40 protein-coding genes are annotated in these 40,436 nt (G+C 56.8%); 22 read left to right on the top strand and 18 right to left on the bottom strand.

What is annotated here, in order from left to right:
- Positions 1-111 precede the first annotated feature (111 nt).
- Entirely contained in the window at positions 112-330 is a 219-nt protein-coding gene (locus tag FQK12_RS02180) for an ogr/Delta-like zinc finger family protein (protein ID WP_004223962.1), read from the top strand.
- Positions 331-552: 222 nt separating this feature from the next.
- Here the strand turns inward: FQK12_RS02180 and FQK12_RS02185 are convergent, their stop codons facing one another.
- Positions 553-2,238 carry an aspartate:alanine antiporter gene (locus tag FQK12_RS02185; protein WP_004849356.1) on the bottom strand — a complete coding sequence of 562 codons (1,686 nt, stop codon included), beginning with the start codon at positions 2,236-2,238 and terminating at the stop codon, positions 553-555.
- 267 nt (positions 2,239-2,505) lie between these two features.
- Between FQK12_RS02185 and ybjM the strand changes: the two genes are divergently transcribed.
- Complete coding sequence (ybjM, locus tag FQK12_RS02190; RefSeq protein ID WP_004849358.1) at positions 2,506-2,889, top strand: inner membrane protein YbjM; 384 nt, start codon at positions 2,506-2,508, stop codon at positions 2,887-2,889.
- Between the two features lie 6 nt (positions 2,890-2,895).
- On the opposite strand, the gene FQK12_RS02195 is transcribed toward ybjM, so the two are convergent.
- A complete protein-coding gene (locus FQK12_RS02195) occupies positions 2,896-3,159 on the bottom strand; it encodes a GrxA family glutaredoxin (protein ID WP_004100567.1) in 264 nt (87 codons plus the stop codon).
- 204 nt (positions 3,160-3,363) lie between these two features.
- Here FQK12_RS02195 and FQK12_RS02200 point away from each other — a divergent pair, with 204 nt between their 5' ends.
- From FQK12_RS02200 to FQK12_RS02255, 12 genes are all read left to right on the top strand, one after another.
- Positions 3,364-3,654 (top strand): YbjC family protein, encoded by a 291-nt coding sequence (locus FQK12_RS02200; RefSeq protein ID WP_009653259.1) that lies wholly within the window; start codon positions 3,364-3,366, stop codon positions 3,652-3,654.
- Positions 3,638-4,360, top strand: a complete 723-nt coding sequence (gene nfsA / locus FQK12_RS02205) for a nitroreductase NfsA (protein ID WP_014228599.1) — start codon at positions 3,638-3,640, stop codon at positions 4,358-4,360. The genes FQK12_RS02200 and nfsA overlap by 17 nt, the downstream gene beginning before the upstream one ends.
- Positions 4,361-4,463: 103 nt before the next feature.
- On the top strand, positions 4,464-5,366 hold the full coding sequence (rimK, locus tag FQK12_RS02210; protein WP_009653278.1) for a 30S ribosomal protein S6--L-glutamate ligase: 903 nt from the start codon (positions 4,464-4,466) through the stop codon (positions 5,364-5,366).
- An 89-nt stretch (positions 5,367-5,455) separates the two neighbouring features.
- Positions 5,456-5,935, top strand: coding sequence for a YbjN domain-containing protein (locus FQK12_RS02215; protein ID WP_004849367.1), 480 nt, complete (start codon positions 5,456-5,458; stop codon positions 5,933-5,935).
- 348 nt (positions 5,936-6,283) lie between these two features.
- The gene (potF, locus tag FQK12_RS02220) at positions 6,284-7,396 is read left to right on the top strand and encodes a spermidine/putrescine ABC transporter substrate-binding protein PotF (protein ID WP_014228600.1); all 1,113 of its coding nucleotides are present in this window, start codon (positions 6,284-6,286) and stop codon (positions 7,394-7,396) included.
- A 102-nt stretch (positions 7,397-7,498) separates the two neighbouring features.
- Positions 7,499-8,632: a putrescine ABC transporter ATP-binding subunit PotG gene (gene potG / locus FQK12_RS02225; RefSeq protein WP_004134592.1), complete on the top strand. Its 1,134-nt coding sequence runs from the start codon at positions 7,499-7,501 to the stop codon at positions 8,630-8,632.
- Between the two features lie 10 nt (positions 8,633-8,642).
- Positions 8,643-9,596, top strand: coding sequence for a putrescine ABC transporter permease PotH (potH, locus tag FQK12_RS02230; protein WP_014228601.1), 954 nt, complete (start codon positions 8,643-8,645; stop codon positions 9,594-9,596).
- The gene (gene potI, locus FQK12_RS02235) at positions 9,593-10,438 is read left to right on the top strand and encodes a putrescine ABC transporter permease PotI (protein WP_004130847.1); all 846 of its coding nucleotides are present in this window, start codon (positions 9,593-9,595) and stop codon (positions 10,436-10,438) included. Before potH ends, potI begins: the two co-directional genes overlap by 4 nt.
- A 57-nt stretch (positions 10,439-10,495) precedes the next feature.
- Positions 10,496-10,984, top strand: a complete 489-nt coding sequence (locus FQK12_RS02240; protein WP_004100588.1) for a YbjO family protein — start codon at positions 10,496-10,498, stop codon at positions 10,982-10,984.
- A 42-nt stretch (positions 10,985-11,026) separates the two neighbouring features.
- Positions 11,027-12,157, top strand: coding sequence for a 23S rRNA (uracil(747)-C(5))-methyltransferase RlmC (rlmC, locus tag FQK12_RS02245; RefSeq protein WP_014228603.1), 1,131 nt, complete (start codon positions 11,027-11,029; stop codon positions 12,155-12,157).
- Between the two features lie 78 nt (positions 12,158-12,235).
- Positions 12,236-12,952, top strand: a complete 717-nt coding sequence (locus FQK12_RS02250; protein WP_004849381.1) for a response regulator transcription factor — start codon at positions 12,236-12,238, stop codon at positions 12,950-12,952.
- Entirely contained in the window at positions 12,949-14,421 is a 1,473-nt protein-coding gene (locus FQK12_RS02255) for an ATP-binding protein (RefSeq protein WP_014228604.1), read from the top strand. Before FQK12_RS02250 ends, FQK12_RS02255 begins: the two co-directional genes overlap by 4 nt.
- An 827-nt stretch (positions 14,422-15,248) precedes the next feature.
- On the opposite strand, the gene artJ is transcribed toward FQK12_RS02255, so the two are convergent.
- The 6 genes from artJ to FQK12_RS02285 all read right to left on the bottom strand — a co-directional run bounded on the left by artJ (position 15,249) and on the right by FQK12_RS02285 (position 19,767).
- On the bottom strand, positions 15,249-15,980 hold the full coding sequence (gene artJ / locus FQK12_RS02260; RefSeq protein WP_014228605.1) for an arginine ABC transporter substrate-binding protein ArtJ: 732 nt from the start codon (positions 15,978-15,980) through the stop codon (positions 15,249-15,251).
- Positions 15,981-16,153: 173 nt separating this feature from the next.
- Positions 16,154-16,822: an arginine ABC transporter permease ArtM gene (artM, locus tag FQK12_RS02265; protein ID WP_014228606.1), complete on the bottom strand. Its 669-nt coding sequence runs from the start codon at positions 16,820-16,822 to the stop codon at positions 16,154-16,156.
- Entirely contained in the window at positions 16,822-17,538 is a 717-nt protein-coding gene (artQ, locus tag FQK12_RS02270) for an arginine ABC transporter permease ArtQ (RefSeq protein ID WP_004100599.1), read from the bottom strand. The genes artM and artQ overlap by 1 nt, the downstream gene beginning before the upstream one ends.
- Positions 17,539-17,544: 6 nt before the next feature.
- Positions 17,545-18,276 (bottom strand): arginine ABC transporter substrate-binding protein ArtI, encoded by a 732-nt coding sequence (gene artI / locus FQK12_RS02275; protein ID WP_004130868.1) that lies wholly within the window; start codon positions 18,274-18,276, stop codon positions 17,545-17,547.
- 19 nt (positions 18,277-18,295) lie between these two features.
- Positions 18,296-19,024 (bottom strand): arginine ABC transporter ATP-binding protein ArtP, encoded by a 729-nt coding sequence (gene artP, locus FQK12_RS02280; protein WP_004111834.1) that lies wholly within the window; start codon positions 19,022-19,024, stop codon positions 18,296-18,298.
- 227 nt (positions 19,025-19,251) lie between these two features.
- Positions 19,252-19,767 carry a lipoprotein gene (locus FQK12_RS02285; RefSeq protein ID WP_014228607.1) on the bottom strand — a complete coding sequence of 172 codons (516 nt, stop codon included), beginning with the start codon at positions 19,765-19,767 and terminating at the stop codon, positions 19,252-19,254.
- A gap of 117 nt (positions 19,768-19,884) precedes the next feature.
- Between FQK12_RS02285 and FQK12_RS02290 the strand changes: the two genes are divergently transcribed.
- Together FQK12_RS02290 and FQK12_RS02295 are read left to right on the top strand one after the other, a co-directional pair.
- On the top strand, positions 19,885-20,208 hold the full coding sequence (locus FQK12_RS02290) for a heavy metal-binding domain-containing protein (protein WP_004100606.1): 324 nt from the start codon (positions 19,885-19,887) through the stop codon (positions 20,206-20,208).
- Positions 20,205-21,035 (top strand): N-acetylmuramoyl-L-alanine amidase, encoded by an 831-nt coding sequence (locus FQK12_RS02295; protein WP_014228608.1) that lies wholly within the window; start codon positions 20,205-20,207, stop codon positions 21,033-21,035. Before FQK12_RS02290 ends, FQK12_RS02295 begins: the two co-directional genes overlap by 4 nt.
- On the opposite strand, the gene FQK12_RS02300 is transcribed toward FQK12_RS02295, so the two are convergent.
- The 4 genes from FQK12_RS02300 to poxB all read right to left on the bottom strand — a co-directional run bounded on the left by FQK12_RS02300 (position 21,032) and on the right by poxB (position 26,460).
- Positions 21,032-22,045, bottom strand: a complete 1,014-nt coding sequence (locus tag FQK12_RS02300) for an NAD-dependent epimerase/dehydratase family protein (protein WP_014228609.1) — start codon at positions 22,043-22,045, stop codon at positions 21,032-21,034. The two genes, FQK12_RS02295 and FQK12_RS02300, sit on opposite strands and share 4 nt — an antisense overlap.
- 96 nt (positions 22,046-22,141) lie before the next feature.
- Complete coding sequence (locus FQK12_RS02305; RefSeq protein WP_014228610.1) at positions 22,142-23,575, bottom strand: DUF2867 domain-containing protein; 1,434 nt, start codon at positions 23,573-23,575, stop codon at positions 22,142-22,144.
- A 10-nt stretch (positions 23,576-23,585) separates the two neighbouring features.
- Complete coding sequence (gene ltaE / locus FQK12_RS02310) at positions 23,586-24,587, bottom strand: low-specificity L-threonine aldolase (protein ID WP_014228611.1); 1,002 nt, start codon at positions 24,585-24,587, stop codon at positions 23,586-23,588.
- Positions 24,588-24,741: 154 nt separating this feature from the next.
- The gene (gene poxB, locus FQK12_RS02315; protein ID WP_014228612.1) at positions 24,742-26,460 is read right to left on the bottom strand and encodes a ubiquinone-dependent pyruvate dehydrogenase; all 1,719 of its coding nucleotides are present in this window, start codon (positions 26,458-26,460) and stop codon (positions 24,742-24,744) included.
- A gap of 152 nt (positions 26,461-26,612) precedes the next feature.
- Between poxB and FQK12_RS02320 the strand changes: the two genes are divergently transcribed.
- Positions 26,613-27,047: a DoxX family protein gene (locus FQK12_RS02320; protein WP_014228613.1), complete on the top strand. Its 435-nt coding sequence runs from the start codon at positions 26,613-26,615 to the stop codon at positions 27,045-27,047.
- 39 nt (positions 27,048-27,086) lie between these two features.
- Here the strand turns inward: FQK12_RS02320 and hcr are convergent, their stop codons facing one another.
- The 4 genes from hcr to aqpZ all read right to left on the bottom strand — a co-directional run bounded on the left by hcr (position 27,087) and on the right by aqpZ (position 31,583).
- Entirely contained in the window at positions 27,087-28,055 is a 969-nt protein-coding gene (gene hcr, locus FQK12_RS02325) for an NADH oxidoreductase (RefSeq protein ID WP_014228614.1), read from the bottom strand.
- A gap of 10 nt (positions 28,056-28,065) precedes the next feature.
- Positions 28,066-29,718 (bottom strand): hydroxylamine reductase, encoded by a 1,653-nt coding sequence (gene hcp / locus FQK12_RS02330; RefSeq protein WP_014228615.1) that lies wholly within the window; start codon positions 29,716-29,718, stop codon positions 28,066-28,068.
- 144 nt (positions 29,719-29,862) lie between these two features.
- Positions 29,863-30,762, bottom strand: a complete 900-nt coding sequence (locus FQK12_RS02335) for a lysine exporter LysO family protein (RefSeq protein WP_014228616.1) — start codon at positions 30,760-30,762, stop codon at positions 29,863-29,865.
- Positions 30,763-30,887: 125 nt separating this feature from the next.
- The gene (gene aqpZ / locus FQK12_RS02340) at positions 30,888-31,583 is read right to left on the bottom strand and encodes an aquaporin Z (RefSeq protein ID WP_014228617.1); all 696 of its coding nucleotides are present in this window, start codon (positions 31,581-31,583) and stop codon (positions 30,888-30,890) included.
- Between the two features lie 382 nt (positions 31,584-31,965).
- On the opposite strand from aqpZ, the gene FQK12_RS02345 reads away from it, so the two are divergent.
- The 3 genes from FQK12_RS02345 to macB all read left to right on the top strand — a co-directional run bounded on the left by FQK12_RS02345 (position 31,966) and on the right by macB (position 36,858).
- Positions 31,966-33,624, top strand: a complete 1,659-nt coding sequence (locus FQK12_RS02345) for an ATP-dependent endonuclease (protein ID WP_014228618.1) — start codon at positions 31,966-31,968, stop codon at positions 33,622-33,624.
- A 175-nt stretch (positions 33,625-33,799) separates the two neighbouring features.
- Positions 33,800-34,915, top strand: a complete 1,116-nt coding sequence (gene macA, locus FQK12_RS02350; protein ID WP_014228619.1) for a macrolide transporter subunit MacA — start codon at positions 33,800-33,802, stop codon at positions 34,913-34,915.
- Positions 34,912-36,858: a macrolide ABC transporter ATP-binding protein/permease MacB gene (macB, locus tag FQK12_RS02355; RefSeq protein ID WP_014228620.1), complete on the top strand. Its 1,947-nt coding sequence runs from the start codon at positions 34,912-34,914 to the stop codon at positions 36,856-36,858. The genes macA and macB overlap by 4 nt, the downstream gene beginning before the upstream one ends.
- A gap of 68 nt (positions 36,859-36,926) precedes the next feature.
- Here macB and cspD read toward each other — a convergent pair whose 3' ends face one another.
- Positions 36,927-37,157 (bottom strand): cold shock-like protein CspD, encoded by a 231-nt coding sequence (gene cspD, locus FQK12_RS02360; RefSeq protein ID WP_004100627.1) that lies wholly within the window; start codon positions 37,155-37,157, stop codon positions 36,927-36,929.
- 324 nt (positions 37,158-37,481) lie between these two features.
- On the opposite strand from cspD, the gene clpS reads away from it, so the two are divergent.
- The gene (clpS, locus tag FQK12_RS02365) at positions 37,482-37,799 is read left to right on the top strand and encodes an ATP-dependent Clp protease adapter ClpS (protein ID WP_004100628.1); all 318 of its coding nucleotides are present in this window, start codon (positions 37,482-37,484) and stop codon (positions 37,797-37,799) included.
- Positions 37,800-37,829: 30 nt separating this feature from the next.
- Positions 37,830-40,112, top strand: coding sequence for an ATP-dependent Clp protease ATP-binding subunit ClpA (gene clpA, locus FQK12_RS02370; RefSeq protein ID WP_004849425.1), 2,283 nt, complete (start codon positions 37,830-37,832; stop codon positions 40,110-40,112).
- Positions 40,113-40,233: 121 nt separating this feature from the next.
- Here clpA and FQK12_RS27425 read toward each other — a convergent pair.
- On the bottom strand, positions 40,234-40,436 hold a 203-nt coding region (locus FQK12_RS27425), incomplete at its 5' end, for a hypothetical protein (protein WP_222435537.1).

Here is a 40,436-nt window from a genome sequence, read left to right on the forward strand (position 1 = left end):
CATCGACTTTAATCAACCCATCGATAATGTGAACTAGGCTATCACAGCGTTAACGCATACGGTCAAATCCGGACTACGAGTTTAGGACCAGCATAGATGTGGATGTGTAAAATGATGATTTGCCCATTATGTGGAAGTGCAGCCCATACTCGCAGCAGTTTCCAGGTCTCTTCAATGACCAAAGAACGTTACAACCAGTGCCAGAATATCAACTGCAGCCATACGTTCGTAACGCATGAGACTTTTGTTCGCTCAATTTCTACACCTAAAGAGGCCCATCCTGTGCAGCCTCACCCCACAAATTCAGGCCAGGCTGCGCTAGCTCTTTGAGGCTGTCGCCACTTTGTCGCCATGTCTTAAAAAGAGGGTTTGTAACTCAATGATTTTAAAGGCTGTAAAATTCAGGCAACAAAAAACCCATCAACCTTGAACCTAAGTGGCGGGGTTGATGGGCTCCACAAAATGGGGACATCAAAGAAAAGCAGTGGCACTACTTATGACTGATGCCAGCAAAAAAAGTTCTGCGTATGCGCGTTTTTTTTCTTAAAAAATTCACTGTAGCCCCGGCCAGATGATGACAATCAGCGTACCTGCCAGGGTTAACAACACGTTAGCGATGGCGTAGGTCCCCGCGTATCCCAGCGCAGGAATATTGCTGCGCGCGGTATCGCTGATGATTTCCATCGCCGGCGCGCAGGTACGGGCCCCCATCATGGCGCCGAAGAGCATCGCCCGGTTCATGCGCAGCACGTACGCGCCGAACAGGAAGCAGATAACCACCGGCACCAGGCTGACGATAAGGCCCGCCGCCAGCATCTGACCGCCGACGGCGCCGAGGCCGTTATTTATGCCGGCGCCCGCGCTGAGCCCCACGCCTGCCATAAACACCATCAGGCCGAACTCCTTCACCATATTCAGCGCTCCCTGCGGAATGTAGCCAAACGTCGGATGGTTGGCGCGCAGGAAACCGAGCATAATGCCGGCAAACAGCAGACCGGCGGCGTTACCGATGCCGAAGCTGAACGAGCTGAACTGGAAGGTGATCATGCCGATCATCAGGCCAACGATAAAGAAGGCGCAGAAGGCGAGCAGGTCGGTCACCTGGCTGTGGATGGAGATAAAGCCGATACGATCCGCGACGGTTTTAACGCGACGCGCGTCGCCGCTGACCTGCAGCACATCGCCCTTGTTGAGCACCACGTTATCGTCGATAGGCATTTCGATCTGGCTGCGGATAACGCGGTTTAAGAAGCAGCCGTGATCGGTCAGCTTCAGCTGCGCCAGGCGACGGCCGACGGCATTGTGGTTTTTGACCACGATCTCTTCGGTGACGATGCGCATATCGAGCAGATCGCGGTCGAAGACCTCTTTGCCGTTACGGAAGCTTGGGTCGAGGCGGGCATGGGCATCCGGGTAACCTACCAGGGCGATATCATCGCCCATCTGCAGCACCGCATCGCCGTCCGGGTTCGCGAGAATGCCGTTGCGGCGGATGCGCTCAATGTAGCAGCCGGTCTGGCGGTAAATGCCCAGCTCGCGCAGGTTTTTACCATCAGCCCACGCCACCAGCTCCGGACCGACGCGGTAGGCGCGGATCACCGGCAGATAGACCTTGCGCCGGGAGTCGGTATCGAGGCCGCGCTCGCGGGCGATTTGCTGGGCGCTGGTCTGCAAATCCTGATGCTGCAGCTTCGGCATATAGCGGGCGCCGACGATCAGGCTGACCAGGCCAATCAGGTAGGTCAGCGCATAGCCGAGGCTCAGATGATCGAGCGAGAGGGCGAGCTGGTCGCTGGGCATGCCGAAGTGCCGTAGCGTATCCCCGGCGCCCACCAGCACGGGCGTGGAGGTCATGGCGCCGGCGAGCATCCCGGCCGTCAGGCCGATATCCCAGCCGAAGAGCTTACCCAGCCCCATGGCGATCAGCATCGCGCTGCCGACCATCACCAGCGCGAGCATCAGGTAATTTTTGCCGTCGCGAAAAAAAATAGAAAAAAAGTTGGGCCCCGCTTCCACGCCGACGCAGAAAATAAACAGCATAAAGCCGAGATTGAGGGCATCAGTGTTAATACTGAAATGCTGTTGCCCTAATAATAGGGAAACCACTAAAACGCCAATGGAATTACCAAGTTGTACCGACCCGAGACGCAGTTTCCCGAGGCAGAGTCCTAATGCAAGCACAACGAACAATAACAGGATGTAATTCCCGTTTAACAAATCTGCGACGTTTATATTCACGAAAGCCAACTTCTCATTTACTAGTAAGTTGTTGAAGGAAATGGTTATTTGGTCTAAGGTTGGTCCAGTGTTCGCGTTGTCCCGAACGCTATTCTGGCATCCCGTTATAACCAGCAAAATATAGTCGACAGTTTAATCTTTCCTGGAGGCTGCGGCTAGTAACAATCGTGTTTACATTGACGGGATCTTTTATTGGCATGGATTGCCAGAATCTTTATCTGACTGGGCGAAGTGGAAGTTGGTTAGAGGCAAAATCAGGAGGATGTCGTGAAATCTGAGCGTGCTTGGGCCGGTATTATCTGTGGGTTCTTTCTATTTATCGTGGTTTGTTTATCACTACTGTTACATATGAAAGGCGCCTTTCGGGCTACCGGTCACCCTGAGCTCGGGCTGCTGTTCTTTTTGCTCCCCGGTGCGGCGGCAAGCTGCCTCTCTCCCGGGCAGCGGGTGCTGCGTCCGCTTATCGGCGCGATGCTGGCTGCACCTGTCTGTCTGGTGGTTATGCGGCTTTTCTTTGTGACCGAGCGTTCTTTCTGGCAGGAACTGGCGTGGCTGTTTAGCGCGGTGTTCTGGTGCGCGCTGGGCGCGCTGTGCTTTTTGTTTATTTGCGCCTGGCTTGATACCAGACGCAGGCACTCGTCAGAGGAGTGAGCCGTCTCAGGCGAACAGGCCGAGATTCTCTTTCGCCCAGGCTTCAAAGTCAGTGCAGCCGCCAATGTGCTTCTGATCGACAAAAATCTGCGGTACGGTTTCAACCGGTTTACCCACGGTTTTTTCCAGGTCGGCTTTGCTGATGCCTTCTGCGTGAATATCAATATAGCGATAGTTAAAATCATCACGCTCGTTGCTCAGTTTTTCCGCCAGCTCTTTGGCGCGAACGCAATAGGGGCAGCCTGGACGACCAAAAATTACCGTAAACATAGTCCTTCTCCTTAAACCTCAGCCGGATGGCGAATGCCGCGTATCATGCCGCGTTATGTCGAGGAGGGAAAGAAGGTTCTGCCTTTTGCTTCGATGGCTTAAGGCTATGTTTGGTAAATATTCTGCTGATGAAACCGCTATACTCCCCTGATACGCGACCGGTTTTTGCCCGGGGGCGTGCATGATTTTGACCGGAGGAGCGTTATGCGATCGCCCGCTGCATTACCAAAAAGCATTCTGGTAGTCGAGATTATCGGCATGGTGCTGTTGACCCTGGCCTGGCTCTCGCTCAACCAGTACGTCAGCCTGCCCGCGCCGTTTTCCAGCCCAACGGCGGCGCTGCTGATGATCTTCGCGGGGATCCTGCTGATGCTTCCGGCCGCCGTGGCGTTAATGTGGCGAGTGGCGAAAGTGATTGCCCCGCAGTTGACGCAAACGAAAACCCCACCTTCTTCATTGCCTGACAGAGAAAAACGAGATGACGCCGACCATTGAGCTGCTGCGTAGCCACCGTTCTATTCGCCATTTTACCGACGCGCCGATAAGCGACGAACAGCGCGCCGCGATTATTGCCAGCGCGCAGGGCGCTTCCAGCTCCAGTTTTTTACAATGCTCCTCAATTATTCGCGTTACCGACCCGGAAATACGCCAGCAGCTGGTCCCGCTGAGCGGCGGCCAGCAGCACGTAGCGCAGGCCGCTGAATTTTGGGTATTCTGCGCTGATTTCAATCGCAATCTGCAAATCTGCCCGGACGCTCAGCTGGGCCTCGCCGAACAGCTGCTGCTGGGCTGCGTCGATACCGCGATTCTGGCGCAGAATGCGCTGGTGGCGGCGGAATCCCTTGGCCTCGGCGGCGTCTATATTGGCGGCCTGCGCAACAATATCGATGCGGTGACCGAGCTGCTGAAGCTCCCGCAGCACGTACTGCCGCTGTTTGGCCTGTGCCTTGGCTGGCCGGACGATAACCCGGAGGTGAAACCGCGCATGCCGTCGGCGATGCTGATGCATGAAAATCACTATCAGCCGGTGGACGACGCGGTGCTTGCGGAATATGACGAGCAGATAGCGCAGTATTATCTCTCTCGCGGCAGCAATACGCGTCGCGATACCTGGAGCGACCATATCCGTCGGACTATTGTTAAAGAGAGCCGTCCGTTTATTCTGCAATATCTGCATAAGCAGGGATGGGCTACGCGCTGATTGCGTGTAAACTGCCCTCGGTCTGACGCAAGGAAATTCCGCAGGTCAGCGCTAATTGACTACCAGAGGCCCGCCAGAGCGGGTCTTTTCGCAGAGGTGCAGGGTGAAAATTGCCATATTATCCCGGGATGGAACGCTTTATTCATGTCGACGCCTGCGCGAAGCCGCGCAAAAACGCGGACACCAGGTGGAAATCCTCGATCCGCTTTCCTGTTATATGAACGTCAGCCCGGTGGCCTCGTCGATTCACTATAAAGGTCGCCAGCTCCCGCATTTCGACGCCGTGATCCCGCGCATTGGCACGGCGATCACCTACTATGGTACCGCGGCGCTGCGTCAGTTTGAGCTGCTGGGCAGCTATCCGCTGAATGAATCGGTGGCGATTACCCGCGCCCGCGACAAGCTGCGCTCGCTCCAGCTGCTGGCCCGTCAGGGGATCGATCTGCCGCTCACCGGTATTGCCCATTCGCCAGACGATACCAGCGACCTGATTGCCATGGTTGGCGGCGCGCCGCTGGTGGTAAAGCTGGTGGAGGGTACCCAGGGCATCGGCGTCGTGCTGGCCGAAACGCGCCAGGCGGCAGAGAGCGTCATCGACGCTTTTCGCGGCCTGAATGCGCATATTCTGGTGCAGGAGTATATCGCCGAGGCGAAGGGGCGGGACGTGCGCTGCCTCGTGGTGGGTAATGAAGTGGTGGCGGCAATTGAACGGCGGGCGAAGGAGGGGGATTTTCGCTCTAACCTGCATCGCGGCGGCGTGGCGTCGGTGGCGTATATCAGCGAGCAGGAGCGTGAAATGGCCATCAAGGCCGCGCAAACGCTCGGGCTGGACGTGGCCGGCGTTGATATCCTGCGCGCCGCGCGCGGTCCTCTGGTGATGGAGGTCAATGCTTCTCCTGGGCTGGAAGGAATTGAAACCACCACCGGCGTCGATATTGCCGGCAAAATGATCGCCTGGATCGAACGACAAGCCACGCCCGGATTTTGTCTGAAAATGGGCGGATAATTCCCTTTCACGACACCGTCATGGTACAGGACGCTTTTTTTGCGTAAGCTATGGCGTCGCATTTTTCACAGTAAGAGGTCACAGGTCATATGGATTCACTGGTCGTTCCGGGTCTTGATACGTTACGTCAATGGCTCGACGAATTGGGCATCAGCTTTTTTGAGTGTGATTCCTGCCAGGCACTGCACCTGCCGCATATGCAAAATTTCGAAGGCATTTTTGATGCCAAACTTGACCTGGTGGATAACGTGGTGCTTTTCTCCGCGCTGGCAGAGGTGAAACCCTCCGCGCTGCTGCCGCTCTCCGCCGATCTTTCTGCGATTAACGCCAGTTCGTTGACGGTGAAAGCTTTCCTCGATATTCAGGATGATAATCTGCCGAAGCTGGTGGTGTGCCAGGCCTTGACCGTAGGCGTCGGCGTGACGATCGATCAGTTCGCGTGGTTTTTCCGCCAGAGCGAAGAACAGATATCGATGGTCATCCTCGAAGCCAGCGCCAATCAGGTGCTGTATAAATCTGAGGAAGAAGAGCCGGTGGCTGAGAATATTCAGTACCATTTTCTTCACTAAGCCTGTCGAAAAATAGCGCAGCCACTGCCATAGCGGCTGCGTATTACATGCTTTTATTCTGCTATTAACCTTCCGTAAAAGAATTTTTCACCGCCATTCCGCCGCTTTCGGCTTATCACATAGACCCTTATTGCATAAAAAATTGATAAAAGCCGTTTTTTTACCTGGGCTATAGCCTCTTATTCTGGCTACAGTTATTCTGACGCTGCTTCCAGTTGCGGGCAACCATTCCGGGAGAGGTCCTCTCTCCTTTTCTTAGGCAATGAAAAAATATGCATGATTATTGCATGCGAACAAGTGCGTATATTCAGCCCGCTTGTTAACGGGCATTGAGAAGGAATAAGAGATATGACCGCCTTTGGTAAAAAATGGTTAACAGGTCTGGTTACGGGTGCGCTGATGGCCGTTTCTGCCGGTTCGCTCGCAGCCGAACAAAAAACCCTGCATGTTTATAACTGGTCTGATTATATTGCGCCGGATACGGTGGCGAATTTTGAAAAAGAGACCGGTATTAAAGTGGTGTATGACGTCTTTGACTCCAACGAAGTGCTGGAGGGTAAGCTCATGGCGGGCAGCACCGGTTTTGACCTGGTGGTGCCGTCGGCGAGCTTCCTTGAGCGCCAGCTGGCGGCCGGGGTGTTCCAGCCGCTGGATAAAAGTAAGCTTCCCAACTGGAAAAATCTCGATCCGGAAGTATTGAAGCTGGTCGCGAAGCACGACCCCGACAATAAATACGCGATCCCGTACCTGTGGGCGACAACCGGCATAGGCTACAACATCGATAAAGTGAAAGCCGTGCTGGGCAAAGATGCGCCGCTGGACAGCTGGGATCTGGTGATGAAGCCGGAAAACCTGGAAAAGCTGAAAAGCTGCGGCGTCTCCTTCCTGGATGCCCCGGAAGAGATTTTCGCCACCGTGCTGAACTATCTCGGCAAAGATCCTAACAGTACTAAAGCCGATGACTACACCGGCCCGGCGACCGATCTGCTGCTGAAGCTGCGTCCGAATATTCGCTATTTCCACTCCTCTCAGTACATCAACGACCTGGCGAACGGTGATATCTGCGTCGCTATCGGCTGGGCGGGCGACGTATGGCAGGCGGCTAACCGGGCGAAAGAAGCGAAAAACGGGGTGAATGTTTCCTACTATATTCCGAAAGAGGGCGCGCTGGCGTTCTTCGACGTCTTCGCCATGCCGGCGGATGCGAAAAACAAAGATGAGGCTTATCAGTTCCTGAACTATCTGATGCGTCCGGAGGTTATCGCCCACATCAGCGATCATGTCTATTACGCTAACGGCAACAAAGCCTCTGTTCCGCTGGTCAGCGAAGCGATCCGCAATAACCCGGCCATTTACCCGCCGGCTGACGTCTTCGCCAAGCTGTTCACCCTGAAAGTCCAGGATCCGAAAATCGACCGCGTGCGTACTCGCGCGTGGACGAAGGTGAAAAGCGGTAAGTAATTCTCCGTGAGTTGTAGGCCGGATAAGCGTCGCGCTGCCGGCAACAGGCGCACCGCGATGGTGCGCCTGCACCATGATTTGATTTCTGCCGGAGAACACCCCGTGAATGATGTGATTCCTCGCCCGCAGGCGAAAACCCCCAAAGCGCTGACCCCGCTGCTGGAAATCCGTAATTTAACCAAGTCCTTCGATGGCCAGCACGCCGTCGATGACGTCAATCTCACCATTTATAAAGGCGAAATTTTTGCCCTGCTGGGCGCATCCGGCTGCGGCAAGTCAACCCTGCTGCGCATGCTGGCGGGATTTGAACAGCCTACCGCCGGACAGATTGTCCTGGATGGCGTCGATCTGGCGCGGGTGCCGCCGTATCAGCGGCCGATTAATATGATGTTCCAGTCCTACGCGCTGTTTCCCCATATGACGGTGGAGCAGAATATCGCCTTTGGCCTCAAGCAGGACAAATTGCCCAAGGCCGAAATCACCAGCCGGGTGCAGGAGATGCTGGCGCTGGTGCATATGCAGGAGTTCGCAAAGCGTAAACCGCATCAGCTCTCCGGCGGCCAGCGTCAGCGCGTGGCCCTGGCCCGCAGCCTGGCGAAAAGACCGAAACTGCTGCTGCTTGATGAGCCAATGGGGGCGCTGGATAAGAAGCTGCGCGACAGGATGCAGCTGGAAGTGGTTGATATCCTTGAGCGCGTCGGCGTTACCTGCGTGATGGTGACCCACGATCAGGAAGAGGCGATGACCATGGCGGGGCGTATCGCCATTATGAACCGCGGTAAGTTCGTGCAAATCGGCGAGCCGGAGGAAATCTACGAGCACCCGACCACCCGCTACAGCGCGGAGTTTATCGGCTCGGTCAACGTCTTTGAAGGGCTGGTGAAAGAGCGTCAGGAAGATGGCCTGGTGCTGGACTCTCCGGGCCTGACCCATCCGCTGAAGGTCGATCCCGATGCCTCAGTCGTCGATAACGTGCCGGTGTGGGTGGCCCTGCGCCCGGAAAAAATCATGCTCTGCGAAGACCCGCCCGCGGATGGCTATAACTTCGCGGTGGGCGAGGTTATCTATATTGCCTATCTCGGCGACCTGTCTATCTACCATGTGCGCCTGAAAAGCGGGCAGATGCTGAGCGCTCAGCTGCAAAACGAACACCGTTACCGTAAAGGGGCTCCCACCTGGGGTGATGAGGTGCGTTTGTGCTGGGATGCCGATAGCTGCGTCGTGTTGACGGTGTAAGGAGAGGGCGATGAGTACATTAGAACCCCCGTCAGGCGTAAAAAAACCTGGCGGTTTTGCGCTGTGGCTGGCGCGGCTGCAGATGGCCCACGGGCGCAAGCTGGTCATTGCGCTGCCCTACGTGTGGCTGATCCTGCTGTTTCTGCTGCCGTTCCTGATCGTCTTTAAAATCAGCCTTGCGGAGATGGCGCGGGCGATCCCACCCTATACCGACCTGCTGGAGTGGGCCGACGGTCAGCTTACGTTAACGCTGAATCTCGGGAATTTCCTGCAGCTCACCGACGATCCGCTCTATTTTGAAGCGTATCTGCAATCGCTTCAGGTGGCGGCGATCTCGACGTTCTGCTGCCTGCTGTTGGGGTATCCGCTGGCGTGGGCGGTGGCGCACAGTAAGCCATCGACGCGAAATATCCTGCTGCTGCTGGTGATCCTGCCGTCATGGACCTCCTTCCTGATCCGCGTCTATGCCTGGATGGGGCTGCTGAAAAGCAACGGCGTGCTGAACAACTTCCTGCTGTGGCTGGGGGTCATCGACCAGCCGCTGGAGATCCTGCACACCAACCTGGCGGTCTATATCGGTATTGTTTACGCCTATCTGCCGTTTATGGTGCTGCCGATCTATACCGCCCTCACGCGTATCGATTACTCGTTGGTGGAGGCGTCGCTGGATCTGGGTGCCCGGCCGCTGAAGACCTTCTTCCAGGTGATCGTTCCCCTCACCAAAGGCGGGATTATTGCCGGGTCGATGCTGGTGTTTATTCCGGCAGTCGGGGAGTTCGTTATCCCGGAACTGCTGGGCGGGCCAGACAGCATTATGATTGGCCGCGTGCTGTGGCAGGAGTTTTTCAATAACCGCGACTGGCCGGTGGCGTCTGCGGTGGCGATCGTGATGCTGTTGCTGCTGATCGTACCGATCATGTGGTTCCACAAGCATCAGCAAAAACAGGTGGGGGAACACGGATGAATAATTTACCGGTAGTCCGTTCGCCGTGGCGAATTTTGATTCTGCTGCTCGGCTTTACCTTTCTGTATGCCCCGATGCTGATGCTGGTGATTTACTCATTCAACAGCTCAAAGCTGGTGACGGTATGGGCGGGGTGGTCGACGCGCTGGTATCGCGAGCTGTTTCATGACGATGCGATGATGAGCGCGGTAGGCTTAAGTCTGACCATTGCCGCCTGCGCCGCGACGGCGGCGGTGATCCTCGGTACCATTGCCGCAGTGGTGATGGTGCGTTTTGGCCGCTTCCGCGGTTCAAACGGCTTTGCTTTTATGATCACCGCGCCGCTGGTGATGCCCGATGTGATTACCGGCCTGTCGCTGCTGCTGCTGTTTGTCGCGCTGGGGCATTCAATTGGCTGGCCGTCGGATCGCGGCATGCTGACCATCTGGCTGGCGCACGTGACCTTCTGTACCGCGTACGTCGCGGTGGTCATTTCATCGCGCCTGCGTGAGCTGGACCACTCTATTGAAGAGGCGGCGATGGATCTGGGCGCCGCGCCGCTGAAGGTCTTTTTCGTCATTACGCTGCCGATGATTATGCCGGCGGTGGTCTCCGGTTGGCTGCTGGCCTTTACGTTGTCGCTCGACGACCTGGTTATTGCCAGCTTTGTTTCCGGGCCGGGGGCGACGACGCTGCCGATGCTGGTCTTCTCCAGCGTGCGCATGGGAGTCAACCCGGAGATTAACGCCCTGGCGACGTTAATCCTCGGCGTGGTCGGGATTGTTGGTTTTATCGCCTGGTATTTGATGGCCCGCGCGGAAAAGCAGCGGGTGCGCGATATCCAGCGTGCAAGAAGCGGCTGAACCACCTAAAATCTGCAATAGAGTTAACATCGGCGCCGCATTTGTGGCGCCGTTTTCATGGAAGACTTTACGTTGGGATTGTTTACTAAAACGCGTTCCTCTCATGCTCGTCTTAACGTTCCTGCGCTGGTGCAGGTGGCGGCCTTCGCCATTATTTTAATCCGCGGCCTGGATTTGCTGATGATCCTCAACCAGCTTGGCGTTCAGGGAATCGCGGATTTTGTCCATCGCAGCGTGCAGACCTGGGCGCTTACCCTGGTGTTTCTCTCAAGTCTGGTGCTGGTATTTATTGAAATCTGGTGCGCGTTTTCGCTGGTAAAAGGGCGCAACTGGGCGCGTTGGCTGTTCTTGTTGACGCAGATTATCGTGATTGGCTACCTGTGGGCCGCTTCATTGGGCTACGGTTATCCCGAGCTGTTTAGTATTGCCGGGGAATCGAAGCGCGAAATCTTTCGCTCCCTGGTGCTGCAAAAACTACCGGATCTGCTGGTGCTGGCGATGCTGTTTGTGCCGGCCCCGTGCCGACGCTTTTTCCGTTTACAGTAACGGTGATACAATCCCCGCCCCTGTTTTTTTGAAGGTCTTGTTATGCATTGCGCACTTTATGACGCGGGTCGCTGCCGCTCCTGCCAGTGGCTGGAACTGCCGGTATCCCAACAGCTCGCCGATAAAATGGCCGATCTTCGCGCGCTTCTCGCCGATGCGCCCGTCGCTGAATGGTGCGCACCGGTTTGCGGGCCGGAAAGCGGGTTTCGCAACAAAGCGAAAATGGTGGTCAGCGGTAGCGTGGAGCGCCCATTGCTCGGGATGCTGCACCGTGATGGCGCCCCGGAAGACCTGACCGACTGTCCGCTTTATCCGCAAAGCTTCGCGCCCGTCTTCGCTGCGCTCAAGCCGTTTATCGCCCGCGCCGGGCTCACGCCCTATAACGTTGCCCGCAGGCGCGGAGAGCTGAAGTACATTCTGCTGACCGAAAGCCGGCTCGACGGCGGTATGATGCTGCGCTTTGTCCTGCGCTCGGAGAGCAAGCTTGCCCAGCTGCGCGCCGCGCTGCCGGAGCTTCAGGCGCTGCTGCCGCAGCTGCAGGTGATTACCGCCAATATTCAGCCGGTGCATATGGCCATCATGGAAGGAGAGCGGGAAATTTTCCTCACCGACCAGCAGGCGCTGGCGGAAAATTTCAACGGCGTGCCGCTGTGGATCCGCCCGCAAAGCTTCTTTCAGACCAACCCGGCGGTGGCCAGCCGTCTGTATGCCACCGCTCGCGACTGGGTGCGCCAGCTGCCGGTCAACCATATGTGGGATCTCTTCTGCGGGGTGGGCGGCTTTGGTCTGCACAGCGCAACGCCTGAGATGCGCCTGACCGGGATTGAAATTGCCCCGGAGGCGATCGCCTGCGCGAAGCAGTCCGCGGCGCAGCTCGGGCTGAATAATCTGCATTTTCAGGCGCTCGATTCCACGCAGTTTGCGACCGGCGAAGGCGACATTCCCGATCTGGTTCTGGTGAATCCGCCGCGTCGCGGTATCGGCGACGGCCTGTGCGACTATTTAAACCGTATGGCGCCAGGCTTTATTATCTACTCCAGCTGCAACGCCCGGACGATGGCGAAAGATATCGCTCGCCTGGCCGGTTATCGCATTGAGCGGGTCCAGCTGTTCGATATGTTCCCCCATACCGCCCACTATGAGGTACTGAGCCTGCTGGTTCGCGAAGTATAAACAAAATGTGAACTCTTCAGGCGGTGAAGATCGGGTAAGCTTGGCTAATCAGAACGTAAGAATAGCGGAGTGCTGCCGGTGGCAAAAAAAATCCTGTTGGTTGAAGATGATGAAGATATCGCCGCGCTGCTGCGCCTGAATCTGCTGGATGAGGGCTATCAGATTGTCCACGTGGCGGACGGAGCCCAGGCCCTGCGCCTGCTGGAAAAAGAGCTTTGGGATGCGGTGATCCTCGACCTGATGCTGCCGGGCGTAGACGGTCTGGAAATTTGTCGGCGCATTCGTCAGCAAACCCGCTATCTGCCGGTGATTATTATCAGCGCTCGCGCCAGCGAAACCCAGCGGGTACAGGGGCTGGAGATGGGAGCGGATGATTATCTGGCCAAACCGTTTTCGATTCTCGAACTGACCGCCCGGGTCAAAGCGGTGTTCCGTCGTCAGGAGGCGATGGGGCAGAATCTGCTGATGGATGCCGGCCGTATCGCCAGCCATGGTTTAAGCATTGACCCCTTGTCGCGCGACGTTAAGCTGCGCGGCGAGACGGTGGATCTGACGCCGCGCGAGTTCGACCTGCTCTACTACTTTGCCCGCCATCCGGGGGAGGTCTTTTCCCGCCTTGAGCTGCTTGATCGGGTGTGGGGCTATCAGCACGACGGCTATGAGCATACGGTCAATACCCATATCAACCGCCTGCGCACCAAAATTGAGCGCGACCCGGCGGAGCCGGACATCATTCTGACCGTCTGGGGAAAAGGCTATAAATTTGCCGTGGAGCGCAAAGAGGCGCAGCCATGATCCGCCGTCTCAGCCTCAGCCAGCGCCTGGCGCTGGTGTTTACCTCACTGCTGCTGCTCTGTGCCATAGCCGTTTGTCTGATCCAGCTGTACAGCAGCGCGCAGTACGGCAACGTCATGGTCCAGCGTCTCTCCGCCGGGCTGGCGCAGCAGATCGCCGCCCGCGAGCCGCTGCTGGACGCTCAGGGGCAGGTTGATCGCCGGATGCTGAAGCCGCTTTTTGATCGGCTGATGACCTTCAATCCCAGCGTAGAGCTGTATCTGCTTTCGCCCGACGGCGAGCTGCTGGCCGACGCCGCGCCGCCGGGGCATATTAAGCGCCAGCGCATCGATCTGGCGCCGGTGCAAACGTTCCTGTCCGGCGGCGCCTGGCCGGTGTACGGCGACGATCCGCGCAGCCTTGATAAGCAAAAGGTGTTTAGCGTGGCGCCGCTGCGCCAGGACGGCCAGCTGCGCGGCTATCTCTACATTATCCTGCAGGGTGAAACCTTTAATGAACTGGCGGCGAGCGCCTGGCAGAAAACCTTGTGGAGCCTGCTGCTGTGGACTCTGCTGCTGGTGGCCGGTCTCGGCGGGCTGGCGGGCTGGCTTGCCTGGTTCTGGGTAACGCGCCCGGTGCGTCAGCTCACCGCGCTGGTGGCAACCGACAGCCAGGACAGTATTCATGCGATAAAGGCGCTGGCGGCGCAAACTCCGGAGGCGAACCCGGGGAATGAAGTGGCCGTGCTGCATAATCGCTTTATTGAACTGGCTCGTCAGATTGCCGGGCAGTGGGACCGTCTGGCCGACAGCGATCGCCAGCGGCGAGAATTTGTCGCCAATATCTCCCACGATTTACGCACGCCGCTCACCTCTTTGCTGGGATATCTGGAAACGTTAAGCCTGAAGGCCGATCGCCTGACGATGGAGGAGAACAAGCAGTATCTGAATATCGCCCTGCGCCAGGGGAACAAGGTCCGCCATCTTTCTCAGCAGCTGTTTGAGCTGGCTCGCCTGGAGCACGGAGGGATTAAGCCGCAGCCGGAAACCTTCGTGCTGGCTGAGCTGGTGCAGGATGTCGCGCAAAAATTCGACCTGGCAATCGCGACGCGCAATATCGGTCTACGGCTGGATCTGGCCGCCGGGCTACCGCCGATAACGGCGGATCTCTCGATGATTGAACGGGTGCTGACTAATCTGCTCGATAACGCCATTCGCCATACGCCGGAAGGTGGGCTTATCCGCCTGACGGCGCGTCGCTCAGGGCCGGAATTTATCGTCGAGGTGGCCGATAGCGGACCGGGCGTTGCCGGTGAGCTGCGGGCAACATTGTTCGAACGGCCTTCGGTGCTTGAACCTGGCGCGCAAAGCGCATCACGAGGGGGACTGGGGTTGATGATTGTGCGACGGATGCTGCAGCTGCACGGCGGCGATATTCGCCTGCTTGAAGCGCCGGCAGGGGCCTGTTTCCAGTTTACCCTGCCGGTTTAAGGTGGCGGATTGGCCGATCGGGCGGTCTATCGCCGCCTGCTAAACGGTAGCCCGGGTAAGGTGTTTACGCCGCAACCCGGGAAATGCGCCTGGGTTGAGGCTTTAGTGCGGCTTCTTCCCGGGCCGCGCTGCGCTTGCCCGGGCTACGGCGACTGTCTGCGGGCCGGTGCCCGGGTAAGGCGTTTACGCCGCAGCCCGGGAAATGCGCCGGGATTGAGGCTTTGGTGCGGCTTCGTCCCGGGCCGCGCTGCGCTTGCCCGGGCTACGGGGCCACGGCTGTCTGCGGACCGATAGCCCGGGTAAGGCGTTTACGCCGCAGCCCGGGTAGTGCGCCGGGATTGAGGCTTTAGTGCGGCTTCGTCCCGGGCCGCGCTGCGCTTGCCCCGGCTACGGCGACTGTCTGCGGACCGGTAGCCCGGGTAAGGCGTTTACGCCGCAACCCGGGAAATGCGCCGGGATTGAGGCTTTGGTGCGGCTTCGTCCCGGGCCGCGCTGCGCTTGCCCGGGCTACGGGGCCACGGCTGTCTGCGGGCCGGTAGCCCGGGTAAGGCGTTTACGCCGCAACCCGGGGAATGCGCCGGGGTTGAAGCTTTGGTGCGGCTTCGTCCCGGGCCGCGCTGCGCTTGCCCGGGCTACCGGGCCACGGCTGTCTGCGGGCCGGTAGCCCGGGTAAGGCGTTTACGCCGCAACCCGGGAAATGCGCCGGGGTTGAGGCTTTGGTGCGGCTTCTTCCCGGGCCGCGCTGCGCTTGCCCGGGCTCCGGGGCCACGGCTGTCTGCGGGCCGGTAGCCCGGACAGGCGCGTCAAGCGCCGCCTCCGGGAAATGCTTACTCCGGGAACCACTGCTTGCTGATTTTCTCGTAGGTGCCGTCGGCTTTAATCGCCTTCAGCGCGGCGTTCAGTTTTTCCAGCAGCGCTTTGTTATCCGGGCGTACCGCAATGCCGAGGCCGGTACCGAAGTACTGCGCGTCGGTGACTTTCGGCGTTGCCGCGCCCAGCTGTGGGTTGGTTTTCAGCCACTCGTTGACCACGGCGGTATCGCCAAACACCCCATCAATACGGCCATTTTTCAGGTCGATAAACGCATTCTGGTAGCTATCGTAAGCCACGGTTTTCACTTCCGGATGTTTATCCTGCAGGTATTTCTGGTGCGTGGTGCCGTTTTCCATCCCGATACGTTTGCCTTTCAGATCGGCGAAAGAGTGGAAGGCATCTTTCTTCGAGATAACCAGCGCGGAGTTAGCGTAGTACGGGTCGGTAAACGCCACCTGCTTGCTGCGCTCCGGGGTAATGTCCATGCCGGAGATGACCGCATCATATTTCTTGAATTTGAGCGCCGGGATCAGGCTGTCGAAGGCATGGTTGGTGAACGTACACTCAGCCTGCATCTGCTTACACAGCGCGTTTGCCAGATCGATGTCGAAACCAGCGATCTGGTTATTGGCGTCCATCGATTCAAACGGTGGGTAAGTTGCAGAAACGCCAAAGCTGATTTTTTCTGCGGCAGCGGCGCCAAAGGCGAAAGTGCTAAGCAGTGCGGCCAGAACTAACTTTTTCATTGTGGAACTCCCGTCGGTCAATCTTATGATGTTGTGCCGTGTCTGCGGCTGGGAGTAACAATGCCACTAAATGAATTTATATTCAATAATCATGGATAGTTATTTTAATTGAAATAAAAAAAGACGGATAACTCAGTGAGCTTATCCGTCTTTATTTGGCTTTTTATGCGTTTTTAATTACGTCGCTCAAAGGCCAGCGCTTTATGTTCCACCAGGCGCATCAGCAGCGTCAGCAGGCCATTGACCACCAGATAGACAATGCCGGCGGCGCCGAACACCATCACATCATAGGTACGTCCATAGAGCAGCTGGCTGTGGCCCATCACTTCCATCAGGGTAATGGTGTAGGCCAGAGACGTACTCTTGAACACCAGCACCACTTCGTTGGAGTAGGAGGAGAGGGCGCGTTTAAAGGCGTACGGCAGCAGGATCGCCAGCGTATCTTTCTTACTCATTCCCAGCGCGCCGCAGGATTGCCACTGGCCATCCGGGATGGCGCGAATGGCGCCATAAAACAGCTGCGTGGTATAAGCGGCGCTGTTGAGAGAAAGGGCGATCAGCGCGCAGAGCCAGGGTTCGGAAATCAGATGCCAGAGTACCGGATATTCCTGCAGCGACGGGAACTGTCCCGGGCCGTAGTAAATCAGGAAGATCTGCACCAGCAGCGGCGTGCCGGTAAACAGCGTGATATAGCCGCGCACGATCCACACCAGCCCCGGCGTTTTTAGCGTCAGAATGATGGTGAAGATCAGCGACAGAATCAGCGCCACGACGATAGAGGCTGCGGTCAGCGTCAGGCTGGTATGCAGCCCTTTTAGCAGTTCGGGTAAGTAATCAAGCATCAGCCTGGTCTCCGTTCGAAGCGCGTCGCACGCTGGTCAATACGTTTCAGAATGTACTGACTCAACAGGGTGATGACCAGATAGATTGCCGCCGCGATGATATACCAGTTAAACGGCTCCTGGGTTCGGGTGGCGATGCTTTTAGTTTGCAGCATCAGATCGTTGACGCTGATCAGGCTCACCAGCGCGGTATCCTTCAGCAGCACCAGCCACTGGTTGCCGAGTCCCGGCAGCGCGTGGCGCCACATTTGCGGCATCACTAAGCGAAAGAAAATAGCGGCTTTCGATAATCCCAGCGCCTGACCGGATTCCCATTGCCCCTGCGGAACGGCTTTAAGCGCTCCGCGCAGGGTCTGCGATGCGTAAGCGGCATACAGCAGAGAAAGCGCGATAGCCCCGCAGAGGAACGGACTGACGTCGAAGTTTTCAATCTGCATCTGTACCGGGATCTGCACTATGCCGAGATTGATCGTAAAACCATCAGAAAGGGTCAGCAGCAGCTGTGAGGAACCAAAATAGATAAACAGAACCACCAGAATTTCCGGTAGTCCGCGCAAAAGGGTGACAATGCCGGTTGCGAGCCAGGCGACCGGACGCAGCTTTACCGACTCGAGGACGGCAAAGAGCATCGCCAGCACCAGGCCGATGATCAGGGCGCAAACGGCAAGGCCGACGGTCATCCCGGCGGCGCTTGCTAATGGAAAAAATTCGTTCATTCAGCGTTACTTCTGGAACCATTTGTTATAGATAGACTGGTAAGTCCCATCGCTTTTCACTTTTTCCAGCGCAGCGTTAAATTTCTGCTGCAGTTCGGTATTGCCCTGGCGCAGCGCAATGCCGAGACCGGTGCCGAAGTAGTCTTTATCGGTCACCTTGTCGCCCACCGCGGCCAGCTTCGGATTGCTCTTCAGCCATTCGGTCACCACGGCGGTATCGCCGAATACGGCATCAATACGGCCGTTCTGCAGGTCCAGCTTCGCATTCTGGTAGCTGTCGTAAGGAACGGTCGTGATTTCCGGGTGTTTGTCGGTGATGAATTTCTGGTGAGTGGTGCCGTTCTGCACGCCGACTTTTTTGCCTTTCAGGGCGTCAATGCTGGTGAATTTACCCTGCTGGCCGACGAACAGCGCGGAGTTTTCATAGTACGGGGTGGTGAACAGCACCTGTTTTTCACGCTCAGGAGTGATGTCCATCCCGGCCATGACCGCGTCGAAACGGCGGAACTTCAGGCTGGGGATCAGGCTATCGAAAGCCTGGTTGGTAAAGGTGCAGGTGGCATCAATCTCTTTACACAGCGCGTTCGCCAGATCGACATCAAAGCCGACAATTTTGTTATTGGCATCGATCGATTCAAACGGAGGGTAGGAGGCCTCGGTGGCGAAACGAATGGTCTGGGCTGCGGTAGCGGAGAGGCTCATGCCCGCAAGAAGAGCGGCAATCAGTACTTTTTTCATCGTCATTTCCCCGAAAACATCAATGTGAAAGATAGTTTTTAAACGCGTCGGTCTGCGGATGCGCGAAGCAGCCGGCATCACCTTGTTCAACGATATGGCCATTTTCCATATAGACCACGCGGCTGGCTGTTTTGCGCGCCACTTCCACTTCGTGGGTGACGATAACCTGCGTAATACCGGTTTCAGCCAGTTCGCGGATAATACTGACGATCTGGGCGGTGATTTCTGGATCGAGCGCCGCCGTGGGTTCATCGAACAGCAGAACCTGCGGTTCCATCATCAGGGCGCGGGCAATAGCGACGCGCTGCTGCTGGCCGCCGGAAAGATGCAGCGGGTAGCGATCGCTATAGGGTTTCAGGCGCAGACGTTCGAGCAGCTTTTCAGCGCGGGCTAAAGCCTGATCTTTGCTCAAACCGAGCACGCGGCAGGGAGCTTCAATCAGATTTTGCTGCACGGTCAGATGCGGCCACAGATTGTACTGTTGGAACACCATACCCACGTTCTGGCGCAGCTCGCGAATGGCTTTGTCAGAAGGCGCTTTGGTAAAGTCGAAATGATTTCCAGCGATATGCAGCGTACCGGAACGCGGCATCTCCAGCAGATTGAGGACGCGCAGCAGCGAGCTTTTACCGGCACCGCTTGGGCCGAGCAGCACCAGCGTTTCCCCCTGCGGGCAATCCAGCGTGATGTCGAACAGCGCCTGGTGTGCGCCGTAGAAGCAATTAATGCCGTTTAATTTTATGCTCATCTGGGCAGTCTGATACATATAGCAATTGAGGCCGCAAATAGTACCTTTGGCAGAATAGTTATGCAATATTTATGCGTTAAAAGTTAAATGTAAACCATGTTTACATTTAAAGTTAGCACAAAATATGGCTTCGTGAAGGTGGGATAAGTCAATGTCGGCATTACCAGCGGAAATGCCGACATTTTACCGGGGTTATTTCATTCGGCCCGAGCGGCCCAACGCCTGAATTAGCGTTTTTCCAGACTCTGACGCAGGGTGCCCGCCGGCGCATGGGGGTTGTTGCCGAGGTAGCGTACGTCATCCACGGCCCAGCACTGGCCTTCCTGAATCATCAGCACTTCGTCTTTCCAGCTTTGGGTGCCCTGTTTCAGCTCCACGCGCAGGGGAATATTGCGCGCGTCGCGATTAGGGATGGTGGAGGCGCTGGCGACATCGGCGCTGTCGGCTGGCGTTGGGCTACTGGAGAAAAGATTTGACTGCAGCAGGGCGTTGTTAGACGGGTCCTGACGCGCGTCGTTCAGCAGTTTTGCCAGACCGTCGCTCAGGTATGGGCGCAGCGCGGTTAAATCGCTGTTGCGGTGCTGTACCTGGTAGTCATAAAACTTCTGCGCTACGTCATCCGGGCCGCCTTCGATGCAGGGGCCGCTGCGGGTGCCGTTATCTTTGTACGCAGGCGTGACGGTAGTACAGGCGCTGAGCGCCAGCGCGCAGGGGAGGACTAATGCAAGAACTTTGTAGCGCATGATGATTTCCTTATGAGCTCACTACGTTAGAATATCTTTTCAAGCATAGTGTATCAGATAGGGATTGTGCTTGACCCTTAGAGCTAACGCATTGAACGCTAAAGAAGGAGTTTCATCATGCAATTTTCCACCACTCCGACCCTCGAAGGTCAGCCCATCATTGAATACTGCGGCGTCGTCACGGGGGAAGCGATTCTGGGCGCCAACGTATTCCGCGATTTTTTCGCCAGCATCCGCGATATCGTCGGCGGTCGTTCCGGCGCCTATGAAAAGGAGCTGCGTAAGGCCCGTGAAATTGCGTTTGAAGAGCTGAGCGAGCAGGCGAAGGCGCTGGGCGCCAATGCGGTGGTCGGGATTGATATTGACTACGAAACCGTCGGTAAAGATAGCAGCATGCTGATGGTCAGCGTTAGCGGCACCGCGGTGAAGACCCGCCGATGAGAACTTGCCGGGCAGGCGTACTGCTGGCGCTGCTGCTGGCGGGCTGCGCCAGCGAAAAAGGTATTATCGATCGCGATGGCTATCAGCTGGATACGCGCCATCCGGCGCAGGCGGCATATCCGCGCATCAAAGTGCTGGTGATTCACTACACCGCCGACGATTTCGACGTTTCGCTGGCGACGCTGACGGATAACCAGGTGAGCTCTCACTACCTGATCCCGGAGAAACCGCCGCTGCACGGAGGTAAACCGCGGATCTGGCAGCTGGTGCCGGAAGAGGAACTGGCCTGGCATGCGGGCGTCAGCTTCTGGCGCGGCAGCACGCGCATTAACGACACTTCGATTGGCATCGAGCTGGAGAACCGCGGCTGGCAAAAAACGGCGGGGGTGAAAAGCTTTACGCCGTTTAATCCGGCGCAGATTGACGCCCTGATCCCGCTGGCGAAAGATATTATCGCCCGCTACCACATCGCGCCGCAGAACGTGGTCGCCCATGCGGATATCGCGCCGCAGCGCAAAGACGATCCGGGGCCGCTGTTCCCGTGGCGCAGGCTGGCCGAGCAGGGGATTGGCGCATGGCCTGATGCCCGGCGCGTGGCATTTTATCTGCAGGGCCGTCCGTCATACGAGCCGGTAGACGCCGCAGCGCTGCTGGACGTCCTGGCGCGCTACGGCTATCAGGTGACGCCGGAAATGACGCCAGCGCAGCAGAAGCGGGTCATTATGGCTTTCCAGATGCACTTCCGTCCCGCGCGCTGGGACGGGGTTGCCGATGCGCAAACCCTGGCGATAGCCGAAGCGCTGCTGGAAAAGTACGGGCGTGGTTAATAGTGCAGCTTGCCGTGGTCCTTCAACCACGCGGCGGTGCGGAGTATCCCTTCATCCATCGTGATGACCGGCTGATAGCCTAGCTCCTGCTGGGCGCGGGAGATATCAAGAGTAAAATCAAAGTTCAGCTTAGAGACGCCGTAGTGGGTAAATGCGGGCTCTTTCGCTGACTTATTGCCAAAGCGCTCCATGCTGCGGGCGATGATATCCAGCATGGGATAGGGAACCGAACGGATGCGGCACTTAATCCCCAGCTCGTCTATGAGTTTCTGCACAATGCTGTGCAGGGTTTGCGGTTCGCCGTTAGTAATGTTGTACGCGCGGGCCGAGGGCAGAAGGTCACTCTGCGGCTGGCTGGCGAGCCACATCGCGTGTACCGCGTTTTCATAGTAGGTCATATCCACCAGCGCGCTGCCGCCGCGCGGCAACAGGACGCTGCCGTAGTGCTGCATCATCTGCGCCAGGCGCGGGATAAACACTTTATCATGCGGGCCAAACAGGCTTTGCGGGCGCAGGATTGTAAAACGGGTATTTGGGTTGGCCTGCGCCAGCAGATTGATCACATCTTCGCTTGCCGCCTTGCTGCGGGCGAATTCGTTGGCGAAACGCTGCGGGCGGAAATCCTCCGCAACATCGCGATGATGGTGATAATCAAAATAGAGCGACGGCGAAGAGATATGCACGAAGTTGCGCACGCCCCAGGCAACCGCCCACTCGCCGAGACGCCGGGTCGCGCGCACGTTAGCTAAATCGAAGGCCTGCTGGGTGCCCCACGGCGAGGTAAAGCTGGAACAGTGCCACAGGGTATCGATACCGGCGAGCATCACTTTGGCCTGCGAAGAGACCAGCTCGGTTAAGTCCGCAGGGACGAACTCTGCGCCCATTTTGCTCAGAAGCTTGCCCATCGCTTCGTTGCGCCCGGTCGCTCTGACGCTAATGCCCTTGTTACGCAGATATTCTACCGCGTTGCGGCCCAATCCGCTGGTCGCACCGGTAACCAGTACCTTCATATCGATCCACTGTTTAACAAAAGAATTTCGTGCGCATTTTTCCGTGATTCTGACTACGATGCAATGAGAATCATGAAAGAATTCTGCACCTATACTCTATTTGATGGTGATTTGCTCCGCCAGGTGGGCGATGCGTCGCGCCATACCGCGAAAAATAAACAGATGCGCCGGGATCATCAACAGCCAGTAGAAAAGCCCCGGCATACCGTGCGGGTGCCACCAGGCTCGCACGTCCAGTTCGCGATGATCGCCTTTATCGCGCAGGGTAAAGCTCAGGCGGCCAAGGCCGGGCGCTTTCATGCCGAATAACAGCGTCAGCTGCTTTTCCGGCTCGACGATAATCACCTTCCAGCTGTCCACCGCATCGCCGGTCTGCAGATATTCATTTTCCGGGCGACCTTTTGCCAGCCGGTGACCGACCAGCAGATCCATCGCCCCGCGCGTTTTCCACAGAGCGTTGCCGAAGAAATAGCCCTCTTTGCCGCCAATTTGGTTGACTACCTTCCACAGCGCAGCAAGGCTGGCGGAAGTGTTAACGGTACAGCCTGCCTGTTTCGGATAGTAGCCGTACTCGGGCCGCCAGCGGGCGAAGGCCTGCGCATCGTAGCCCCAGTCGCTGGAGTTCACCAGCTGCTCCTCTTCTTTAAGCGTAAGCCGCACCGCTTCATCAAACGCGATAAGCGGTTGAGGAATTAAGGCCCGCAGGGCCCGATCGTCGGCAATCAGATCGTGCTTTAGCCCCTGGATCAGCGCTTTGGCCGTGGTTGGCGGCACTGAGGTAATGACGTTGAGAAACCACACCGAAATCCAGCGGGTCGGGAAAGGGATGGGGATCAGCGGGCGGCGTTTGCCGCTGACCGCCATAAAGTGGATGAACTGCTGCTGATAGCTCAAAATTTCCGGTCCGGCGGCTTCAAACACCCGATGCTCGCGGGCCGGATGGTTTAGCAGCTGCAGCAGATAGTAGAGTAAATTTTCCAGCGCAATCGGCGTGGTGCGCGAGCGCACCCAGCGCGGCGGCGTCAGCACCGGCAGGTTGTAGACCATATCGCGCATCACTTCGAAGGCGGCGGAACCGGCGCCGACGATAATGCCGGCGCGAACTTCCGCTACCGGAACGCCTGATTCGCGCAGCAGATCGCCGGTGATCTGGCGGGCGCGCAGATGATCGGATTGCTCCTGCTTCTCCACCTGTAAGGAACTGAGAAAGATGACTTCGTTCACCGGCGACTTGCGCAGCGCGTCGCGAACGTTGAGGGCGACCCGCCGTTCGTGGCGGATAAAGTCCCCGCCTTCGCCCATCCCGTGCACCAGATAGTAAACGGTATCAGCCTGCGCCAGCAGGGCGGGTAGCGCGTCCGGCTGGTTTAAATCGAGCGAATAGCACTCGACGCCGGGGAGCTGCTGTTTTTTAAGCCTGTCGATGTGGCGTGCCGCCGCCAGCACGGTGAAGCCCTGCTCGCTGAGCCTTTTCACCAGATGCTGGCCGATATAACCGCTGGCGCCAAGCACCAGAATTCGCTGCGACACGCCGGACTCCTTAACGGTTTAAAAATGCCTGCCAGTGGCTAACCACCTCGGTGAGCTGCTGGCGGTTAACGTCAATATGCGTCACCAGGCGCACGATGGGCGAGGCGTTGATCAGCACCCCTCGTTCGCGCAGATACTCGCCCAGCGCGGCGGCGCGCGCTTCACCGACGCGAACAAACAGCATATTGGTATCATGACGCGTCACCTCGGCGCCGGCGGCGCGCAGCTGCTCCGCCATCCACGCGGCGTTGTCGTGATCCTCTTTTAAGCGCGCGACGTTGTTCTGCAGGGCATACAGGCCCGCGGCCGCCAGAATACCGGCCTGACGCATCCCGCCGCCGACCATTTTCCGCCAGCGGATAGCGCGGTGAATGTACTCTTCGCTCCCCACCAGCAGCGAGCCTACCGGCGCGCCGAGTCCTTTAGACAGGCAGATGGTGAAGGAGTCGCAGTAGCGGGCGATCTCGCGCAGCGCGCAGCCGTATTCCACGACGGCGTTAAAAATACGCGCCCCGTCAACGTGCAGCCCCAGGCCGCGCTGGCGCGTAAACTCCCAGGCATCTTTGAGATATTCACGCGGCAGCACTTTGCCGTTATGGGTGTTTTCCAGCGACAGCAGCCGGGTAGGGGCGAAATGGATATCGTCCGGTTTGATTTTGGCCGCGACTTTATCCAGCGGCAGGGAACCGTCCGCTGCGGCATCGATTGGCTGCGGCTGGATGCTGCCAAGCACCGCCGCGCCGCCGGCTTCGTAGAGATAGTTATGCGCGCCCTGGCCGACGATATACTCTTCACCGCGCTGGCAGTGGCTGAGCAGGGCGACCAGGTTGGCCTGGGTGCCGCTAGGCAGGAAGATAGCGGCCTCTTTGCCCGCCAGGTTGGCGGCAAAGCGCTGGAGTTCGTTAACGGTCGGGTCATCGCCATACACGTCATCCCCGACCGGGGCGGCCATCATGGCTTCCAGCATGGCGCGGCCCGGACGGGTAACGGTATCGCTGCGTAAATCTATCATGTCATATCCTTATACACTTCATCCTTCGCGCTGCCCCGGCGTTGGCTGCTCCCTCAAAGCCCGGTCACAGAGTTATCTCTGCGCCCGGGGGTTTTCGGCCTTGCCGCCTTGAGGCAACACGAATAATTTTGCGTATGAATTGAAAAGGATATTTTTACCTTAGCCAGTTAGTTTTCGCCAGTTCGATAACTTCGTCGCCGCGGCCGCTGATAATCGCGCGCAGCATATAAAGGCTGAAACCTTTGGCCTGCTCCAGTTTAATTTGCGGCGGCATCGCCAGCTCTTCACTGGCGACGACCACATCCACCAGGACCGGACCATCGGTAGCGAAAGCGGTTTGCAGCGCTTCATCAACCTCTGACGCGCTTTCAACACGTATGCCCTTAATGCCGCACGCTTCGGCGATGCGGGCAAAGTTGGTGGCGTGAAGTTCAGTGCCGTCTGTCAGATAGCCCCCGGCCTTCATCTCCATCGCCACGAAGCCCAGTACGCTGTTATTGAAGATAACGATCTTCACCGGCAGCTTCATCTGCGCCAGCGAGAGAAAATCCCCCATCAGCATGCTGAAGCCGCCGTCGCCGCACATTGCCACAACCTGACGGTCAGGGGCGGTGGCCTTCGCACCGATGGCCTGCGGCATGGCGTTAGCCATTGACCCATGGTTGAACGATCCGAGCAGGCGGCGCTTACCGTTCATCTGCAAATAGCGCGCGGCCCAGACGGTCGGCGTACCCACGTCACAGGTAAAGATGGCATCGTCGTCGGCATAGTGGCTGATGCGCTGCGCCAGATACTGCGGATGAATTGTTTTTTCGCTGGGCTTCGCCAGGTCATCAAGCCCCTTGCGCGCGTCGCGATAGTGTTCCAGCGCTTTATCGAGGAACTTACGGTCGGTTTTCTCCTCAAGATGCGGCATCAGCGCGCTGAGGGTCGATTTAATATCGCCGACCAGCGCCATATCCACTTTACTGTGGGCGCCAATACTGCCGGGATTGATATCAATCTGAATGATTTTCGCGTCCGTCGGGTAGAAGGCGCGGTAGGGGAACTGGGTACCGAGCAGCACCAGGGTATCGGCGTTCATCATGGTGTGGAAGCCGGAGGAGAAGCCAATCAGCCCGGTCATCCCCACATCATAAGGGTTGTCGTATTCTACGTGCTCTTTGCCGCGCAGCGCGTGAACGATAGGCGCTTTGAGCTTCGCGGCGAAGTCTACCAGCTCTTTATGCGCCCCGGCGCAGCCGCTGCCGCACATCAGGGCGATGTTGCTTGAATAGCGCAGCAGCTGGGCCAGCTTTTTCAACTCTTCTTCCGCCGGCGTCACCTGCGGCAGCGGCGCGTGGTACCAGTGGCTGCTGGCGCTTTCCGGCGCGGCTTTCAGCGCAACGTCGCCGGGAAGCACCACTACCGAGACGCCGCGGTTAATCACCGCTTTGCGCATGGCGATGGCCAGCACCTGCGGGATCTGTTCCGGGGTGGAGACCAGTTCACAGTAGTGACTGCATTCCCGGAACAGCTCCTGCGGATGCGTTTCCTGAAAATAGCCGCTGCCGATTTCGCTGGAAGGAATATGGGCGGCGATGGCCAGAACCGGAACGTGATTGCGGTGGCAGTCGAAAAGGCCGTTAATCAGATGCAGGTTGCCCGGCCCGCAGGAGCCTGCGCAGACCGCCAGTTCGCCGGTAAGCTGCGCTTCCGCCCCGGCGGCGAAGGCGGCCACTTCTTCATGGCGCGTGGGCATCCAGTCGATGGTCCCCATACGGTTCAGGCTGTCGCTTAAGCCGTTGAGCGAATCCCCGGTTACGCCCCAAATACGTTTAACGCCAGCCTGTTCAAGAGTTTTGGCAATGTATGCCGCCACGGTCTGTTTCATGGTTCTCCATCTCCTTTTTGTGATAACGCTTACAAGCTTAGATGAAACTGCCAGTTACGCTCGCTTTAACCTCTCATTTTCCGCTGGTTTTTTTCAGTGAAAACTCCGCATAATCTGAGCTCACATAAAGTGGTAAACAGGAATCATTTCAAATGGTTAAATCGCTGTTAAATGCTGTTAATAAACTGCTATCCCATGACGATTTCGGCAAACTCTTGTTACGACTTGCCGTTGGCGGGCTGATGCTGTTTCACGGGTTGCATAAGCTATTTGATGGCGTAGGGGGAATCAGCAATATGCTGGTAGCAAAAGGATTGCCGGGGTTTATCGCTTATGGGGTTTTAGTGGGCGAGGTGGTAGCGCCTTGCCTGCTGATTCTGGGAGTGCTTACGCGTCCGGCGGCGCTGGTGCTGGCGTTTACGATGGTCGTGGCCTGGCTGATGGTCGGGACGGGCAAAACCTTTGCGCTGGATGCGGTAGGCGCGTGGGCGATTGAGAGCCTGGTCTATTTCTTTGTTGGCGCGCTGGCGATTGCCTTCCTCGGGGCAGGGCGCTATGCCATCGGCGGCAATTCGGCCTGGCGGTAAACATTGCCGGACGGCGTTGCGCCATCCGGCAGCTGAGGGTTAAGCCAGTACCAAATCACCCTGCGGGTGGCAGGAGCAGGCCAGCACGTAGCCTTCAGCGATTTCCGCATCGGTTAACGTCATGGTACTGCTGACGGTATATTCTCCGGAAACCACTTTGGTTTTGCAGCAGCCGCAGACGCCTGCGCGACAGGCGACGGTAACCGGCACCTTATTGCTTTCCAGCGCTTCGAGCAGCGTGGTGCCGACCGGCGCGTAGAACGCTTTCGCCGGCTGCAGTTTGGTGAACTTCAGGCCGCTGGTAGCGGCTTCCGCTACCGGCGTAAAGAACTGCTCTTTAAAGAAACGCGTCGCGCCCAGCGCTTTCACCTCCTGCTCAACCCAATCCATATACGGCGCCGGGCCGCAGGTCATCACGGTACGAGAGGTCAGATCCGGTACGCTTTTCAGCAGATCGGTCGTCAGTCGGCCAGAAACAAAACCGTGGGTGGCATTGTTTTCAGCGACTAAGGTCACCGGATATTCGCGCCATTCGTCGGCAAAAATAACATCTTGCGGTGAACGAACGTTAAAGATCACCTGCACATCGGCCTGCGGGCGGTACTTTGCCAACCAGCGACGCATTGACATGATTGGCGTAACGCCGCAGCCAGCAGCCAGCATCAGGAACTTATCTTCAGCCTTATCTTCACAGGTAAATTCACCCATGGCATCGGACAGCCAGATATAGTCGCCGCGCTTCACGTCGCGGGTCAGCCACTGTGAGCCTGCGCCATCGTCAATCCGACGGATGGTCAGCGTGATGTACTCGCTTACTCCCGGCGTCGATGAAATGGTGTAAGCACGCAGCGTCTCCGCTGAATTACGTACGCTGACCAGTGCATACTGCCCGGCACGGTACGGATAATAGTCGTGGCACAGCAACGAAATTGTCCATACATCCGGCGTTTCCTGATGGATGTGATGAACCTGCATCCGCCATGGGCACTGATGAGTTGGCATTGTCATTCTTTACTCCTTACGCGCTCAGCAGCTGCTTCATGTCTTCTTCAACGGTGGTCACGGAACGCAGACCGAATTTCTCGTTGAGAACGGCCAGCAGGTCCGGCGTGAAGAAGCCCGGCGCCGTCGGGCCGGTGACGATATTTTTCACGCCCAGCGACAGCAGGGTCAGCAGAATAACAATCGCTTTCTGTTCAAACCAGGAGAGCACCAGAGACAGCGGCAGGTCGTTCACGCCACAGCTCAGTTTCTCAGCCAGGGTGACCGCCAGGATGATGGCAGAGTAAGCGTCGTTACACTGACCGGCATCGACCAGACGCGGCAGACCTTCGATATCGCCGAATTCGAGTTTGTTGAAACGGTATTTACCGCAGGCCAGGGTCAGGATCAGGCAGTCGTCCGGTACGCTGGTGGCGAAATCGGTGAAGTAGTTACGTTCGCCGCGCGCCCCGTCGCAGCCGCCCACCAGGAAGATATGGCGCAGTTTTTCACGGCTCACCAGGTCGATTAGCGTATCAGCCGCGCCCAGCAGGGTCTGACGACCGAAGCCAACGGTGATCAGGTGCGGGATCTCGCTGTACGGGAAGCCCGCCATCTGCTGCGCCTGGGCGATAACCGGGGCGAAATCTTCGCCTTCCAGATGATTGACGCCTGGCCAGCCGACGATGCTGCGGGTCCAGATACGGTCGTCATAGGCGCCGACGGTTGGGTCGATGATGCAGTTAGAGGTCATCACAATCGGGCCAGGGAAGCGGGCAAACTCAACCTGCTGGTTTTGCCAGCCGCTGCCGTAGTTACCAATCAGATGCTTGAATTTACGCAGTTCCGGGTAACCGTGCGCTGGCAGCATTTCACCGTGGGTGTAGACGTTAACCCCGGTACCTTCGGTTTGCTCCAGCAGGTTGTACAGATCTTTCAGGTCATGGCCGGAAATCAGAATGCATTTGCCTTCGGTCGCTTTGACGTTGACCTGAGTCGGGGTGGGGTGACCATATTTGGTGGTCTCGCCAGCGTCCAGAATGCTCATCACTTTGAAGTTCATCTGGCCGATTTCCATCGAGCACTCCAGCAGCGCGTTCATATCGGCAGGCCAGGTACCGAGCCACGCCATGATTTTATGGTACTGGGCGTAGATGTTGTTGTCGTACTGACCCAGAACGTGCGCGTGCTCCATATAAGCCGCAGCGCCTTTAAGGCCGTACAGGCACAGCAGGCGCAGGCCGAGAATGTTCTCGCCGATGGCCGCTTTGTCTTTGTTCGGGGTGAATTCCGCCGCCTGGCGCTGCAGGTCGCCCAGATCGTCGCTCGCCAGCTGCAGATCGGCCATCGGGTTGTTAACCGTCGCGTGGGCATCAATGTTCAGGCACTGGGCTTTCAGCGCTTCACGCAGGGTGATGGCCTCGCGCGCATAGCCAACGATACGCGGGGAATCGAAGTTAACGTTGGTCAGCGTGGAGAAAAAAGCGCGCGGCGTAAAGCTGTCGATGTCGTGGTCGATGATGCCGTATTCACGGGCTTTAAGCGCCCAGGCGGAGAGCCCCTGCAGAGAGGCAATCAGCAGATCCTGCAGATCGGACGTTTCGGCCGTTTTTCCGCACATACCCTGCGCGTAAGAGCAGCCGTTCCCTGCCGGGGTACGGATGGTTTGTTCACATTGCACACAAAACATGGTCACACCTTTTTAAAGTTATATTTAATATACATGTTTAAGGTTATGCCCGAGCGCGAGAAGAGAAAAGGTATTTCTGATACAACTTACGGGGAGATTGATTTAGCGCAAAATTGGCGGCAGAAGACTACCGCCAGAGAGGTATTAAGCGGAGAAGAAAGCCATCAATATGGGCACCAGCAGACTGAGAATGAAGCCATGAACGATGGCCGCCGGCACAATCTCCACCCCGCCAGAGCGTTGCAGTACCGGCAGCGTAAAGTCCATTGATGTCGCGCCGCAAAGGCCCAGCGCGGTGGAACGGCTGCGGCGCACCAGTCCGGGGATAAGCATTATCGCCAGCAGCTCGCGGGCAAGATCGTTAAAGAAGGCCGCGCTGCCAATTACCGGGCCATAGGATTCGGTCAGCAGAATCCCGGAGAGCGAATACCAGCCAAACCCGGAAGCCATGGCCAGCCCGGTTTTTAGCGGCAGGTCGAGAATAAAGGCGTTGATGATACCGCCCAGCAGTGAACTGACCATGACCACTACCGCGACAATCATTCCGCGGCGATTCAGTACGATCTGCCGCAGCGTCATGCCATTATTGCGCAGTTGAATACCGATGAGGAACAAAAGGAAGATCAGGGTATATTCGCTGGCCTCGGTGGCGTGTTGTAAAAAGGATATACCGCTCAGACCAATCATAAAACCAATAAATACCACGCCGCATAGCTGAAGGGATTCCAGAGCCATTGCCAGACGGGAGGGTAATTTTTCCTGACGATGATGATTTTTCCAGGGCATTTTTTGCTCGAGCCACATCAGGGCGGCAATATTGCATAGCAGAATAATAACGACGCTGACCGCCGCATAATGAAGGATCGCCAGGAGGTTGCTGGCCAGATTATCCAGGAAGGCCAGGCTAATGCCCATAAAAAAGAGAATAACGTAGACAATCCAGCTCAGAAGTCGCGCGATGAGTTTAAGGGCTGATGGCCGATGAAGAGGAATAAGATAGCCTATAACCAACGGCAGCAGAATGATTAAAAGTCCCGAAAACATGAACGACCTGGTCCTTGCAGAATGAAAACAGCGCCCCTGACACTACCCAAATCGCCGGACTGAGTAAAGTGGTGGAAAAAAAGAAAGGCCCGGCAGCACCGGGCCTCAAGAAAAGTGGAGGAAGTTTAGCTGCGTTTTTCCAGCAGGGTGCGGTAGAGCACGCCGCCGAGAATGCCGCCGATAATCGGCATCACCCAGAATAGCCACAGCTGCTGCAGCGCCCAGCCGCCCTGGAATATCGCTACCGCGGTACTGCGCGCCGGGTTTACCGACGTGTTGGTGACCGGAATGCTGATCAGGTGGATAAGCGTTAGCGCCAGGCCAATAGCGACAGGAGCGAAGCCGGCCGGTGCGTTTTTATCCGTGGCGCCGTGAATGACCAGCAGGAAGCCGCAGGTCAGGACGATCTCAATCACAATAGCGGAGAGCATGGAGAAACCGCCGGGAGAATGTTCGCCATAGCCGTTCGATGCGAATCCGCTAGCGGCGGCGTCAAAGCCCGCTTTACCGCTGGCGACAACGTACAGAATAGCGGCGGCGATAATACCGCCGACAACCTGGGCGATAATATAACCAATCACGTCCCTGGCCGGGAAACGACCGCCGGCCCATAAACCTAAAGTTACCGCCGGGTTAAAGTGCCCGCCGGAAATATGACCGACGGCATACGCCATGGTTAATACGGTTAAACCGAAAGCCAGCGCGACGCCGGCAAAACCAATTCCCAGCTCAGGGAATGCCGCAGCCAGAACGGCGCTGCCGCAACCACCAAATACCAGCCAGAATGTACCAAAGCATTCTGCTGCTAATTTTCTAAACATAACCACCTCAATAAAAACGTAAACGCGCACGAGTTTTCGTGCCGGCCTTTATTTTCGCCACAAAGAATGACGACCAGAATAAAGCGACGCTATTCTATGGACGATCGCCACCTTGGGACCAGTTAAATAAATTGATGTAATTTGATTTAGAACAATGCGCGGGGATTCCTTTTCATGTCGGTTTTTTTAAAAGTGTAGAACAAAAACGGTTAAAAAAACGACTTTCAATGATGAAGGCGTTTCTCAATTAAGTGATGTACGGCTCATCACATTCCCCCCTGCGGCCATGAGCGATTCGCAGACGCCCGGAGTGTCATGTTGATGCTCACCTCGCTATACTGCTGATAACTGAAGGAGATAGTCGCCACTGAGCGGAGGGCATATGCATCTTGAGCGTGTAGAAATAGTCGGTTTTCGCGGCATTAACCGATTATCGTTGATGCTGGAACAAAATAACGTGCTGATTGGCGAAAATGCCTGGGGTAAATCCAGCCTGCTGGATGCCCTGACGCTGCTCCTGTCGCCGGAGTTCGACCTCTATCATTTTGTTCGGGAAGATTTTTGGTTTCCGCCCGGCGATATTCAGGGGCGCGAGCATCATCTGCATATCATCCTGACCTTCCGTGAAAATGAACCCGGGCGCCATCGGGTTCGACGCTATCGTCCTCTCAGCAGCTGCTGGGTTCCCTGCGACGATGGCTATCAGCGCGTTTTCTATCGCCTGGAGGGGGAGCTTGCCGATGACGACAGCGTGATGACCCTGCGCAGCTTTATTGATGGTGAAGGGAAAGCGCTGGAGCTTGACGATATTGATGAACTCGCCCGTCACCTGGTACGGCTGATGCCGGTTCTGCGGCTACGCGACGCCCGCTTTATGCGGCGGATCCACAACGGCACCGTTCCGCACTCGCCGCAGATCGAAATTACCGCTCGCCAGCTTGATTTCCTCTCTCGCGAACTGGTACATCATCCGCAAAATTTAACCGATGGACAGATCCGCCAGGGGCTGTCGGCTATGGTGCAATTGCTGGAGCACTATTTTGCCGAGCAGAGCAGCGCGCAGTCGCGCCATCGTCTGATGCGCCGTCATTCACATGATGAACAGCGCAGCTGGCGTTACCTGGATATTATCAACAGGATGATCGACAAGCCCGGCGGGCGCAGCCATCGGGTGATTTTATTGGGGCTGTTTTCGACTCTGCTGCAGGCGAAAGGCACGGTAAGACTCGATCGCGATGCGCGGCCGCTCTTGTTGATTGAGGACCCGGAAACCCGGCTGCATCCTATTATGCTGTCGGTGGCCTGGCATTTGCTCAATTTACTGCCGCTGCAGCGGGTGACGACAACGAACTCCGGCGAACTGCTGTCATTAACGCCCGTCGAGCACGTCTGTCGGCTGGTGCGTGAATCTTCACGGGTGTCGGCCTGGCGGCTGGGGCCCGGCGGGATGAATGCGGAAGACAGCCGGCGCATCGCGTTTCATATTCGCTTTAACCGCGCTTCATCGCTGTTTGCCCGCTGCTGGCTGCTGGTGGAGGGGGAGACGGAAACCTGGGTTATCAACGAGCTGGCCCGCCAGTGCGGCCATCACTTTGATGCGGAAGGGGTGAAGGTCATTGAGTTTGCCCAGTCGGGTTTGAAGCCGCTGATTAAATTCGCCCGGCGAATGGGTATTGAGTGGCATGTGCTGGTGGATGGCGATGAAGCCGGGAAGAAATACGCCGCCACCGTTCGCAGTTTGTTGAATGACGATAAAATGCTGGAGCGAGACCATCTCACCGCGCTACCGGCGATGGATATGGAGCATTTTATGTACCGTCAGGGCTTCGACGATGTTTATCACCGGGTCGCGCAGCTGCCGATGAATATACCCATGAATATGCGGCGGGTGATCACCAAAGCGATTCACCGTTCGTCAAAACCGGACCTGGCGATTGAAGTGGCGATGGAGGCCGGACGGCGCGGGGTTGACGCCATTCCTGCGCTGTTGAAAAAAATGTTCTCTCGCGTACTATGGCTGGCGCGCGGACGCGCAGATTAGCGCAGACCGCTGTTTCTCTCTTTCTGCCGGGCGATCCATCCCGGCAGGTCTTCATCTGCACACCCTCAACTTCAGTTAAACAAAAATGAAGCGCATCTAAAAATGCGCGTTATTCTATTGCCGCATTTAGATAGAATTGTCGCGGGTTCTGCGGGTTAAAACATCAGGAATTGTTATGAAATTAAATGGAAAGCGCAGGAAAGTTTGGTGGCTGCTGGCGATTGTCGTGCTGGCCCTCGCCGTCTGGGGATGGCGAATTCTGAATGCGCCGCTGCCGCAGTATCAGACGCTGGTGGTGCGTAAAGGCGACCTTCAACAGAGCGTGCTGGCGACCGGTAAGCTCGATGCGTTGAAAAAAGTGGACGTCGGGGCGCAGGTGAGCGGGCAGCTAAAAACGCTGCGCGTCGAGATTGGCGACAAAGTGAAAAAAGACCAGCTGCTGGGGGTTATCGACCCGGAGCAGGCGGAAAACCAGATAAAGGAAGTCGAAGCGACGTTGATGGAGCTACGGGCGCAGCTGAACCAGGCGCGCGCGGAACGTAAACTGTCTGCGGCGACGCTGGCTCGTCAGCAGCAGCTGGCGCAGCGGCAGCTGGTCTCTCGCCAGGACCTCGATACCGCCGCGACCGACTTAGCAGTCAAAGAGGCGCAAATCGGCACGATTGAAGCCCAGGTCAAACGCAATCAGGCGACCCTGGATACGGCCAAAACCAACCTCGACTACACCAAAATTCTGGCGCCGATGTCCGGAGAAGTGACGCAAATCACCACCCTGCAGGGGCAGACGGTGATTGCTGCCCAGCAGGCGCCGAATATTTTGACCCTGGCCGATCTCAGCACCATGCTGGTGAAGGCGCAGGTCTCGGAAGCGGACGTCATTCATCTTAAGCCGGGGCAAAAGGCCTGGTTTACCGTACTGGGCGATCCGCTGACGCGCTATGAAGGAACGCTGAAGGATATTCTCCCGACGCCCGAAAAGGTCAATGACGCTATTTTCTACTACGCCCGTTTTGAAGTGCCGAACCCGCAGGGCATCCTGCGCCTGGAGATGACCGCCCAGGTGCATATTCAGCTCTCAGAAGTGAAAAATGTTATCACCATCCCGCTGAGCGCGCTGGGTGAGGCCATCGGCGATAACCGCTATCACGTGCGTCTGCTGCGTACCGGTGAAGTTAAAGAGCGTGAAATCGTTATCGGCGCGCGTAACGACACCGATGTGGCGGTGGTGAAAGGGCTGGACGAGGGGGATGAAGTCATTATCGGCGAAGGTGCGGCCGGAGCGGCGAAATGACGGCGTTACTGGAACTGCGTGATATTCGCCGCAGCTACCCCTCCGGCGATGGCAACGTTGAGGTGCTGAAAGGCATTACGTTGAACATTGCCGCCGGTGAGATGGTGGCAATCGTCGGCGCGTCCGGCTCCGGGAAATCCACGTTGATGAATATTCTCGGCTGTCTGGACAAACCGACCGGCGGTACCTACCGGGTCGCGGGAACGGACGTGGCTCGCCTCAACGGCGACGAGCTGGCGCGCCTGCGGCGGGAACATTTCGGTTTTATTTTCCAGCGCTATCACCTGTTATCGCATCTCACCGCGGCGCAGAACGTGGAAGTCCCTGCGGTTTATGCCGGCGCCGAGCGCAAAGCGCGCCTGGCCCGGGCCCATGAGCTGCTGGTTCGGCTGGGGCTGGGCGACAGAGCTGAATATCAGCCTTCGCAGCTCTCCGGCGGCCAGCAGCAGCGGGTGAGTATCGCCCGCGCGCTGATGAACGGCGGGGAAGTGATTCTGGCGGATGAGCCAACCGGTGCGCTGGACAGCCGCTCCGGCGAAGAGGTCATGGGGATACTTCACCAGCTAAAAGCGCAGGGGCATACGGTGATTATCGTCACCCATGATCCGCAGGTGGCGGCCCAGGCGGAGCGGGTGATTGAGATACACGACGGTGAAATCGTGCGTAATCCGCCCGCTCTGAGTCCGGCGCAAGGCGGCGTACTGCGCCAGCGCACGGCGGCCGAACCGTCGGCGTGGCGTCAGTTCAGCAGCGGCTTTCGCGAAGCGCTGATCATGGCCTGGCGCGCGATGGCGGCGAATAAAATGCGTACGCTGCTGACGATGCTCGGGATTATTATCGGCATCGCATCTGTGGTGTCGATTGTGGTGGTGGGCGATGCCGCGAAGCAGATGGTGCTGGCCGATATCCGCGCCATCGGCACCAATACCATTGATGTATATCCCGGCAAGGATTTCGGCGATGACGATCCCCGCTATCAGCAATCGCTCAAGTACGATGACCTGTTAGCTATTCAGAAACAGCCGTGGGTGAGCTCGGCGACCCCGGCGGTATCAAAAAGCCTGCGCCTGCGGGCGGATAACATCGACGTTGCCGCCAGCGCCGAGGGCGTGGGGGCGCAGTACTTTAACGTCTACGGCATGACCTTTAGCGAAGGCAATACCTTTAACGAGCTTCAGCTAAATAGCCGCGCGCAGGTGGTGGTGCTCGACAGCAACGCGCGCCGACAGCTATTTCCGCACAAAGCGCGGGTCGTCGGCGAAGTGATTCTGGTCGGCAATATGCCCGCGACGGTGATCGGCGTGGCGGATGAAAAACAGACAATGTTCGGCAGCAGCAAAATTCTGCGCGTCTGGTTGCCCTATACCACGATGGCTGGCCGGGTGATGGGGCAATCGTGGCTGAATTCCATCACCGTGCGCGTCAATGAAGGCTACGACAGCGCGGTTGCCGAGCAGCAGCTGTTGCGTCTACTGGAACTGCGTCACGGTAAGAAAGATGTTTTCACCTGGAATATGGACAGCATCTTGAAAACGGCAGAACGGACCACACATACATTACAGCTGTTTCTGACGCTGGTGGCGGTGATTGCGCTGGTGGTCGGCGGTATTGGCGTGATGAATATTATGCTGGTCTCAGTCACCGAACGCACGCGGGAGATCGGTATCCGTATGGCGGTCGGGGCGCGGGCCAGCGATGTCTTACAGCAGTTTTTGATCGAGGCGGTGCTGGTTTGCCTGGTTGGCGGGGCGCTGGGCGTCACGCTTTCGCTGCTGATTGCCTTTGTGTTACAGCTGTTTTTACCCGGCTGGGAGATCGGTTTTTCACCGTTGGCGCTATTGACCGCGTTTTTATGCTCCACGCTGACCGGGGTGCTGTTTGGCTGGCTACCGGCGCGCAATGCGGCTCGTCTGGACCCCGTCGACGCCCTGGCGCGCGAGTAGCGATAAAAAAATGCCAGTCAGAAGGACTGGCATTTTGCTGGCGGGATGTACACAATGAAGCAAAAGAGTTATGCGGCTGTTTCTGTTTCTTCAGCTTCAACAGGGACAATCACGCTGGCGTGGTTACCTTTTGGCCCCTGGTGAACATCAAACCGAACCGCTTGTCCGGCTTTTAGCGTTCTGTAACCATCCATCTGGATGGTCGAGTAATGGGCGAAAATGTCTTCGCCGCCGCCCTCAGGGCAGATAAAACCGAACCCTTTGGCATTGTTGAACCACTTAACAGTACCCATTTCCATACTTCGACATCCTTCGTAAATCTTATAAGTAAGATGGAATGAACCGGTAGTGGAGTGACGAGTTGTTCATTTGCTCGCCAACTCTCGCCACTACAATTTAGAGAAATCAGGAAATGCGTCAAGCGATTGACGCCAGGGGACGGTGAAAAATGCGTCAAAATTTGAAGCAGTTAACGCTATTGCCGGGGAATGTGACAGACGTCGCGGATGGAAGTAATAGATGATAATTATCTATGATCTATTGTAGATTTGTGATGTGCATAGCCTCTGGTCATCGACAGGCCACCGCCTGTTGGCAACAGCAACCGATGATGAACACTGACGATGAGTAAGAGAGACTGGTTGGACTTCGATCAGCTAATTGAGGACGAAGTTAAAGATGCGCTTAAACCGCCATCTATGTATAAAGTGATATTAGTCAATGATGACTACACTCCAATGGAGTTTGTTATTGACGTGTTACAAAAATTCTTTTCTTATGATGTTGAACGTGCAACGCAACTGATGCTGACGGTTCACTATCAAGGTAAAGCGATTTGCGGGGTGTTTACCGCAGAAGTCGCAGAAACCAAAGTATCGATGGTGAACCAGTATGCGAGGGAGAACGAACATCCGTTGTTGTGTACGCTAGAAAAAGCCTGAATGCAGGCAATAAACTTGGGGGAGGTGCCTATGCTCAATCAAGAACTGGAACTCAGTTTAAACATGGCTTTCGCCAGAGCGCGCGAGCACCGTCATGAGTTCATGACCGTCGAGCACTTGTTGCTGGCGCTGCTTAGCAACCCTTCGGCCCGCGAAGCGCTTGAAGCGTGTTCAGTGGACCTGGTCGCGCTGCGTCAGGAGCTTGAAGCCTTCATCGAACAGACCACACCCGTACTGCCTGCAACGGAAGAAGAGCGCGACACTCAGCCGACGCTGAGCTTCCAGCGCGTGCTGCAACGTGCTGTTTTCCACGTCCAGTCTTCCGGCCGCAGCGAAGTGACCGGCGCCAACGTTCTGGTCGCGATTTTTAGCGAACAGGAATCTCAGGCGGCATACCTGCTGCGTAAACATGAAGTCAGCCGACTTGATGTGGTGAATTTCATCTCTCACGGTACGCGTAAAGACGAGCCGAGCCAGTCTTCCGATAACAGCGGAAGTCAGCCTGGCAGCAGCGAAGAGCAAGCAGGCGGGGAGGATCGTATGGAAAACTTCACCACCAACCTCAACCAGCTTGCCCGCGTAGGCGGTATCGATCCGCTGATCGGCCGCGAGAAAGAGCTGGAACGTGCTATTCAGGTTCTGTGCCGCCGCCGCAAGAACAACCCGCTGCTGGTGGGGGAATCCGGCGTTGGTAAAACCGCTATCGCTGAAGGTCTTGCCTGGCGTATCGTGCAGGGCGACGTGCCGGAAGTGATGGCCGATTGCACTATCTATTCACTGGATATTGGCTCGCTGCTGGCAGGTACCAAATACCGCGGCGACTTTGAAAAACGCTTTAAAGCGCTGCTTAAGCAGCTGGAGCAGGACACCAACAGTATTCTGTTCATCGATGAGATCCACACCATTATCGGTGCGGGGGCGGCTTCCGGCGGGCAGGTCGATGCCGCTAACCTGATTAAACCGCTGCTTTCCAGCGGTAAGATTCGGGTCATTGGCTCGACGACCTATCAGGAGTTCAGCAACATCTTTGAAAAAGATCGTGCCCTGGCGCGGCGTTTCCAGAAAATTGATATCACCGAACCTTCCGTGGAAGAGACGGTGCAGATTATTAACGGCCTGAAGCCGAAGTATGAAGCGCACCACGACGTCCGTTACACCGCGAAAGCGGTACGTGCGGCGGTAGAGCTGGCGGTGAAATACATTAACGATCGTCATCTGCCGGATAAGGCGATTGACGTGATTGATGAAGCCGGGGCGCGTGCGCGCTTGATGCCGGTGAGCAAACGTAAGAAAACGGTTAACGTGGCGGATATTGAGTCCGTGGTGGCGCGGATTGCGCGTATACCTGAGAAGAGCGTTTCCCGCAGCGATCGCGATACGCTGAAAAACCTCGGCGATCGCCTGAAAATGCTGGTCTTCGGCCAGGATAAGGCGATTGAGGCCTTAACCGAAGCGATCAAGATGGCGCGCGCCGGGCTTGGCCATGAGCACAAACCCGTCGGCTCTTTCCTGTTTGCCGGGCCTACCGGGGTCGGTAAAACCGAGGTTACCGTACAGCTGGCGAAGTCGCTGGGCATTGAGCTGCTGCGTTTTGATATGTCCGAATATATGGAACGTCATACCGTCAGCCGCTTAATCGGTGCGCCTCCGGGCTACGTCGGTTTCGATCAGGGCGGGCTGCTGACCGATGCGGTTATTAAGCATCCGCACGCGGTGCTGCTGCTGGATGAAATTGAAAAAGCGCATCCGGACGTCTTTAACCTGCTGCTGCAGGTGATGGATAACGGGACGCTGACCGACAACAACGGCCGCAAAGCGGATTTCCGCAACGTGGTGCTGGTGATGACCACCAACGCCGGGGTGCGTGAAACCGAGCGTAAATCCATTGGCCTCATCCATCAGGACAACAGTCCGGATGCGATGGATGAGATCAAAAAGATCTTTACGCCGGAGTTCCGTAACCGTCTCGACAACATTATCTGGTTCGATCATCTGTCTACGACGGTTATCCATCAGGTGGTGGATAAATTTATCGTCGAGCTGCAGGTTCAGCTGGATCAGAAAGGCGTCTCTTTGGAAGTCAGCCAGGAAGCCCGCGATTGGCTGGCCGAGAAAGGCTACGACCGGGCCATGGGCGCGCGTCCAATGGCGCGGGTGATTCAGGACAACCTGAAAAAACCGCTGGCCAATGAGCTGCTGTTTGGCTCACTGGTTGACGGCGGACAGGTGACCGTTGAACTGGATAAAGAGAAAAATGCGCTGACCTACGACTTCCAGAGTGCGCAGAAGCACAAACCGGAAGCTGCGCATTAAGTTTCGGTACTCAGTGACAAAACCGGCCTCAGGGCCGGTTTTTTTATGCCTATGTCCTGGACCCTTTTTTATTCCACTTTTTAACTTGTTGATTTTAATAAAGAGAAAATATAGCGTAAAATTATGGTGGCAGAGAGGATGTGTTGATTAATTTCAATGATAACAATATGGTAGGGTGTTGTTCGTTCAGTTCACTGCCGTACAGGCAGCTTAGAAATATAACTCGGCCACAGGTCGGCTTATCCTGAAGTTCACTGCCGTACAGGCAGCTTAGAAAATCAGGCAAAACATTTCCTGCATGTTCGCGATGTTCACTGCCGTACA

It is taken from the genome of Klebsiella sp. ME-303, assembly GCF_007910085.1.
In the GTDB taxonomy this organism is placed as follows: domain Bacteria; phylum Pseudomonadota; class Gammaproteobacteria; order Enterobacterales; family Enterobacteriaceae; genus Klebsiella; species Klebsiella michiganensis.

What these genes read in the sequence shown, in the direction of transcription:
- artP (WP_004111834.1), bottom strand. Translation starts at nt 19,024, where the DNA reads ATGAGCATAAAATTAAACGGCATTAATTGCTTCTACGGCGCACACCAG.
- potH (WP_014228601.1), top strand. Translation starts at nt 8,643, where the DNA reads ATGAGTACATTAGAACCCCCGTCAGGCGTAAAAAAACCTGGCGGTTTT.
- artQ (WP_004100599.1), bottom strand. Translation starts at nt 17,538, where the DNA reads ATGAACGAATTTTTTCCATTAGCAAGCGCCGCCGGGATGACCGTCGGC.
- FQK12_RS02200 (WP_009653259.1), top strand. Translation starts at nt 3,364, where the DNA reads ATGCGATCGCCCGCTGCATTACCAAAAAGCATTCTGGTAGTCGAGATT.
- potF (WP_014228600.1), top strand. Translation starts at nt 6,284, where the DNA reads ATGACCGCCTTTGGTAAAAAATGGTTAACAGGTCTGGTTACGGGTGCG.
- FQK12_RS02215 (WP_004849367.1), top strand. Translation starts at nt 5,456, where the DNA reads ATGGATTCACTGGTCGTTCCGGGTCTTGATACGTTACGTCAATGGCTC.
- FQK12_RS02285 (WP_014228607.1), bottom strand. Translation starts at nt 19,767, where the DNA reads ATGCGCTACAAAGTTCTTGCATTAGTCCTCCCCTGCGCGCTGGCGCTC.
- FQK12_RS02345 (WP_014228618.1), top strand. Translation starts at nt 31,966, where the DNA reads ATGCATCTTGAGCGTGTAGAAATAGTCGGTTTTCGCGGCATTAACCGA.
- FQK12_RS02290 (WP_004100606.1), top strand. Translation starts at nt 19,885, where the DNA reads ATGCAATTTTCCACCACTCCGACCCTCGAAGGTCAGCCCATCATTGAA.
- artJ (WP_014228605.1), bottom strand. Translation starts at nt 15,980, where the DNA reads ATGAAAAAGTTAGTTCTGGCCGCACTGCTTAGCACTTTCGCCTTTGGC.
- nfsA (WP_014228599.1), top strand. Translation starts at nt 3,638, where the DNA reads ATGACGCCGACCATTGAGCTGCTGCGTAGCCACCGTTCTATTCGCCAT.
- FQK12_RS02180 (WP_004223962.1), top strand. Translation starts at nt 112, where the DNA reads ATGATGATTTGCCCATTATGTGGAAGTGCAGCCCATACTCGCAGCAGT.
- rlmC (WP_014228603.1), top strand. Translation starts at nt 11,027, where the DNA reads ATGCATTGCGCACTTTATGACGCGGGTCGCTGCCGCTCCTGCCAGTGG.
- artM (WP_014228606.1), bottom strand. Translation starts at nt 16,822, where the DNA reads ATGCTTGATTACTTACCCGAACTGCTAAAAGGGCTGCATACCAGCCTG.
- FQK12_RS02255 (WP_014228604.1), top strand. Translation starts at nt 12,949, where the DNA reads ATGATCCGCCGTCTCAGCCTCAGCCAGCGCCTGGCGCTGGTGTTTACC.
- FQK12_RS02320 (WP_014228613.1), top strand. Translation starts at nt 26,613, where the DNA reads ATGGTTAAATCGCTGTTAAATGCTGTTAATAAACTGCTATCCCATGAC.
- FQK12_RS02295 (WP_014228608.1), top strand. Translation starts at nt 20,205, where the DNA reads ATGAGAACTTGCCGGGCAGGCGTACTGCTGGCGCTGCTGCTGGCGGGC.
- cspD (WP_004100627.1), bottom strand. Translation starts at nt 37,157, where the DNA reads ATGGAAATGGGTACTGTTAAGTGGTTCAACAATGCCAAAGGGTTCGGT.
- potI (WP_004130847.1), top strand. Translation starts at nt 9,593, where the DNA reads ATGAATAATTTACCGGTAGTCCGTTCGCCGTGGCGAATTTTGATTCTG.
- aqpZ (WP_014228617.1), bottom strand. Translation starts at nt 31,583, where the DNA reads ATGTTTAGAAAATTAGCAGCAGAATGCTTTGGTACATTCTGGCTGGTA.
- FQK12_RS02240 (WP_004100588.1), top strand. Translation starts at nt 10,496, where the DNA reads ATGGAAGACTTTACGTTGGGATTGTTTACTAAAACGCGTTCCTCTCAT.
- FQK12_RS02335 (WP_014228616.1), bottom strand. Translation starts at nt 30,762, where the DNA reads ATGTTTTCGGGACTTTTAATCATTCTGCTGCCGTTGGTTATAGGCTAT.
- clpA (WP_004849425.1), top strand. Translation starts at nt 37,830, where the DNA reads ATGCTCAATCAAGAACTGGAACTCAGTTTAAACATGGCTTTCGCCAGA.
- hcp (WP_014228615.1), bottom strand. Translation starts at nt 29,718, where the DNA reads ATGTTTTGTGTGCAATGTGAACAAACCATCCGTACCCCGGCAGGGAAC.
- macA (WP_014228619.1), top strand. Translation starts at nt 33,800, where the DNA reads ATGAAATTAAATGGAAAGCGCAGGAAAGTTTGGTGGCTGCTGGCGATT.
- FQK12_RS02300 (WP_014228609.1), bottom strand. Translation starts at nt 22,045, where the DNA reads ATGAAGGTACTGGTTACCGGTGCGACCAGCGGATTGGGCCGCAACGCG.
- macB (WP_014228620.1), top strand. Translation starts at nt 34,912, where the DNA reads ATGACGGCGTTACTGGAACTGCGTGATATTCGCCGCAGCTACCCCTCC.
- poxB (WP_014228612.1), bottom strand. Translation starts at nt 26,460, where the DNA reads ATGAAACAGACCGTGGCGGCATACATTGCCAAAACTCTTGAACAGGCT.
- clpS (WP_004100628.1), top strand. Translation starts at nt 37,482, where the DNA reads ATGAGTAAGAGAGACTGGTTGGACTTCGATCAGCTAATTGAGGACGAA.
- artI (WP_004130868.1), bottom strand. Translation starts at nt 18,276, where the DNA reads ATGAAAAAAGTACTGATTGCCGCTCTTCTTGCGGGCATGAGCCTCTCC.
- ltaE (WP_014228611.1), bottom strand. Translation starts at nt 24,587, where the DNA reads ATGATAGATTTACGCAGCGATACCGTTACCCGTCCGGGCCGCGCCATG.
- hcr (WP_014228614.1), bottom strand. Translation starts at nt 28,055, where the DNA reads ATGACAATGCCAACTCATCAGTGCCCATGGCGGATGCAGGTTCATCAC.
- FQK12_RS02195 (WP_004100567.1), bottom strand. Translation starts at nt 3,159, where the DNA reads ATGTTTACGGTAATTTTTGGTCGTCCAGGCTGCCCCTATTGCGTTCGC.